General features: G+C 62.9%; 45 protein-coding genes and 1 tRNA gene (1 of these 46 cut by a window edge). 7 read left to right on the top strand and 39 right to left on the bottom strand.

Going from position 1 to position 57,671, the window contains the following annotated elements; translation table 11 throughout:
- Positions 1-148 precede the first annotated feature (148 nt).
- Positions 149-1,141, top strand: coding sequence for a glycosyltransferase family protein (locus tag GCM43_RS18740; protein ID WP_152247079.1), 993 nt, complete (start codon positions 149-151; stop codon positions 1,139-1,141).
- Between the two features lie 92 nt (positions 1,142-1,233).
- On the opposite strand, the gene GCM43_RS18735 is transcribed toward GCM43_RS18740, so the two are convergent.
- From GCM43_RS18735 to GCM43_RS18585, 31 genes are all read right to left on the bottom strand, one after another.
- Positions 1,234-3,474, bottom strand: coding sequence for a heparinase II/III domain-containing protein (locus tag GCM43_RS18735; protein WP_152247077.1), 2,241 nt, complete (start codon positions 3,472-3,474; stop codon positions 1,234-1,236).
- Positions 3,475-3,662: 188 nt separating this feature from the next.
- Positions 3,663-4,607, bottom strand: a complete 945-nt coding sequence (locus GCM43_RS18730) for a glycosyltransferase family 2 protein (RefSeq protein WP_152247075.1) — start codon at positions 4,605-4,607, stop codon at positions 3,663-3,665.
- Positions 4,607-6,025, bottom strand: coding sequence for an O-antigen ligase family protein (locus GCM43_RS18725; RefSeq protein ID WP_152247073.1), 1,419 nt, complete (start codon positions 6,023-6,025; stop codon positions 4,607-4,609). The genes GCM43_RS18730 and GCM43_RS18725 overlap by 1 nt, the downstream gene beginning before the upstream one ends.
- Positions 6,018-7,559 (bottom strand): lipopolysaccharide biosynthesis protein, encoded by a 1,542-nt coding sequence (locus GCM43_RS18720; RefSeq protein WP_226929556.1) that lies wholly within the window; start codon positions 7,557-7,559, stop codon positions 6,018-6,020. Before GCM43_RS18720 ends, GCM43_RS18725 begins: the two co-directional genes overlap by 8 nt.
- An 85-nt stretch (positions 7,560-7,644) precedes the next feature.
- On the bottom strand, positions 7,645-8,331 hold the full coding sequence (gene epsI / locus GCM43_RS18715; RefSeq protein ID WP_152247069.1) for an exosortase-associated protein EpsI, B-type: 687 nt from the start codon (positions 8,329-8,331) through the stop codon (positions 7,645-7,647).
- Positions 8,328-9,239 (bottom strand): exosortase B, encoded by a 912-nt coding sequence (gene xrtB / locus GCM43_RS18710; protein ID WP_152247067.1) that lies wholly within the window; start codon positions 9,237-9,239, stop codon positions 8,328-8,330. The genes epsI and xrtB overlap by 4 nt, the downstream gene beginning before the upstream one ends.
- Positions 9,239-10,108, bottom strand: coding sequence for a chain length determinant protein tyrosine kinase EpsG (gene epsG / locus GCM43_RS18705; protein WP_152247065.1), 870 nt, complete (start codon positions 10,106-10,108; stop codon positions 9,239-9,241). The genes xrtB and epsG overlap by 1 nt, the downstream gene beginning before the upstream one ends.
- Positions 10,109-10,121: 13 nt before the next feature.
- Entirely contained in the window at positions 10,122-11,528 is a 1,407-nt protein-coding gene (gene epsF / locus GCM43_RS18700; RefSeq protein ID WP_152247063.1) for a chain length determinant protein EpsF, read from the bottom strand.
- Positions 11,529-11,568: 40 nt separating this feature from the next.
- Positions 11,569-12,357, bottom strand: a complete 789-nt coding sequence (gene epsE, locus GCM43_RS18695) for a polysaccharide export protein EpsE (RefSeq protein WP_152247061.1) — start codon at positions 12,355-12,357, stop codon at positions 11,569-11,571.
- Positions 12,358-12,404: 47 nt separating this feature from the next.
- Positions 12,405-13,367, bottom strand: coding sequence for an EpsD family peptidyl-prolyl cis-trans isomerase (locus tag GCM43_RS18690; RefSeq protein WP_226929555.1), 963 nt, complete (start codon positions 13,365-13,367; stop codon positions 12,405-12,407).
- Positions 13,368-13,894: 527 nt separating this feature from the next.
- Complete coding sequence (locus GCM43_RS18685) at positions 13,895-15,277, bottom strand: undecaprenyl-phosphate glucose phosphotransferase (RefSeq protein ID WP_152247187.1); 1,383 nt, start codon at positions 15,275-15,277, stop codon at positions 13,895-13,897.
- Between the two features lie 9 nt (positions 15,278-15,286).
- A complete protein-coding gene (gene epsL, locus GCM43_RS18680) occupies positions 15,287-16,525 on the bottom strand; it encodes an XrtB/PEP-CTERM-associated polysaccharide biosynthesis outer membrane protein EpsL (RefSeq protein ID WP_226929554.1) in 1,239 nt (412 codons plus the stop codon).
- Positions 16,526-16,565: 40 nt separating this feature from the next.
- Entirely contained in the window at positions 16,566-17,228 is a 663-nt protein-coding gene (locus tag GCM43_RS18675) for a CAAX prenyl protease-related protein (RefSeq protein ID WP_152247059.1), read from the bottom strand.
- Positions 17,229-17,400: 172 nt separating this feature from the next.
- Complete coding sequence (locus GCM43_RS18670) at positions 17,401-19,293, bottom strand: ATP-binding cassette domain-containing protein (protein ID WP_152247057.1); 1,893 nt, start codon at positions 19,291-19,293, stop codon at positions 17,401-17,403.
- Between the two features lie 182 nt (positions 19,294-19,475).
- A tRNA-Arg gene (locus GCM43_RS18665) sits at positions 19,476-19,550 on the bottom strand.
- Between the two features lie 74 nt (positions 19,551-19,624).
- Positions 19,625-20,647 carry a hypothetical protein gene (locus GCM43_RS18660; RefSeq protein WP_152247055.1) on the bottom strand — a complete coding sequence of 341 codons (1,023 nt, stop codon included), beginning with the start codon at positions 20,645-20,647 and terminating at the stop codon, positions 19,625-19,627.
- 23 nt (positions 20,648-20,670) lie between these two features.
- Positions 20,671-22,143, bottom strand: a complete 1,473-nt coding sequence (locus GCM43_RS18655) for an MBOAT family O-acyltransferase (RefSeq protein ID WP_152247053.1) — start codon at positions 22,141-22,143, stop codon at positions 20,671-20,673.
- 65 nt (positions 22,144-22,208) lie between these two features.
- Complete coding sequence (locus GCM43_RS18650; RefSeq protein WP_226929553.1) at positions 22,209-22,940, bottom strand: PEP_CTERM-anchored TLD domain-containing protein; 732 nt, start codon at positions 22,938-22,940, stop codon at positions 22,209-22,211.
- Positions 22,941-23,102: 162 nt separating this feature from the next.
- Complete coding sequence (locus GCM43_RS18645; RefSeq protein WP_152247051.1) at positions 23,103-23,831, bottom strand: response regulator; 729 nt, start codon at positions 23,829-23,831, stop codon at positions 23,103-23,105.
- An 88-nt stretch (positions 23,832-23,919) separates the two neighbouring features.
- The gene (locus GCM43_RS18640; protein WP_226929552.1) at positions 23,920-28,155 is read right to left on the bottom strand and encodes a hybrid sensor histidine kinase/response regulator; all 4,236 of its coding nucleotides are present in this window, start codon (positions 28,153-28,155) and stop codon (positions 23,920-23,922) included.
- Positions 28,156-28,267: 112 nt separating this feature from the next.
- On the bottom strand, positions 28,268-29,440 hold the full coding sequence (locus GCM43_RS18635; protein ID WP_152247047.1) for a patatin-like phospholipase family protein: 1,173 nt from the start codon (positions 29,438-29,440) through the stop codon (positions 28,268-28,270).
- 47 nt (positions 29,441-29,487) lie between these two features.
- A complete protein-coding gene (ggt, locus tag GCM43_RS18630; protein ID WP_152247045.1) occupies positions 29,488-31,311 on the bottom strand; it encodes a gamma-glutamyltransferase in 1,824 nt (607 codons plus the stop codon).
- A 50-nt stretch (positions 31,312-31,361) separates the two neighbouring features.
- Complete coding sequence (locus GCM43_RS18625) at positions 31,362-32,120, bottom strand: 3-hydroxyacyl-CoA dehydrogenase (protein WP_152247043.1); 759 nt, start codon at positions 32,118-32,120, stop codon at positions 31,362-31,364.
- Positions 32,121-32,225: 105 nt separating this feature from the next.
- The gene (locus tag GCM43_RS18620) at positions 32,226-32,642 is read right to left on the bottom strand and encodes a hypothetical protein (protein WP_152247041.1); all 417 of its coding nucleotides are present in this window, start codon (positions 32,640-32,642) and stop codon (positions 32,226-32,228) included.
- Positions 32,643-32,828: 186 nt separating this feature from the next.
- A complete protein-coding gene (locus GCM43_RS18615) occupies positions 32,829-34,955 on the bottom strand; it encodes a sodium-translocating pyrophosphatase (protein ID WP_226929551.1) in 2,127 nt (708 codons plus the stop codon).
- Between the two features lie 162 nt (positions 34,956-35,117).
- Positions 35,118-35,774 carry an adenylate kinase gene (adk, locus tag GCM43_RS18610; protein WP_152247039.1) on the bottom strand — a complete coding sequence of 219 codons (657 nt, stop codon included), beginning with the start codon at positions 35,772-35,774 and terminating at the stop codon, positions 35,118-35,120.
- Positions 35,775-36,024: 250 nt separating this feature from the next.
- Positions 36,025-36,777, bottom strand: a complete 753-nt coding sequence (gene kdsB, locus GCM43_RS18605) for a 3-deoxy-manno-octulosonate cytidylyltransferase (RefSeq protein WP_152247037.1) — start codon at positions 36,775-36,777, stop codon at positions 36,025-36,027.
- A gap of 2 nt (positions 36,778-36,779) precedes the next feature.
- On the bottom strand, positions 36,780-36,956 hold the full coding sequence (locus GCM43_RS18600) for a Trm112 family protein (protein WP_152247035.1): 177 nt from the start codon (positions 36,954-36,956) through the stop codon (positions 36,780-36,782).
- Positions 36,937-37,986, bottom strand: coding sequence for a tetraacyldisaccharide 4'-kinase (lpxK, locus tag GCM43_RS18595; RefSeq protein WP_152247033.1), 1,050 nt, complete (start codon positions 37,984-37,986; stop codon positions 36,937-36,939). Before lpxK ends, GCM43_RS18600 begins: the two co-directional genes overlap by 20 nt.
- A gap of 10 nt (positions 37,987-37,996) precedes the next feature.
- Complete coding sequence (locus GCM43_RS18590; RefSeq protein WP_152247031.1) at positions 37,997-38,440, bottom strand: ExbD/TolR family protein; 444 nt, start codon at positions 38,438-38,440, stop codon at positions 37,997-37,999.
- Complete coding sequence (locus GCM43_RS18585) at positions 38,437-39,042, bottom strand: MotA/TolQ/ExbB proton channel family protein (protein WP_152247029.1); 606 nt, start codon at positions 39,040-39,042, stop codon at positions 38,437-38,439. The genes GCM43_RS18590 and GCM43_RS18585 overlap by 4 nt, the downstream gene beginning before the upstream one ends.
- A gap of 1,122 nt (positions 39,043-40,164) precedes the next feature.
- Between GCM43_RS18585 and xseA the strand changes: the two genes are divergently transcribed.
- Positions 40,165-41,523 (top strand): exodeoxyribonuclease VII large subunit, encoded by a 1,359-nt coding sequence (gene xseA / locus GCM43_RS18580; RefSeq protein WP_152247027.1) that lies wholly within the window; start codon positions 40,165-40,167, stop codon positions 41,521-41,523.
- Positions 41,524-41,553: 30 nt separating this feature from the next.
- Here the strand turns inward: xseA and GCM43_RS18575 are convergent, their stop codons facing one another.
- A complete protein-coding gene (locus GCM43_RS18575) occupies positions 41,554-42,738 on the bottom strand; it encodes a benzoate/H(+) symporter BenE family transporter (RefSeq protein ID WP_461653582.1) in 1,185 nt (394 codons plus the stop codon).
- A 151-nt stretch (positions 42,739-42,889) separates the two neighbouring features.
- Here GCM43_RS18575 and pdxR point away from each other — a divergent pair, with 151 nt between their 5' ends.
- The gene (gene pdxR / locus GCM43_RS18570; RefSeq protein WP_152247023.1) at positions 42,890-44,428 is read left to right on the top strand and encodes a MocR-like pyridoxine biosynthesis transcription factor PdxR; all 1,539 of its coding nucleotides are present in this window, start codon (positions 42,890-42,892) and stop codon (positions 44,426-44,428) included.
- A 263-nt stretch (positions 44,429-44,691) separates the two neighbouring features.
- Here the strand turns inward: pdxR and GCM43_RS18565 are convergent, their stop codons facing one another.
- From GCM43_RS18565 to GCM43_RS18540, 6 genes are all read right to left on the bottom strand, one after another.
- Positions 44,692-47,169, bottom strand: a complete 2,478-nt coding sequence (locus GCM43_RS18565; RefSeq protein ID WP_152247021.1) for a TonB-dependent receptor — start codon at positions 47,167-47,169, stop codon at positions 44,692-44,694.
- Positions 47,170-47,278: 109 nt separating this feature from the next.
- Entirely contained in the window at positions 47,279-48,319 is a 1,041-nt protein-coding gene (locus tag GCM43_RS18560) for an ABC transporter ATP-binding protein (RefSeq protein ID WP_152247019.1), read from the bottom strand.
- Position 48,320: 1 nt separating this feature from the next.
- On the bottom strand, positions 48,321-49,691 hold the full coding sequence (locus GCM43_RS18555; RefSeq protein WP_226929550.1) for a GH1 family beta-glucosidase: 1,371 nt from the start codon (positions 49,689-49,691) through the stop codon (positions 48,321-48,323).
- Positions 49,692-49,745: 54 nt separating this feature from the next.
- Positions 49,746-50,594, bottom strand: coding sequence for a carbohydrate ABC transporter permease (locus GCM43_RS18550; RefSeq protein WP_152247015.1), 849 nt, complete (start codon positions 50,592-50,594; stop codon positions 49,746-49,748).
- A complete protein-coding gene (locus tag GCM43_RS18545; RefSeq protein WP_226929549.1) occupies positions 50,591-51,580 on the bottom strand; it encodes a carbohydrate ABC transporter permease in 990 nt (329 codons plus the stop codon). The genes GCM43_RS18550 and GCM43_RS18545 overlap by 4 nt, the downstream gene beginning before the upstream one ends.
- 8 nt (positions 51,581-51,588) lie before the next feature.
- Positions 51,589-52,944 (bottom strand): extracellular solute-binding protein, encoded by a 1,356-nt coding sequence (locus tag GCM43_RS18540; protein WP_152247013.1) that lies wholly within the window; start codon positions 52,942-52,944, stop codon positions 51,589-51,591.
- Between the two features lie 516 nt (positions 52,945-53,460).
- Here GCM43_RS18540 and GCM43_RS18535 point away from each other — a divergent pair.
- The 3 genes from GCM43_RS18535 (at position 53,461) to GCM43_RS18525 (ending at position 55,694) form a co-directional block, all read left to right on the top strand.
- Positions 53,461-54,483: a LacI family DNA-binding transcriptional regulator gene (locus GCM43_RS18535; RefSeq protein WP_152247011.1), complete on the top strand. Its 1,023-nt coding sequence runs from the start codon at positions 53,461-53,463 to the stop codon at positions 54,481-54,483.
- 140 nt (positions 54,484-54,623) lie between these two features.
- Positions 54,624-55,202: a superoxide dismutase [Fe] gene (gene sodB, locus GCM43_RS18530; RefSeq protein WP_152247009.1), complete on the top strand. Its 579-nt coding sequence runs from the start codon at positions 54,624-54,626 to the stop codon at positions 55,200-55,202.
- A 303-nt stretch (positions 55,203-55,505) separates the two neighbouring features.
- Positions 55,506-55,694, top strand: coding sequence for a hypothetical protein (locus GCM43_RS18525; RefSeq protein ID WP_152247007.1), 189 nt, complete (start codon positions 55,506-55,508; stop codon positions 55,692-55,694).
- A 9-nt stretch (positions 55,695-55,703) separates the two neighbouring features.
- On the opposite strand, the gene GCM43_RS18520 is transcribed toward GCM43_RS18525, so the two are convergent.
- Positions 55,704-55,994: a hypothetical protein gene (locus GCM43_RS18520; protein WP_152247005.1), complete on the bottom strand. Its 291-nt coding sequence runs from the start codon at positions 55,992-55,994 to the stop codon at positions 55,704-55,706.
- Positions 55,995-56,170: 176 nt separating this feature from the next.
- Between GCM43_RS18520 and GCM43_RS18515 the strand changes: the two genes are divergently transcribed.
- On the top strand, positions 56,171-57,671 hold the 5' portion of the coding sequence (locus GCM43_RS18515) for a sensor histidine kinase (protein ID WP_152247003.1). 1,490 nt of this gene lie beyond the right edge of the window; only the first 1,501 of its 2,991 coding nucleotides appear in the window; its start codon is at positions 56,171-56,173; the stop codon falls past the right edge of the window.

The following is a 57,671-nucleotide window of genomic DNA, read 5'->3' as shown; positions in this document are numbered from 1 at the left end:
ATTACATGAATTGCATCAATATCATGTCGATAGAAACTCCTTCAATATTGCAATAAACATATGCTTGCTAGCATTAAAACATCCAGCGCCATGACCCTGCCGCGTGGCGGTTTAATGCGATAATATACATTTTTAACAGGGTGCAACGATGATACATGTTCTGTTGTCGGAAACGGGAACCTACCGCGATATCGTCGAGCATCTGGCCGCCGCCGGCGCGCGCATAACCAATATCGGCCCAGGCGACGCTGCGCTCCCAGTGATGCGCAGCAAGCGCGCCATTCTGGGCGCCATGCTGTCGCCGTCGCTGCTGCGCCTGCGCACTTTGTGGCGCACGCAGGACCGCCTGCTGGTTGTCGGCTGGCAGGCGCTGCCGGTGCTGGCGCTGATACGCATGGGTCTGCTGCCGCGGCCGCAGCGCCTGCTGGTCATGGGTTGCTTCGTGCATGGCGCACGCGCACGCAGCGTGGTCAACCGCGCCTGGCGCCTGCTCAATTTTCCCGGCCTGGAGTTTATCGCCTTTTCCGAAGGCGAAAAACGCAACCTGACCGAGACAGTGGGCATTGCCCCTGCCGCCGTGCATTTCCATCTGTGGCGCCAGCAGCTGGACGGCGCCGCCACGGCGGCCCAACGGCACGACGACGGCAGCATCTTTGCCGGCGGCTTTTCCAACCGCGATTATGATTTGCTGCTGGAGGCGGCGCGCCCGCTGGACGCCCACCTGGTCATCGTGGCGTCGGCGCAAAACCAGATTGCAGCGCAAGACCCGACGCGCACCAGCGTACACCTGGACCTGCCCGAGGCGCAGTTTGAAATCCTGCTGGCGCGCAGCCGGGTGGTGGCCATGCCGCTCAAAAGCCAGGGTGAGGCATGTGGGCAAAGCGTGGTGCTGCGGGTGCTGCGCAATGGCAAACCGCTGATCGCCACGCGCCACGAAGCGATCGAAGCCTACCTGGGAGCCGACTATGCCGGCTTCGTGGCCGCCGGCGACAGCCTGGCCATGCGCGAAGGCTTGCGCCGCGCCTTGTGCGACCCGCATTTCCGCGCACAGCTGGCCGAACAGGTGTCGCGCGCTGCAGCGCGGCTGGAACAATCGGAAGGACCAGGGCAGGAAGTCGAACGTTTCCTGCTGGCGCCCTGAGCGCCCCGGACATTGGACGCACCACGCTTTTTAAAGGCCGGGCGAAAAAAAACCGCTGTCGCAACGACAGCGGTTTTTTTCAATCAATATGATCAGTTGGGCAAGGTTACAACCTGCTTGCCCACGCTTAAGGTGCGGGCCGTGCCGTTGCTGCCCAGCTTGATGACCGGCTTCTTGCAGCCCACATCGAGCACGGTCAGGAATTCACCGCTCAGCGCTGCCGCCGACTTCACGAACACGCCGTGTTCCTCATACGTGCCGGCCTGCGGCGGCGGACCTGCGCGCCGCTCGAAGCGCGCACCGTCGCTGACTTGCACGATACACACCTTGCGGCCCTGGTTGGTCACCGACAGCGCGCCGCCGGCGTCGGCCACAATCGGCGCGTACGTATGGAAGTTCCATTCGAAGACGCGCGGCGTGTCCGAACTCACCTGGTCCTGCACCACGACTGCGTCGACGGTGCGCAGATACCACAGCTTGCGCAGCGCCGACTTGAGCTGGCCGCCATAGGCCAGCGTCGCGTCGCCGGCAACATAGTCGACTGTTGCCTTGGGCACGAAGGCGGTGATGCGACCGTTGCGCGCCATGGTTTCTTCGTAACCATCGACCAGCTGGCCCTGGCCGCCGTCGAACGTCAGGGCATTGTGGGCCCGGGTATGACGATACCAGGTGCTCCACATCGGCGAATCGTACCAGTCATACCAGCCGGCCTCGGTCAGCAAGGGCACGCCAGCGCTGGCCAGCACGAAGCCGTTCTGGTCGCCATGGCTGTGGTTGAACGAACCGTAGGGGCTCGATTTGAAATACACCGAGGTACGCTGTGCATTGCCGATGTCGCTATGCATGGCCGACCAGCCGATGCTGGGGTAATAGGTGGAATTGACCGGCGGCGCAGCAGCGGCCACCGTGGTCACCGGCAGCGGATACTGCGCCTGCAACGTAGCCAGCGAGTCGTCGGTACGGTCCAGATTCTTGAAATACCAGGCTGCGGCCGGGGTGGCGAAATGGGCGGCAAAGCCCTTCATCATGCGCATTTCAGGCGCTGTTTCATGGCCATCGCCAAACACATGCGTTTGCGAGCCAGGCGGCACGAAATGCATCAGGTAATCAAGGAAGCCACGCGCCCACGGCTTGGTAAACAGGTCGACCTTGGTGGCGTGCGCCAGTGCCGGCCAGATCTGCAAGGCATAGTCAGCCTCGTATTCAGCATACGCGGTACCGTTGGCAAAGCCGCCTTCCGGACCGCTCCAGACGCTGTAGGAGCTGACAAAGGCGCGGAACGAAAAGTCGAACCAGTCCTTGGCCTCGGGAATGTCGCCCAGTGACAGCGTCGATATCAGCGCCAGGAAACCGATATTGCTGGCGGCATGCGAGTCGTACGGATATTGATCGAGGCGCCCGGTCTGCGCCGCCAGGTCCGCGTACATCGCATTGGTGCGTACGCGCACCATTTCCAGCCACCTGGCGCGGCGCGGCGCATCGAGTGCACTGCCGAGGTTGTCGACCGCCTTGATCAGGCTTTGCGCAATGGCGCGGTTGCCCTGGTCATGGTTGGCGAAGCTGGTGCCGCCGTTCGGGCTCAGCGCCGCGTTGAGGTCGCCGCGCCGCAGCGCCTCGTCCAGGTATTGCTGTTCGCCCGTCACGCGGTAGAGCAGCGAGGCAGCCTCGAGCTGGCGCGCGCTGACATTGGTGCGGGAAATAACGCGCGCATTTTGCGCTTCATTGGCGGCCGTACGCACTTTGCCTGGCGACAAAGGCCATTCTGCGTCGGACACCGGGGCAATTTCCGTCATATTGCGCTTGACCTCATTGCTCAGCCAGGTCAGCACCTGGCTGCGGTCGGCGCGCTTGGCGGCGCTCCAGGTGGAAAAGAAGGTGGCGTTGTCTTCCAGTCCGCGCGGACGCGGCCGCAAGACGATAGCGGCGCGCAAGGTCTCGCTTTCCGGCACTTCAAATACGCCGGAGGTGGCGTTGATGATAAACACGCGCGGGCTCGACCATTCCTTGCTGTTGCTTGGACGCACGCGCCAGGTGTAGGTGCCGGCCTCGAACTTCTTCGATGGCAAATACCAGTTGCGCGACGAGGTAAAGGTGTTGACGATGGCGCCGCCAGATTTGACCTCGATCGTATACGACGCGGGCGACTGCGGGTGACGCGACCAGGTAAAGCTGGGCGGATTTTGCGCCTGGATCTGGCGGTTGTCCGGCAGCGTGTGCACGGCCAGCGGATCGGTCGCCAGCGCCCAGTCTGCCTGGGCTGGACCACATGCTGAAAATGCAAGCAGCAGCGCTGCGCCAAGCAGCTTATGTTTGTCGAGTTTAATAGGTATCATGTTAATATTTACGATCAGGTGGGATGCTGTCTTGACATGGCGTCGCCCATGCTTTGCGTCAGCTTTTCTTGCGAGGTGCCAGGGGTACCGGCCATTGCTGCGCCAGCGCGGTGCAACGCGCCGCGGTTCCTTGTGCACTGCCAGAATATACCTAAAGTATTCCCAGGAGCATTAATATTAGTCGTCGATCAGGGGCGAATGTTCTTTTCGCGCCACATTTGCCATTTGATGACCAGCGCTGTCGGCAGCACACAGCACAGGGCCAGCGTCACCCACCAGTGGCGCGACATGCCGCCGCTGGCGGCGCGGCGCAGTCCGGCCAGCGCCGCACCGCGGCGTCCTCGCGCAAGCGCGGCCCGCGCCACGCTCACGCGCGCGTCAGACACCAGCCGCAAGGCAGAAGCACGCATGGGGTCGGACGCCGGCCAGCACAGCGCGCGCTGCTCCAGGCGCGTGAAGGTCGGCGCCAGCACATCGACCGCCTCGACTGCGCACAGGCTGCCGGCAACGTCGACGCGGTAGGCCACCAATTTCTCCGGGGCAAATCCCAGCTTCAGGCGTTCGGCCAGGCGAAACCACAAATCCTGATCCTCTCCGGCTGACTCGCCTTCCGGAAAACAGGGCTGCAAGGGCAGCAGGTCGGTGCGCCTGACGGCAACCGAGTTGGTGCAGAAAAACGGCCCGACCCGGCGGCGGCGCTCGAAAAAGTCGTCGAGCAGCTGCGTCTCGCGCGGCGCCGCTCCCTGATAGTGCAACACGGCCGGGCTGCCATCGGGAATGCGCTCGAAGCCGCAGGCGAAAAAAGCGCCGGCACGATACTGCTGCGCCATGCGCACCATGGTTTCCAGGTACACCGGGCCGTACCAGTCGTCGGCATCGAGAAAACAGATCAATTCGCCACGGGCTTCGGCAATACCGCGATTGCGCGCGCGCGACACGCCGCCATTGGGCTGGCGCACCAGCCGCACGCGTGCATCGCTGCAGGCCAGCACCCGCTGCGCACCGGCGTCGGTCGAACCGTCATCGACCACCACCACTTCCCACTGGGCGTGGGTTTGCGCCAGCACCGAGGCCAGCGCCGCCTCGATATAGGGCGCCTTGTTATAGAGCGGAATAATTACCGAGCACAGCATCAGGCCATCCCCGGCACGCGCACCTTGCGCGCCCTGACCGCCTGCCGGTCCTCGACCGGGAAGTAGGCAGCGACGATAATAAGCAGCAGCAGATGCGTGAGCGCTTCGGCCGCGAAACCGGTCAGCGACAGCGGTACCTCGCTGACCGAGCGGCTGGCAATGAGCACGAACAGCGCCATCGACAGGCCACCGCTGGCTTTGGCCGCGCGCGCGCTGGCGTACAGCAGCACCGCCGCATACACCAGCAGCCCGGCCGCACCGACCGTGCCGGCACTCGACAGGCTCTGGTAGAACTGGCTATGGGCGTGGCTGGCGTAAGGCATGCCGATACTGGCGCGGAACGCCTCATCCCAGATCGGCAGGCCGTAGCCGAACACGGGATACTTGTGCCACTCCTGCAGCGCCACCTGCCAGATCACATCGCGCCCGGTAAAGCTGAGCAGGTCGAAGCCATCGTTACTGGAAGCAAACTTCGCCAGCTTGGCGTCCACGCTGCCAAACATCACCATCAGCAGCGCCATGGTGCATATCAGGATAAAACAGAAGATGCCGATAATCGATAGCTGCGGACGGCGGTAATCGAACAGGCGCGCCTTGATCTGTTCGCGGAACCCGAAATAGGCCACGCAGGCAAAGCACAGGATGCAGGCGATCCAGTTGGTTTTCGACTGGGTCAGCAGCAGGCTGAACAGGCCCAGCGCCCAGGCCGACAGATTGAGCGAACGCCAGGTATAAGGCTTGCGCAGCAGGCACAGCAAAAACACCACCACCATCGGCCCGAGGCTGTTGGCATGACTGGCCAGACCCGCATAGCGGATGCTGACGCCGGGGACAAAGCCGTGATAGCCCTTGTTGGCCACCATGTTCGGATTCAAGACCAGGATCACGGCGCTCAGCACCAGGAACGCCAGGGTGGCGTTGCGCATGGAAATGACGCTCAGGTCGACCTCCCTGGACGTCATCAGCAGGGCCGCGTAGCCGGCCAGGAACATGTACAGATACTCATGCGACACATCGGTATGGCGCCCCAGAAACGCCGGGCTGACAATATTGGTCAGGAAATACAGCAGCAAGGCCCAGAACAGCAGCATCGGCATCGGCCGGGTCTTCTCGCGCGACGTCAGCCGGTGCAGCAGGCGCTCGCCGCAGGCAAAGATGACAAACAGCGACGTGAAGCGGCCGATCCAGGCGCTGGCAGGATGGCGCGCCACCGCCACCGCACTCATCAGTAACTCCTCGCCGGAGATATCGCGGTGCGACAGGATGGCCGCGGAGGCGATCGAGATCATGACCGGATAAAAGATATACGGCACCAGCCCGGTTTCGCGCTTGCTGCCCCAGTGTATGCTCAGTGCAATCACAAACACCACCAGCAGCGCGGCCACCAGGGCAAACAGACCCAGCAAAATTTCACTCATGTCGTTCTCGCATTTCTTGTAAGCTCACTTCCTGTAAGCGCACTTCTTGTAAATCCTCGCGCAGGCCGCAGCGTGCGCGCAGGTAAGCAATCACGGTGGCCGGCAATGGCGGACTGAAGCGCGCCAGCATGCCGACCACGCGCGCGCCCAGCAAGGCCGGCACGGCCAGCACGGCGGACAGCAACAACGCTGCGCCCAGTGCGGTGCCGGCCAGGAAAGCGGGCAACGGATGGTCGCTGACCAGACCTGCCAGCATCACGCCGGCGCCGCTGCCGGCGGCGGCCAGCAGGCCCATGGCCGCGCCGCGCAGCGCCAGCGGCGCCAGGTCCGATGCGCGCACGCCCAGACGGCGGCAGGCCGAGGTTGCCACCACCAGCGCGCGCGCCAGCAAGGTGCCGCCGGCAATCAGCGCCACCGTGGCCGCGCCCTGCCCGGCAAACAGCCACAGCGTCACGCCGGCCAGCACGATCAGCGGCAGCTGCAGCAGGCTTTCCAGATGCTTGCCGCCGGTATTCCACAGGATCGGCGTCGACATGCCCCAGGTGATATAGGCCGGCATGGCCAGCGCCAGAATGGTCAGCACCACGCCCGACTCCTGCCATACTTTGCCATACAACACCCCGATCAGGGCCGGCGCCAGCACGGCCAGCAGCACGAACAGCGGCAGGATCACGATCCAGATGGTGGCCAGCACCGACAGATAGGTGTCGCGCAGGCGCGGCCGATCGTCCTGCAGCTTGGCACCGGTGGCCAGGAAGGCCGGCTGCAGCGCGCTCAGGAACAGGCCGTTGGGCGTATTGGCCAGGTTATAGCCGACCGCATACACGCCTACCGCATGCGCGCTCAGAAAGCGGCCCAGGAACACGCGGTCCATATTGTTGAGGAACCAGTTGCACAGATTGGTCACGAACACCGTTGCGCCCACATGGGTCGAGCGGCGTGCGCCCTCGTACCACAGCAGCGGACGCAGCGAGAAGCGCGTGCGCGCATAGGTCAGCACCAGCGCAGTGACAGCCTGCCCCAGCCAGGCGCACACCAGCGTCCATACGCCTGCGCCGGCATACGCCATGGTCAGCCCGATCAGCAGGTAGCCGACGATATAGCTGGCCACCTGGATGAGATTAAGCCAGCGGAAGTCGAGCTGGCGGCGCAGCAGGCTGCTGCCCGGCGCCGTCAGGGCGTTGAGCAGGCAGGTCACGCTCATCCAGGCGATCACCGGCGCGATGCGCGGCTCCTTGAAGTAGTCGGCAATCGCCGGCGCCAGCACGAACAGCAGCACCATGGCGGCCAGGCCCGTGATCGCCTGCCAGGTCACGGCAAAGCGCACGTCCTCGTCGACCAGCGTCTGGTTCTGCACCAGGCCCCAGGAAAAGCCGAAGTCGGCCAGGAAATTGCTGAACGTCAGCACGATCAGGCCCATTGCAAACAAGCCGTAGTTTTCCGGCCCCAGCAAACGCGCCAGCACCACTTGCGTGACCAGTTGCAGGCCGAACATGAAGACCGTGCCCAGCGCCGCCCATTTCACCGCGCTCACGCTTTTTTTGTTGATGTCGCTGCCCATAATTCTCACGTTCTGCCGGCCGCGCAACGCCAGGGGCGAAGCGCGTGCCGGCTGCGCATCAACCCGGTGGCGCGCCGATCAGGCGGCTGCGTTCTGCCGGCCCCATATTGGCCAGCAGGGTGTTGACGAAGTTGGCCTGCAACTGATACGAGTGCGGCAAGTCGGTATCGATACTGGAGACGCGAAACAGCATGGCGTCGGCCAGCGTGCCCGTCAGGCCATAGCGCAGCTGCTCGAGGCGCTGCTGCAGGCCGACTTTGCTGATCTTGTTGCCGACTGTAATCCAGTACGTGATCGGCTCGCTGCGATTGCCCGCCACCGCCAGCAGGCGCTTGACCGGCAACTGGCCGTAGCGCGTGGCCAGTTCGCCATATTCGTCGCGGTCGACGCGAAAACCCTGCGCCGCGTAGCACACTTCGGGCTTGTGCACGCTCATGTTGTCGCTCTGGTCGCCGCCATAGGCGATCGACAGCATGACACGCTCGCCGCTGCGGTTGATATACGTGCGCGCCAGCGTCTGGTTGTAGATTTTATTGAGGCGCGACTGCGTGTCGGGGTCGACCTGCAAGGGCACGATCGAGGTATCGACGCGCCATTCGCCAAAGCTTTGCGGTATCGCCGTCTCGAGCGAAAAGGCCGGGCGCTGGTCGGACATCTTCACGTTCGGCGCGACGCCGCGGCTGAGGATGGCAGCGCCCAGCATCAGGGCGCCGAGCAGCAAGTTGGTGCGCAAGGCAGCATTCATGGCGCCACTCCCGCAGTTGTTTTACGCTGGCGCCTGCGCACGATCCACTGCAGCAGGGAATCGATACTCAATATCAGCAACAGCGCGCTGACAAACAGCACCATGCCGGCAAAACCATGCAGGAAGCCCTGCCCGGCGGCGTCGCCAAAGTAATAGGTAATCAAGGTCAGCACCATCACGCGAATCACGTTGGCGGTAAAGGAAATGGGCACGATCAGCAGCGCCAGCACGATATTGCGGAACGGCGAAGTATGGCGCACCAGGTTCAGATAAAACAGGCCCAGCGCTTCAAGCGTGAGCAGCGTCTGCAGGCCGGCGCAGGCGTCGGCCACCAGCAGCTGGTACTGGCCGATCTGCAAGATCACGCCGGTACGGGCAATCGGATAGCCGGCCCAAAAGAGCAGATGTTCGGTCACATACGATACTGCCATCTTCATCGGCATGGTCAGGGTGGTCACCAGCGGCAGCGGCAGCGGCACCATGAACAGCATGAAAAAGAACGGAAACCACAGCATGCGCGCGGCCGGTGCACCGCGCTTGATCAGCAGCAGCGCCAATCCGGTAGCGATCAGCGCCAGGATTTCCAGCGACAGGATCTGCTGCGAGCGGCCCAGCACGTACAGCAGCAGCGAGACCGCCAGCAGCGGCCAGCCGCTGTGGCTGGGGGGCGCGTCTGCCGTGCGCGCCAGCACTTCCGGCCACTTGCGGTAGATCAGCCACAACGACAGCGCCAGAATGATCGGTCCGTGCGCCTGCTCTTCGGTCGACCAGATGCCGCGAAACAGACCGACCAGGCTGGGCGCCAGCATGGCCAGGCCGCCCAGCACCAGCGGCAGCCATGTGGGCAACCACGCTGGCAGCGCGCTGCGGTCGGCTGGCGGCGGCGCGGTGTGACCGGGAGCATCCATCAAAAATCAACCATCACGGAGCCGATGACCTGCGCGCCGCTTTGCGTCATCTGTTCGCTCATGGCGGCCACATCGGCCATCGGCGTCTTGTTCTTGCGCGCCACCAGCAGCACGCCGCCGGCGCGCGCGGCCACCGCAATGGCGTCCGAACCGGTGGCGTAGGCCGGCACATCGTACAGCACCGCATCGTAGCGGCTTTCGAGCTGCTTGTTGAGGGCCACGAAGGCGCTGCGGCTGAGCAGCTCCTGCGGATTGGGCGGCAAAGTGCCCGCCGCCAGCACCGACAGCGAGACAAACGATTCGACCTTGGCAATCACATCGAGTTCGGCCCTGCCGGCCAGCACATCGGACAGGCCCTGGCGCGTCTTGAGATCGAAAATTTCCTGCTGGCGCGGACCGCGCAGATTGGCGTCGACCAGCAGCGTATGCTCGCCCAGTTGCGAAAACACCACCGCCAGGTTGGCCGCAAACAGGCTGGCGCCGTCACCCGGCTCCATGCCCAGCACCACCAGCGACTTGCTGCCGCGCGCAAACCAGCGCAGCATCAGCTGGCTGCGCACGGCGCGCAGGATCTCGACCTGCGGGCTGAACGGCTGGTAAGCGGCCACCAGCTCCTGCGGGTATTTGCCCGCACCGGGCTGCAGATACGGATAGTCGAACTGGCGCGCCAGCACCTGCTGGATATCGGCTTCGGTAATCAGGCCCAGGCGCTGAGCCGCTTCACCGAAGCGGATGCCCAGCTCTTTCTGCATGCGCAATACGCGCTCGGCATTTTCCGGCGTGATCTTGCCCGATTCGAGCAGCAGGCCGCCGATGCTGGAGTCGGGACCGCGCCCCGGCTGGGGACTGTTCAACATTTGTGCACTCATGATAGCTTCCATCTCAATTGGGGCGCAGGCGACGCGCAAACAGGCCGCGCACGCCACGCATGCGGCGTGGTTTCGGTTTCCAGTCGACGACGCCGAACACGGGAATCTGCAGCACATCGCTCAGGTCCTGGTCCGAACGGATGCGCCGGTCCAGCAATTCGGCCAGCAAGGCGATGCCGCAGCCGAGCATGAGGCCCAGGAAGATCGACAACAGCACATTGCGTGGAATTTTCGGGCTGTCCGGCTCGATCGGCGCCACGGCCGGATTGAGCATGGCGATATCGGACTGCTCGGCCTGCCCTTCGATGCGCGTTTGCGACAGGCGCTGCGAGGTGACGTCGAAGGCGCGCTGGGCGCTTTCCACATCCTTGCTCAGCACGCCCATTTCATCACGCAGGCGGTTCAGTTCAAGCACCTTGGTTTTTTGCGCGGCCAGTGCGGCGCGCAGCGCGCCTTCGCGCTGCTGCAAAATCTGGGCATTGTTGCCCACGCTTTGCGAGGTCGCGCGGGTCTGATCGGCCAGGTCGCGCCGCAGCTTGTCGACCTCGGCCTTGGCGCTCTGGTATTGCGGATGATTCCTGTCGAGGCGCTGGCCCAGTTCGGCCAGCTTGCCTTCGGCATTGCCCAGGCCCAGCTTGAGGCTCTGGATCAGCGGGTTCGACGCCACGTCAGGCGACTCGGACAGGTTGCCGCCTTGCGCCATGCGCTGGCGCGAGTTCGCTTCCATCGACTGGCCCTGGGCAATCACCAGCTGCGCCGACAGGTCGTTCAGGCGGTTCGATTCGACATCGAGCCGGTTGTCGAGGCTGACGATGCCGTTGTCCTGCTGGTATTTCGACAGGCGGCTCTGCGCCTGCTCGACATTGTCACGCAACTGCTTGGTCTGGTCATCGAAATACGAGGTAGCCTTGCGCATCGGATCGACTTTCAGCTGGATGCTGACCTTCTGGTACTGCTCGGCAAAGGCGTTCGAGACAGCCGCCACGAACTGCGGGTCGGCGCCCTTGAAGCTGATGTCGACCACGCTGCTTTCGCGCGACGGCATCACTTCGAGCTTTTTCAGCAGCAGATCGGCCAGCCAGTCGCGCACCGTGCCCTTGCCCTGCGCCGCCTCGTTGAACTGGGCAATCACGGCCGGGCTGCGCGCCAGTTCGAGCTGGTCGACCACGCGCAGCGCCACGTTCTTGCTGCCGATAATATCTACCTGGGTCGCCATATAACCAGGCAACAACTGGCCTGGCATCGACATGCCGGTCAGGGGATCGACCCCCTTGTAGTTCAGCAGCACGGTGCTGGTTGCCTTGTAATTCTTCGGCAGGATCAAGCTGACGCCAAGCGCCAGCGCAACCGTGATCAGCAAGGTCAGCAAGACAATTTTCTTGCGTGCCCGCAGGATCAGGAACAGTTGAGAGAGGTTCATAATGAGGCTTTCAATACTCGAAAATCAGGCGACCGGGCGCTTAAAACAGTGCTTCCTGCACATACACCACATCGTCGACCAGCAGCAGGTCGTCATGTTTGGCCTGGATCACGTCGATCTGGCCGGCAGCATTGCGGCGCTTGATGCGCACGCCGCGCTCGGTGCCGCGTTGGGTCAGGCCGCCGCCGACCGACAGCGCCTGCACCACGGTCATGTTGCGCTCCAGGCGGAATGCGCCGGGACGCTGCACTTCGCCATAGATATAGAAGCGCGGTGCACGTTCGACGTAGATGATATCGTTACCGGCCACATCCATATCGCCCTTCAGGTCGCCGTTGCGCACGATATCGAGAATGTCGATCACGTCGCGCGTGGTGGCGCCGCCGCGTTTGCGGATCAGGGTGATCTGGTCGGCGCCGTCCGGGGTCATGCCGCCGGCCATGGCCAGCATGTCCATCACGGTGCGCCGCCCTTCCAGCGGGTAGCGGCCGGGACGGTTGACCTGGCCCAGCACGGAAGCCTGCTGGCTTTGCAGGCTGGTCACGATGATATTGACCTGCGCCTTGCGCAGATAGCCGCCGCTTTCAAGCAGGCCGCCCAGCTTTTTCTCTGCCGCCGAAGCCGACAGCCCGCCCACGTCGACCGCCCCCACCAGCGGGAACGTGATCTGGCCCGCTTCGCTCACGCGCGTCTCCAGGCCCAGGTCCGGATTGCCGTACACCGAAATTTTCACCACGTCGCCGGCGCCGAGCGGCACATCGGCAGCGCTGACCATGCCTGCGGCCAAGGCCAGCAAGGCCGCCATCATCCAATTTACAAGTCGTTTCATGATTTGCTGATTCCTGTGGGTAGATTGTTATTGTTGACCAGAAATGCTTACTTCATGCCTGCCACGCCGCGCTCATTGGCGGCGTTGGCGCTGCTTTGCGGCGAAGCCTGGGCTGGGGCTGCGGCTGGAGCTGACGCCGGAACCGCAGCTGTGCCTGCGGTAGCCGGAGCGGCCTCCTTGTTCAGGTACTCGATCTTGGCGGCGGCGCGCAGGCGCTTGAGCTCGGCTTCGGCAGCGTCCTTGCTTTTCTTGTTGGCGAGGAACTGCTCGATCTGCGGCGTGGCCGCTTCCAGCGTGACCGGGCTGTCCTTGACATCGGCCAGCGAAATGAGCAAGGTGCGCTCGCCTTCGCGCACGATAAACAGCTGGCCCTTGGCCATCGAGGCCAGCTTGCTGCTCAGCTCAGGCGCCAGGTCGGCGCTGGTGCGCGACACCTGGGTGCGGGCATAGCCGATCTTGCGGCTGTCGAGCCACTGCGCCACGTCTTCGAGCGACTTGGCGCTGTCCATCGCGGCCTTGAGTTCATCGGTCAATGCGCTCGTTGGCAGCATCAGCTGGCGCATGTCGAACTGCTTGCGCTGGCTGAAAAACAGCGGGTTCTGCGCAAAATATTCATCGACTTCGGCCTTGCCCGGACGGGTTGCGGCGCCGATGCGCTTTTGCATGTAGGCCTGGGCCACGATCAGCGATTTGGCGCGCTCGATCGCCTGCATCACTTTCGGATCGCGCTCGACCTTTTCTTTTTCCGCCGCATTTTGCAGCAACTGGCGGTCGATCAAGGACTCGAGCAGCTGCTTGCTGGCTACGGCCTGCTGGGCCGACTGCACGCCGGCGCGCTGCAATTCTTCATTGAGCTGCAATACGGTGATCTCTTTGCCGTCGACGCTGGCCAGCGACTGGCCAGGCTTCTTGTCCTTGTCGCCGCAGGCGGACAGGCCGGCGGCAGCGACCAGCACCAAGGCGGCGCACAGCAAACGGGGCGCAGGACGGGAGTGAATAAAGTGGTTCAAGCGTGCTCCTTCAGTAGCGGGCAGGAAGAGAAAAAAACGCGCAGCGACTTGACGCTGGCTAAATCATTTCACCGGAAATTATGGAAATACATCAAACAATTAACAATATTGTAAATATAATACACATGATGCTGCTCAACAAGTGAAATATTTGCTTAAACAACTACTATTGAGATAAAAGAACAACTATTTCCATAGCATACTTCATTGCAAATAATTATGCTTGCGCGACACGATACTGGAAATCGATAGGTGTGATGACCTTGCCTGGACAGGCTACCAGTACTGGTAACGCAACACCGGCTGGGGCAAGGCCGGGAGATGGCGCTCATGATCGCAGCCTTTCGGAACGAAGGCAATATACCGCAATCAACGGGCAACGCGCGACACGCCAGCCGTCTCTGCCACGGCAGAGCGGCGCGTACAGCATGCAAGCTGTGCATGGAGCTGCGCGTTTCGCCATTTTAACGCTTATTACTTTGAAAGAGCGTACAGCGTGGTTTTTATGTCAGTACCCTGTATCGATCTCAGTGGGCGTTGTCACGCTGAAGCACCACCTTGATGGTGCGCACGATAATCCACAAGTCCAGCCAGAGCGACCAGTTGCGCAGGTAGTCGAGATCGAAGGCGATGCGCGCTTCCATCTTGTCGAGCGTCTCGGTCTCGCCGCGCAGGCCGTTGACCTGGGCCCAGCCGGTAATGCCGGGCTTGACCTTGTGGCGCAGCATATAGCCCTTGATCAGCTTGCGGTACTGCTCGTTGTGCACCACTGCGTGCGGACGCGGCCCGACGATGCTCATGCGTCCCTGCAACACATTGAAGAACTGCGGCAGTTCGTCGAGCGAGGAGCGGCGCAAAAAGGCGCCCACGCGCGTGACGCGCTGGTCATTTTTGGTGGCCTGCACCACGGTGTCGCCGTCTTCGCGCACCGTCATCGAGCGGAACTTGTAGACCAGGATTTCCTCACCGTACAGCCCATAGCGGCGCTGGCGGAAAATCACCGGGCCTTTGGAGGTGGTCTTGACGGCAATTGCAATGACCAGCATGAGTGGCAGCAGCATAACCTGGATAATCAGCCCCAGCACGATATCGCTGATGCGCTTGACCATGCTGTTAAAGCCGGTAAAGGGCGACTCGCGGATGGCAATCACCGGCATGCCGCCCACGTTGTCGAAGCGCGCCTGCATCAGGTCGAAGATGTAGATATCGGGCAGGAAATATACCGAAGCGGTGGTGTCTTCCAGATCGTCGAGCATCTTGCGGATGCGCGGCTGCGCCGAGATCGGCTGGCTGATAAAGATCATCTTGATCTGGTGCTCGCGCACATAGGCGGCAATATCGTCCATGCGCCCGAGCATCGGTTCGCGCATTTTCTCGGGCCAGCGGTCATCGGTGCGGTCGTCGAAAAAACCGCACACCTTCATGAACAGATTGGGATTGCGCTCGATGGTGGTGGCAAACTTCAGGCTGGCGTCATTGGCGCCGATAATCACCACCGACCGCACCTCGCTGGTGCCATCCGGACTCAGGCTGAACTTGCGTGCAGCCAGGTGGCTGGCCAGCAGCACGAAGGGCGTAAAGACAAACCAGGCCAGCACGACCTTGCTATCGAAATGATAGGCCAGGCCGGTTGCCGAGCCCAGAAAAGTCAGAATCAGCGCCGTGATGATCCAGCCGGCCACGATATCGCGCGCATAGGCCAGCATGCGGCCGCTGCGCCAGGTGCGATAAGGATCGATATGGTGAAACACGGTACCGGAAATAAAGATCGCCAGGATCATCAGCACCAGCATATAACCTGAAAACGGCGCGCCCGATGCAAACGACAGCAGGTACAGCAAGCCCATGATAATCAGGGGGTCGAGCACGCGCTGAAAAAACGAGATCAGGGGAACGTCGTTGACCGTCATGTTCATAGTTTAAAACTGTATGCTGCCATTGAAAGAAACGCCTTTTGCACGATAGTTGCTGCTGTCGACAATCGCTACGCCGCTGCGCCGGTCGCGAAATGCGCGCACGCCCAGCTGCACCTTGGGGTGCGGCGCCCAGGTCAGGCCCAGCGACGCGGTATCGGTGGTGTCGCGCCCGTCGCCAGGCAGCACCAGGCCGCTGACGGCGGAAAAGTCGCGCCGTTCGCGCCGCAGCTGCGCCTCAGCGCGCAGCTTGGACGAGATCGTCCACACGCTGCCCAGGCTGGCGCCGGTATTGAGGCTGCTGGTCACCAGCGAATTGTCGACCGAACCGAATTCACGCCACAGCACGCCGGTAAAGCGCACCTTGCCCAGCGGCTGCCAGTAGATGCTCAGGCGACCGTTTTTGCCGCTGCTGTCGCGCCCTGAGACGATCTTGTTGCGATGGCGCACCCAGCCGCCGAGAAACTCGATCTGGGTGATGCCGCTCAGATTCCAGTAGATATTGGCCTTGATCTCATCCTGGCGATAGCCGTTGCCATAGATCGCCGCCGTGGTGTCGTTACGGTTCGGATACTGGCCATCGAGCTGGCGCAGCTGCAGGCCGATACGGCTGTCGCTGGGCGCCAGATAATCGAGGCCCAGTTCGACGGAATCCTCGGTCCAGTTGGAAAACGCCTGCGCCGGCAGATCATAGCTATAGCGGTCGCGCGCCACGCCGCTGCGCACGCGCCAGCTGGGATGGAAGCGCCAGTTGCCGTCGACATACTCGCGCCGCTCGGTGCGCAGATTGCGCTGATTGCTCTGGAAATCGCTGAACGGCGTCAGCGTCTGTGAATAACTGGCGCCGGCGTGGCCTTCCAGATGGTTGCCGATATGCCATTCCAGATCGGCCAGGAAATCCTTGCCGTCGTAATCGAACTGGCTGAAGCGGTTGAACGTGACTTTCGACCACTTGGCCTGGCCCGTCAGTATCTGGCGGCCGATCGGGCGGTTGAACAGGAAGCCGGCCTGCAGCATGCGCGAGGTGTCCGAGCGCGGGCCATCGAAGCCGGGCACTTCGTCAGGCAGGCGCAGCAGGTTGTCGTCATAGGAATACGCCGTCGCGACAAAAGGCTTGATGGTGTCGCTGATATCGGCCAGCGCAGCGGTGCTCGACAGCGTGCCCGCAACAAACACTGCCGTACCCAGACAGGGCTTGGCCGCCAAGGCGCCGGCCAGCACTTTTCTATGCAAAAAATTCAACATGGATGTAGTCTTTGATAAGTAAAGCAGTTGTGGATCAATACTACCAGTAATTCCAATGCCCACCAGAAATAATCCAGCAGCCCAGCACGCCATTGGTGACGCCGTGCGCCAGGATGGGCGACCATAGCGATCCGCTGCGCATATATAAAACGGTATAGGCGGCGCCGGCAATCATGCCGGCCAACCACAAATTATGTTCGATACCGAACAATACCATGGTGACAAGAAAAGCCCTGGCGCTGGCCTGGGCCGGCGCGCGTGCCAGGAAACTGGCGCTATCGATCCAGCGCAGCAGGAAGGAGCGCCAGAACAGCTCTTCCATGACCGGCACCACCAGGGCGGCGCCAGCCACGCGCAGCAACACCAGCGGCCACTGCATCCGGCCGTTGTCGCGGGGATCGAAACCGTCGGACTGGCCGATGCTCATCCAACCGGCATCAAGTTTAATCCACAGCAGAAAAACAACAACGCCAGTGACGGCGGCGATCGCAACAGCACGCGCGTCCGGTTTCCAGGCCGCCAGTTCGACGTAGCTGCGGCGCCAGTAGCACAACAAGCCCAGCACGACGACGATCTTGAGCACGTACAGCCAGCGCAGGTCGTGCGGCGTCAGGCCAAGGCGGCCCAGCATGTCGGCGATAAAGATAAAGAAGAGATAGGCCAGGAACGGCGCTACGCGGGGCAAGGCTGCGCGATCAAGCATGGCAGCGCCCGCATTGAAGAGGATGGCCGGCCGGATGTACCGGCCAGGTTTGCCTGATTTGAATGACAAACACACATCACCCGGTATGAAAAATATAATTATTTAATTATACCAAGCACAACCGTTGCGGTGGCAAACAATCGTACTCGGCATGCATACCGGGGAACAACAATCAGCTATTGCCGCGCGCCTCAATCTGCTCCCATTTCTCCAGCGCTTCGAGCAGTTCGTTTTCAATCTCGGCCACGCGCGCATTAAGGCGCTTGCCCTCGGCTGGGGTCTTCTTGTAGAAGTCCGGATGCGACAATTCGGCCGCCAGCACCGCCTGCTCGTCTTCCAGCTTGGCGATCAGCTTGGGCAATTCGTCGAGCTCGCGCTGCTCTTTGTAGCTGAGCTTTTTCTGCTTGGCGGCAGGCACTGCCGGCTCGACCTTGACGGCAGGCTTGCCGGCCGGGGCCGTAGCCACCGGCGCGCTGCGCACGCGCTCCCAGTCGGTGTAACCGCCGACAAATTCGCGCCACTTGCCGGCGCCTTCGGCCACCACCACTTGCGTGACCACGTTGTCGAGGAAGGTGCGGTCATGGCTGACCAGGAACACGGTGCCCTTGTAGTCTTCCAGCAACTCTTCCAGCAGCTCCAGGGTATCGATATCGAGGTCGTTGGTCGGCTCATCGAGCACCAGGCAGTTGGCCGGCTTGGCAAACAGGCGCGCCAGCAGCAAACGGTTGCGCTCGCCACCGGACAGCGTCTTGACGGGCGAACGGGCACGCTCGGGCGAGAACAGAAAATCGTTCAGGTAGCTCATCGAGTGCTTGCGCTGGCCGTTCACTTCCACCCAGTCGCTGCCTGGCGAAATGGTCTCGATCAGGCTTGCTTCTTCATTGAGCTGGGTGCGCATCTGGTCGAAGTACGCCACCTGCAACTTGGTGCCGAGCTTGGCAGTTCCGGTATCGGGTGCCAGCTCGCCCAGGATCATCTTGAGCAAGGTGGTCTTGCCGGCGCCGTTGGCGCCGATCAGGCCGACTTTGTCGCCGCGCAGGATGGTGCCGGTGAAGTTGTCGATGATCACGCGGTCGCCAAAGCGCTTGCTGACATTTTCCAGCTCGGCCACGATCTTGCCCGAGCGCTCGCTCGAACCGACTTCCAGTTTGACCTGGCCCTGCTGTTCGCGGCGGGCGCTGCGCTGCAGGCGCAACGCTTCGAGACGGCGCACGCGGCCTTCGTCACGCACGCGGCGCGCCTTGACGCCCTTGCGTATCCAGACCTCTTCCTGTGCCAGGAATTTGTCGAACTTGGCATTTTCCACTTCTTCGTTTTCCAACTGCTCGGCCTTGCGCGCCTGGTAGGTGGTGAAGTTGCCCGGGTAGGACAGCAAGCGTCCACGGTCCAGTTCGATAATCCGCGTCGACACGTTGTCGAGGAAGGAGCGATCATGGGTAATAAACAGCACGCTGCCGCGGAAGTCACGCAGCAGGCCTTCGAGCCACATGATGGAGGTGAAGTCCAGATGGTTGGTCGGCTCGTCAAGCAGCAGCACGTCCGGCGCCGAGACCAGCGCGCGCGCCAGCGCCACGCGCTTTTGCATGCCGCCCGACAGCGTCTTCATCAGCATGTCGCCCGTCAGGTTCAGGCGGTCAAGCACGGTTTCGACCTTGTTCGGCAGGCTCCAGGCATCGGCCGCATCGAGCTTGACCTGGATGTCATGCATGCGCTCCATCAGCTCCTCGTCGTTGCCCTGGCCAAACTGGCCGGTCAGCGCATCGTATTCTTTCAGCCAGGCCTGCGACTCGCCCATGCCGGAAGCGACCGCATCGAATACCGACATCTCGGGATCGAATTGGGGTTCCTGCTCGACATAGGCAATCTTGATGTTTTGCTGCATCACCAGCAGGCCGTCATCGAGCTTGAATTTGCCCGAAATAACTTTCAGCAACGACGATTTGCCGGTGCCGTTGCGCCCGATCAGGCCAACGCGCTCCGACGTTTCCAGTGAGAATTCCGCGTGATCGAGCAGCGCGACGTGACCGAACGCCAGTTGCGCCGATGAGAGAGAAATGACAGCCATAATGAGTAAAAGTGCTCGGGCGCCGTCGCTTGTCTACCACAGGGTCAACAAAACAGCCGCCGATTGGATGAATGAAGCACGCATTGTACCGCGCATTGTATTGATAACTTGCAGTTCCATCGTCATTCCCGGTACCGCCGCCTGCATGAAATCAGGCTGCCGGAGATGCGCTGCGTGAGGTGTGGTGTCGCCAGCAGGAATCGAACCTGCATCTAAGTCTTAGGAGGACCTTGTACTATCCATTGTACTATGGCGACACTCGAAGCGGCATTATACAGGCACAGGTACAGGCGCAGCAATGACAGCCTGTCACGCGCCAGCGTGCTGCGTCTCAGCGCGCCAGCATGGCCGCCACCTGCTGCGCCGCCAGGCCGTGCGCCACCTGGTTCCAGTGGCCGTCCATCGGCAGGAAATCGAGCCGTTCGCGCTGGCTGGCCCAATGCTGCGCCATGACCGGCTGCATATCGACGACGTCAAAGCGGTAGCGCGCCAGTTGCGCGATCAGGAACTGGCGGTTGTCGCCGAGCCAGTTGGCCTTGGCGTGCCGTGGGTCATACAGCAAATTGCGTTCGCCATCGAGCACAAAGACAAAGCGCACGCCGGCGCCGGCGCCAATGGCCTGCAGCTGCGACAGATAATAGTTGAGCACTGCGCCGCGCGCCGCCACCGCTGCTGACGCTGGCGCGGCGGCCTGCGGCGCGGCGCCACCGTGGCGCAGCGTGCCAGAGAGCCAGTCCGGCAGCTTCAGGTTGTAATACACATAGCGCGCCAGGGCCGAGCGCGAAACGAGCTGCTTCAGGCTCGATTCGACATAGGCGTTGTGCTGCACGCCGACGCGGTTGCCGTCGATAACGAAATGACTGTGACCACGCGCCGACGGCGCCAGCAGGCCGTTCATGTTGCCCGAGTCGATCAGCAGCACCACCGTGCGCGGATGGGTGCGCGGCACGTAGTAGCGGACCAGTTCGAGCGTGTCAGCCAGGGTATTGCCGGAACTGGCCGCCGCCAGCACCGCGCCGCCCAGTTTTTTCTCGAGCTGCCCCTGCAGGGTATCTGGATAATCGAGCATCAGGCTTTCCACGAAGCTGTTGCCGACCACCAGCACCTGGGCGTCATCGCTGAAATCGCGCGAATTGGCATACCCCTGCCGGTTGATCGTGCCCTGGCGCGCATTGCCGAACGCCCAGCCGTAGGAAAACACATAATGCTGCTGCGGCACATAGCGGCTGATCGGTGTTTGCGCATTGCTGGGCTGCAAGGGCAAGCCACTAAATACCGGCAGGCATTGCAGCACGGCCTCAAGCAGCACCGCCATCAGCAGCATGCCCAGCCCGATCAGGAAAGAAGTACGCATGAAGTTACGCATAGGGGCCGGCATCAAAAATTAAAATACAAAAACTCGGAGACGCCGCGCGTTTCGCTGATCGCCAACAGCAGCAGGCAGCACAGCAGCATCGCACCCAGCCAGACGCTGCCACGCCAGCCTTCCATGCGGCGCTCGAGATCGAGTTGCAAGCCGCGCCCCAGCAACTGGTAGGCATTGGGCAGCAGCAAGGCCGTGGCCGCGCAGACCGCCAGCCAGCCCAGACAGGTGGACAGCTGCATGATGCGGTTCACGCCCAGCACGGCGTCGTGCATCTGCGCCGTCAGCGTGCCGCCGGCCATGGCCTTGAGCACGTCGAAGGCCACCTCGAGCGAACTGGCGCGGAAGAACACCCAGGCCAGCACCACCGCCAGGAACGTTGCGCAGCCGCCGGCAAGCCGGATGCCCAGGCTGTTGCGTTGCCCCAGCACATGACGCAAGGCGTGGTTGATGATCAGGTAGGCGCCATGCAGCATGCCCCACACCACGAAGGTCCAGTTGGCGCCATGCCACAAGCCGCCAAGCAACATGGTCAGGAACAGGTTGCGGTAGCGCGAGAACGCTCCCTGCCGGTTGCCGCCGAGCGGAATATACAGATAGTCGCGCAGGAAGTTCGACAGCGTGATGTGCCAGCGGCGCCAGAACTCGATGATCGAGGTGGCCTTGTATGGCGAATTGAAATTGATCGGCAGGATAATGCCGAACATGTACGACAGGCCGTACGCCATGTCGGAGTAGGCGGAAAAGTCAAAATACAGCTGGAAGGTGTAGGCCAGCGCACCGGCCCAGGCTTCCAGCATGCTCAAATGCTGGTGATGCAGGTCGAATACCGGGCTGACATAGCGCGCCACGCCATCGGCAAGAATCACCTTCTTGAACAGGCCGATCAGAAAAAAAGTCAGGCCGACAACCAGCCGCCCGCGATGGAAGACATGCGAGGCCGGCTGCGAGAACTGCGGCATCATATCCTTGTGATGCAAGATCGGGCCGGCAATCAGATGCGGGAAATAGGTCACGAACAAGCCATAGCTTTCCGGCTGATAATCCTTGACCTTGCCGGCATGGCAATCGACCAGGTAGGCGATCTGGGTAAAGGTAAAAAACGAAATGCCGATCGGCAGCACGATGCCGATCGGCCTGATATCGGCGCCGGTCAGCCACGCCAGGTTGACCAGCAGGAAATCAAAATACTTGAAAAACACCAGCAGCGACAGATTGAACACCAGCCCGCCGATCAGCCAGGCCTTCGCTGCCGGCAGGCGGCCCTGGGCATGACGCATGGAAATGCGCCGGCCGACGACAAAATTGGTGCAGATCGACAGCGCCAGCAAGGGCAGGAACGCGATGTCCCAGTAACAATAAAACGCGACCGAGGCCAGCGCCAGGAAAATGACCGACAGGCGCAGCGAGGCGCGCGACAGCAGGAAGTATCCGAGCAGCGCCAGCGGCAGGAATACCAGAAAAAACGAAAATGAATTGAATAACACTGAGTTTTCCAGGCGAAAAGGCGTTTCGGCCAGGCCAGTGCCGCGACAGGCCTGGCCCGGGACGATCAGGCGGCAGGCGGCAAAGGCCGGCGTGCCCTGGCGCGCACGGCCAGCAGCGCCAGCCCTGCCAGCAACAGGGCGTAAGTGGCCGGTTCAGGCACGGCGCTGACACTGTAGACCTGGAGCGCGCCGAAGGTCACGGTCGAGCTGAAATTGGCCGAGCCGTCGACCAGGCTCACGCCATTGGCCGGCTGCCCGGCCCGGTTGTAGGTATACAGGGCCGAGTAGCCGCCGTTGGTCAGGTCGAACGGTACGTACAGGTCGTGACCGACGCCGAAGGTCGGGCCATAGCTGGCGTCGTTATAGGTCTGGCCGCTGCCGATGCCGTCGCCGCTGAAATACTGCTTGAGCTGCGGCAGCACCTGGCCGCTGGTCAGGTTGAACAGGAAGGCCGTGCGTTCGCTGTCGGCCATGGTCACATGCAGGCCATCGGTGGAACTCCAGCTTTGCGGGTTGTAGCCGCCCACCAGCCAGGTCTGGCCGGCAGCATTGCTTGCCTCCATCACCGAAAAGGTACGCCCCATGCCGTCGACCGCGCGGTGAAAATCGAGCGCCGTATCGCCGCTTGCCTTGCTATAGATATTGTTCAGGGCCACCGGCCCCTGGCCCAGCCAGCCGGTCAGCTGCGCCACATCCTGGGCCGACAGCAGCGACGGCGCCGCCACAGCCTGCACGCTGATGCCCCACCCCAGGCCAGCGAGCATCCACAGCCCTGCCACCTTTATTCGTTTATGCATACCTTCCTCGCTGTCTGCCATTGCTGTCCGTCAATGCTTTTCATCATGATTTGCACTGCTCAGCCCACTTGCCAAATATAGCATGCAAGATATTATTTTTACATGAATTATTTGGTAAATGATGGTCAGACTAGCACGTTTTTCCAACAGCGCCGGCGCGCTTCACTGCGCCGTGCCGCCAGGACGCGATGGCATCAGCTGCACTTGCCGGGTCTGATGCGCCGCACTGCGCTGCAAGGCCGCCAGGGCCAGCAGCAACTGCCGCCCGTCGAGCGTTGGCGCCTGCAATACAGCGCCCAGCTGGGCCACCGCGCCATGCAGGCCCAGCGTGACGCCGCCCAGGTGCAGGCGCTCGACCAGCTGGCGCGCCTGGGCCGGCTCGCCATGCCCGAGCAGCGTTTCGACCTGCACGCCGGCGCTCTTCAGCTGCTCCTGGAAACCGTTCAGATAGGCCAGCAGCCGGTCGCTGTCGACCGCCAGCCGCTGCAAGGTCTGCGCCGGCGCTTCCAGCGGCAGCACGGCCGGCGCTGCAGCATGGGCGTCGAGCTGCTCGCGCACCTGCTCCTGCTGGAATGGTTTGACGATATAGCCGGTCGCGCCGGCCTGCACCGCTTCGTGCACGGTTTCCTGGTCGTTGGCCGACGACACCAGCACCAGCGGCATGCTCGCCAATGCGCTGTCGGCGCGCACTTTCTGCAGCAGTTCCATGCCTGACAGGCGCGGCATGCGCAGGTCGCAAAAACACAGGTCGGGACGCAAACCTTCCGCCAGCAGCGCCCAGGCAGCCGCGCCGTCCTCGGCTTCGACGATATCGTGCGCGCCGCAACTGTCGACCAGATGCATCAGCACCATGCGCGAGACGACATCATCGTCGACTACCAGTACTTTCATTGTCTTCTCCGTTATCGGGCGCATCGATGCGCTCTGCCTGCATTTTACAGAGTTTCCTGGCATGCAATATCGCAAAAAATTGCAAACTTCACACTTCCCATACTTCGCGCACGTCCTGCGATTGCTTGAGCGGCGCGGCGATTTGCGCCAGCAACGCCTGCAATTGCGGCAGTTGCTGCATCAAGCGTGCCCAGTGGCCGCTGTCGGCCGCCTCTTCCAGTTCGGTACACAGCAGGTGCAGCTGCGTCTCGTCGAGGTAGGCGGCACTGCCTTTCAGGCCATGCAGCAGGCGCCCTGCCGCGTCGCGGTCCTGCGCCGCCAGCGCCGCATCGAGTTCCTGCATGCGCGCCTGCAGATCGGCGGCAAAGGCGCTGCGGATGCGTGCCTTCAGGTCGCCCTTGATGCGGGTCGACGACGGCGTCACCGGTGCCGGCGGCGCCACCCCGAACAGCGCGTCGAGTTCGTCCTGGCCACGCGCGGCCGTGCGCGGCGCGCGGTACGGCATGGGCGCCAGCAGATAGCCCCGCTGCAGCTGGCGTTCGATGGCCCGGCCCAGCATGCGGTGCAGTGCGGCTTCGTCGATCGGTTTGCTGAGGAAATCATCCATGCCGGCGCCAAGATAGCGGCTGCGGTCCTCCTCGCTGGCATTGGCCGTCAGCGCCACGATCATCAGCGCCTGGTCGCGCACCGGTTGCCCGGGCCAGCCGCCAGCGCGGATCAGGCGCGTGGCCGTGGCGCCGTCCATCTCGGGCATGCGGCCATCCATCAGCACCAGGTCATAGCGCGTGTGCACGCAGGCCGCCACGGCCAGCTCGCCATTGGCCACCACGTCGACGCGGTGGCCCAGGTCTTCGAGCATCACGCGGATAATGATCTGGTTGGTCAGAAAATCCTCGGCGCACAGCACGCGCAGCTGGTGGCTGTGCGGCTCGAGCGCCACCTGCGGCACCAGCGGCGGCGCCACGCCGTCGGCCAGCGGCAGCGTGAAGGTAAAGGTACTGCCCTTGCCTGGCGCGCTGACGACTTCGATCTGGCCGTCCATCAGATCGACCAGCTGGCGGCAGATGGCCAGCCCCAGGCCGGTGCCGCCGTAGCGGCGCGTAGTGCTGGCATCGGCCTGTTCGAACTTCTGGAACAGGCGCGCCATCGAGTCCGGATCGATGCCGATGCCGCTGTCGCTGACGCGAAAGCGGATCAGATTGACACGGCGCCCGCCGGCGGCGTGCCTGACGCCGGCACGCTCGACATGCACGCTGACGCCGCCGCGCTGGGTAAATTTGAAGGCGTTGCCCACCAGGTTGACCAGCACCTGGCGCAAGCGGGTCGGGTCGCCCACCACGAAGCACGGCAGGTCGGGCGCAAAGTCGATGGAAAAGCCGATGCTGCGCGCCGCCGCCTGTTCTTCGAACAGGCTGACCACGTTTTCAATCGCCGCGCCAAGCGCAAAGTCGATGTTTTCGATACTGAGCTTGCCCGCCTCGATCTTGGAAAAATCGAGCAGATCGTTGATGATCGCCAGCAGTGACTGCGCATTGGCCTGGCCGCGCAGGATCTGCTCGCGCGTGGCCTCCTGCAATTGCGCGTCGCGCAGCGCAAAGCCGAGCATGCCGATCACGCCGGCCAGTGGCGTACGCATTTCATGGCTCATATTGGCCAGGAATTCCGACTTCTGGCGCGTTGCGTCCTCGGCCTTGCGCTTGGCCTCGCGCAGGCTGGCCCCGTTCTGCTCGAGGCTCTGGTTGGCGCGCGCCAGTTCTTCGGACTGCGCCCGTACTTCGCTTTCCTTGTTTTGCAGCTCTTCGTTCTTGCGCAGCACTTCAGCCGTGCGCTCGCTGACCTGGTACTCGAGCCGTCCCTGCTGGCGGTGCAAGGTCCGCAGGCGCTGGCGATAAGCGCCATAGACTGCCCCCAGCAGCAGCAGCGCGGCCAGCGTACGGAACCACCAGGTTTTCCATACCGGCGGCAGGATGGTGATGGCCAGCGTGGCGCCGTCGTCGTTCCAGACGCCGTCCTTGTTGGCCGCCTTGACGCGAAACACGTAGTGGCCCGGATCGAGGTTGGTGTAGGTGGCAAAGCGCCGGCTGGCGTCGGTGCTGACCCAGTCCGCATCGAAGCCTTCGAGCCGGTAGGCGAACTCGTTGCGCTGTGGAGCGCCATAATGGAGCGCCGCAAATTCCAGCGAAAACACGCTCTCGTTCGGCATCAAGGTCAGGCTGCGCGTGTGATCGATGGCCTTGCGCAGCAGATGGCCGAATTCGCCGCGCCCCACGGCAACGGGCTTGTTGAACACCTGCAGTTCGGTGATGGCGACCTGCGGCGGATGGCCGTTGTCGTGGATGGCGCCAGGCACGAAGGCGCTCAGGCCCTTGAAACCGCCGAAATACAGGGTGCCGTCGGCCGCGCGCAGCGCCGCGCCATCAAAATACGAGCCCTCGATCATGCCGTCGTTGCTGTCGTAGTTGCGCAGTTTGCCGCTACGCGTGTCGAGCCGCGTGATGCCGCTGTTGGTGCTGAGCCATAGCTGGCCGTCGTCGTCGCCCAGAATGCCGGCGATCGCGTCGTCGGCCATGCCGTCCCGGCGCAGGAAGCGCCGGAAGCCGATCTTGCCCTTCGCATCGACTTCCATGCGGTTCAGGCCATTGGCCGTGCCCACCCACAACACGCCGGTGCTGTCTTCGTGCAGGAAATGGACTTCATCGTGACTGAGGCTGCGCGCATCGCGCGCATCGTGGCGAAAGTGGCGGAAGGTGCCGCTGGCGCGCTCGAACAGATCGAGGCCATGGAAAGTGCCGACCCACAGCTGGCCACGGCGGTCCTCCAGCACCGGGCGCACCGTATTGTCGGACAGGCTGCGCGGATCGGCCGGATCGTGCCGGTAGCTGGTAAATTTGCCGCTGGCCGGATCGAAGCGGTGCAGGCCGGCCCGCGACGAAACCCACAGCATGCCACTTTTTTCGCCGGCGATATTGCGGATGGTGTCGCTGCTCGGGTCGCCGAAGGAGTAGCGCACGGGGCTGAAACGGCGGGTGGCCGGGTCGAAGCGGTGCAGGCCGCTGGTGCCGCCCACCCACAGCACACCATCATCGGCCTTGTACAGCGACGAGACCTGCTCGTCGCGCACGGCGCCCGCGACGCTGCGCAGGTCGTACAGCTGCACCGCGCCATCGCGCGTGTCATACAGTTTCAGGCCGCTGCTGGTGGCCAGCCACAGCCGGGCGTCGCCGGCGTCGGCCAGCGCGCGCACCTTCTTGTCGGCCAGCGGGGCGTCCAGCCCGGGCGGGCGCAGCATGCGGGAAAAACCGCCGCTGCCCAGGTCGACCCGGCTCACGCCGTTGTACCAGGTGCCGGCCCACAGGCTGCCCGTGCGGTCGCGGTACAGCGCGGCCAGCTGGTTGTCGCCCAGGCTGTATTTGTCGCCCGTCTGATGGCGGTACTGCACGAACGTATCGTTCCCGCTGTCCCAGCGCAGCAGGCCGTCGGCGTTGCTGGCCAGCCAGACCGTGCCGTCTGCATCCTGGTACAGGCTGGAAATGCGGATCGCCGAAAAGCCCTGCGCCTGGCCCAGCCGCGTGCGCACGATGGCCGCACTGCTGGCCTGGGCGGCGCCATCGAGGCGCCAGCGCTCGGCGCCGGCGCGCGTGCCGATCCACAGGTTCTGCTGGCGGTCCACCAGCAGCGAATGGATCAGATTGAATTTCGATACCGGCGCAGGGTCGATCAGAAAGTGTTCGAAGCGCTCGCCGCCCGGCGCCAGCATGTCGAGCCCCTTCACGGTGCCGATCCACAGCCGTCCCCGGGCGTCGAGCGCCAGGCTCCTGACATCGTTGTCGCCCAGGCTGTGCGCATTGCCGTCTTCATGGTGCCAGCTGCGAAAATCGCCGCGCACCTTGTCAAAATACTGCAGGCCGTCGGAGGTGCCGAGCCACAGCCCGCCGGCGCCGTCCTCGACGATGGCGTTGATATGACGGCTGCCATTGCCGCGCGCGCCCCTGGCTGGCGGCGCATAGTGGATAAAGGTCTGGCTGGCCGGATCGAAGCGATCCAGGCCGTTGTCGGTGCCGACCCACAGCAGGCCGTCGCGGTCGACATGCAGCACGCCGACCCAGTTGTCGACCAGGCTGGTCTTGTCGCCTTCGATATTCTTGTAGACCACCACGCGGTAGCCGTCAAAGCGGCTCAGGCCCGACTGGCCGCCAAACCACATGAAGCCCTGCCGGTCCTGGGCAATCGCCAGCACCGACTCCTGCGCCAGGCCGTGTTCAACGCTGAGCTGGTCGAAACGCAGCGTGCGCGCCGGCGCGGCTTGCGCGTGGCATACAAACAACAGATACCCCAGCGCCAGCAGCCACGCAGCACAAACACGTCGGTAAACCTGCACAAATCGTCCTGTCAAAAAAAACGCGTCAGCCCCGCAGCTTAGGCCTGCGAAAACAGCCTCACGCAGTGAAAAACGCCAGTACATCGTCTTTCCGGGCCTGCGTATCGCGCTGTCCAAGACGAATCAGCTCGTTAGTATATGTCGATTCGAACAATAAATACGAGGCCAGTGCGGCCCCGCGTGCTTCGGCCGCGCCGATCCCCGACAACATGGTGCGGATCGGACGCGGCAAACTGCCGATATGCCGGCTGGCAATATCATCGAGCCGTTCGGACGGCGCAATCACCAGCAACTGCACCTGTTTCAACGGCGTTTGCTGCAGCAATTCGGGCGGCAGCATCGACAGGGTCAGGTTGATGCGGTTCAGGCGCTCGATATCGACCGCCAGGCCGTCGAGGAAAATCGACGACAGCGCATGGCCGGCGATCTGCGCCAGGCTCGGGTAGCGCGCCGATTCGGTTGCCGCCGGCGTCGGCTCGGCCATGCGCCCGGCGCCCACCACCAGTACCTTGCTGGCGCCCAGGTGGATGGCCGGCGAAATCGGCGCCAGCTGGCGCATCGAACCGTCGCCGCAGTATTCGCGCTGGCCGTTGACGTACAAAGGCACGGCCGGAAAGATGAACGGAATCGCCGCCGAGGCCAGCAGGTGTTCGACGCCGATCTGCTCGGGCAGCGCCAGGCGCTGGGTACGTACCCACGGCGCGATTTCGGCGTTGGACTGGTAGAACGTCATATGCCGGCTGCCCGAATACGACGAGGCGGTAACGGCCAGTGCATGCAGCAGGCCATCGGCCAGCGCCGCATCGAGGCGCGGCAGGTCGAGCATGCGGTGCAGCAGGCTGACCAGCGGGGTGTTATCGAGCAGGGAGTTGGGCGGCGAAGCGCGCCACTGGCGCAGCAGCCAGCCGAACGACAGCAGCGACAGCCAGCGCGCGCCCGAGCGGATCACACCGAGCGAATCGGCGCGGTAGACCTGTTCGACTTCGATATGCTGCCAGACGTCGAGCAGCTTTTGCACGCCTTCGCCGAAATTGTCGGCGCGGCAGGCCAGCGCAGTGGCGTTGATGGCACCGGCCGAGGTGCCGCAGATAATGTCGAAGGGATTACGCGCCGGCGCCCAGCCCGCCTCCCACAATATGGCCGAGATGGCCTGCAGCACCCCCACCTGGTAAGCGGCGCGTGCGCCGCCGCCCGATAAAATCAGCCCGGTTTTCTTGTTTTGCATTCCCATGCCGGCAGATTAGCAGGGATTGGCCAATTCTCGATGCTTTCTGACAATTAATCCCCTCGCACCGCGCCTTCGCGGCGCGGATCGGCACCGCCAAACCAGAAGTCCTGGCCATGCGCATGCAGGCGCATAATGCCCTGCAGACCCGAGTTTTGCTCGGTCACGCGCACCGTATGCCCCATCGCCTGCAGCACCGCGATCTGGCTGGCCGGGATGCGGTCCTTTTCCAACTCGGTCGGGCCATTGCGGCTGCCAAAGTTGGGCAGGCTGATGGCCTGCTGCACGTTCAGGCCCCAGTCCATGGTCCCGACCAGCACCTTGGCCACGTAGTTGATAATGGCCGAACCGCCGGGCGAGCCGGTTGCCAGCACCAGCTTGTGCGTGCCTTTTTCAAACACCAGCGTGGGCGACATGGCGCTGCGCGGGCGCTTGCCAGCCTGCACGCGGTTGGCCACCGGGCCGCTGGCGTCGCGCGAGGCAAACGAGAAATCGGTCAGCTGGTTATTGAGCAAAAAGCCGTCGACCATCTGGCGCGCACCGAATGCGTCCTCCACGCTGGTGGTCATCGACAGGCCGGCGCCGTACTGGTCCACCACCACCAGATGCGAGGTCGACGGGCGCTGCAACGCATTGTCCGTGCCCCAGGCTACCTGCAAACCGGGCGGCGAGCCGGCGGCGGCGCGGCCCATGGATTTTTCGCCGATCAGCGCAGCGCGCTGGGCCAGGTAGGTCTTGTCGACCAACGCCGCCACGCCCTGCCCCGGCAGCGGCACAAAGTCGGGGTCGGCGATGTAGCGGTCACGGTCGGCGTAGGCCAGGCGGCCTGCTTCCGCAAACAAATGAATCGCGCGCGTGTCCGGCATGCCGTCTACCGGGGGAAATTGCGCGATATCTTTCACTTCCAGCATGCCCAGCATCTGCGCAATGGCCACCCCGCCCGACGATGGCGGCGGCATGCCGCACACGGTCCAGGCCTTGTAATCGCTGCAGACCGGTTCGCGCACGATGGCGCGGTAGCCGGCGATGTCCTGCATGGTCAGCTTGCCGGGATTGGTCGGATGCGAGGCGACCTTGACGGCGATATCGCGTGCGATGCGACCCTGATAGAAGGCGTCGGCGCCGCCGTCGGCCACTTCCTGCAAGGTGCGCGCCAGCGCTGGATTTTTCAGGATATGGCCGACTGGCCAGGGCTTGCCGTCGCGGTCGTAAAAGTAATGGGCGGCGACCGGGTCGCGCTTCAGGGCCTGGTCCCAGGCCAAGAGGCCATGCAGGCGCTGGCTGACGGGAAAGCCGTCCTGCGCCAGGGCGATGGCCGGTGCAAACAGTGTCGCCCATTCGAGCCGGCCATGCTCGCGATGCGCCAGCTGCAGCATGCGCAGCACGCCCGGCGCGCCCACCGAGCGCCCGCCCACCACGCCGGTGGCGCGCGAAACGGGCGTGCCATCCGGGTTCTGGAACAGTTGTTCACTGGCTGCCGCCGGCGCCGTTTCGCGTCCGTCAAAGGCCTGCACGCGCCGACCGTCGGTATACATCAGAAAGGCGCCGCCGCCGATGCCCGATGACTGCGGCTCGACCAGCGTCAATACCAGCTGCGTGGCAATGGCCGCATCGATGGCGCTGCCACCCTGCCTGAGCATCTGATAGCCGGCGTCGGCGGCCAGCGGATTGGCCGCCGCCACCATCTGTTTGTGCGCGTTCGAGCCGGTTTTTTCGGTGTAGGCGGTGGCAATTTCCGGCGCTTGATCGACGGCTTTTTGCGCCGGCGTCGGTGTTACCTCGGCCGACGCCGGATTACAGGAAAAAGCGCCGAGCAGGGCAAGGCAGACGGTGAGATTGAGGGTGCGGTTGAGTGTGACCGGCGGCAATGTTGTCATGGATACTCCGTTTCATGTTTCAGCGGGTATCGTACAACAGTTGCCCAGCTTTACTTCGGCTGCATGCGGATCGCGCCATCGAGGCGGATGGTTTCGCCATTGAGCATCACGTTTTCAATAATCGCCTTGACCAGCTGGGCATATTCGCCCGGCTTGCCCAGGCGCGACGGAAACGGCACCATCTTGCCCAGCGCATCCTGCACTTCGGCCGGCATGCCCAGCAGCATCGGCGTCTCGAAAATGCCGGGCGCCACTGTCATCACGCGGATGCCGCTGCGCGACAGGTCACGCGCCATCGGCAGCGTCAAGCCGGCCACCGCCGCTTTTGACGACGCATAGGCGGCCTGGCCGATCTGGCCGTCGAACGCCGCCACCGAGGCGGTATTGATGATAATGCCGCGCTCGCCCTCTACCGTGGCATCGAGCTTGCCCATGGCGTCGGCAGCCAGGCGGCACATATTGAAGGTGCCCACCAGGTTGATATTGACCACCTTCTGGAACAGCGCCAGCGGGTGCGGGCCGTCCTTGCCCACGGTTTTCACGGCCGGCGCCACGCCGGCGCAATTGATCAGGCCGCGCAGCGTACCGAGCGCAGTCGCGGCCGCCACCACCGCCAGGCCGTCTTCTTCGGACGTGACGTCGCATTGCACGAAAGCGCCACCGAGTTCGGCCGCCAGCGCCTGGCCCGCTTCGACCTGCAGATCGGCCAGCACCACTTTGGCGCCGCCGGCAGCGAGCATGCGCGCCGTCGCTGCGCCCAGGCCCGAAGCGCCACCGGTAATAATAAATACGTTGTTTTCGATTTGCATGCAGTCTCCTGTCCACGGATTAAATCTGACGTTTACGTAAACGTCATATCAAACCTATTGTAGCCACTTTTTCTGCCAGCCCAGCAGCTTTTTACGCCGCCAAATTCAGAAACACTGGATAAAGGCGCCGTTGCGGTGGCAGATGCGTCCGTTTGCATCGAGCGTCTGGTTGCCGACGCCCGTGTTGTAGCGCGCGCCAGCCGCATCGCGGCAGCCGCCAGCATCGCAGGCACCGATCGGGCGCGGCGCGGAGGGTACTGTTGATGGCGCCGGCGGCGCTGCCTGGTACTGAATGACCGGCGGCGGCATCTGCGTGGCCGGCATGCGTCCGATCACCTGCGGCACGGCGCGGCGCGCCCCCACCGGCGGCGCAGGCCGGCACGGCTCGACCAGCAGCTTGGTGCTGTCCTGCGGATCGAGCTGGCAGACCGGCAGCGCTGTTTCAGCCTGCACAGTCTCAGGCGGGGCGTCGGCCCAGGCACTGCTGGCGGCAAACAAACACATCAGGATGGCGATTTTCATGGCGGCTCCTTGGCAGGTTCATGTCATTATTGGCACAGAACGCGCCAGTTACCAGCCACCGTAGCGGTTTTTGGCGCCGGACAGCGCCAGTGACGTCAAACCCTAACGGCAAAGTGCCGGGGTCGGCCCCTCAGGGGCCAGGCGCCCCCGTCCGACCCCAGATGTTGCTTTGGGTGTGGAGACAATTTACTTCACTACAGCAGGCACGCCCGGCACAGCAGCAGGCGTCAATATCAACGGCTTTGCTGCAGTTACCGGCGCCGGTGCCGCCACCGCCAGCCAACCGGTCGCCGGCAGCAGCGGCACCAGCAGCAGCGCCACGATATTGATAATCTTGATCAGGGGATTGACGGCCGGGCCGGCCGTGTCCTTGTACGGATCGCCCACGGTGTCGCCGGTGACGGCAGCCTTGTGGGTGTCCGAACCCTTGCCGCCAAAGTGGCCGTCCTCGATATATTTTTTGGCGTTGTCCCAGGCGCCGCCGCCGGTGGTCATGGAGATGGCCACGAACAGCCCGGTGACAATGGTGCCCATCAGAAGACCACCCAGCGCCGCAGGTCCCAGCAGCATGCCCACCACGATCGGCACGACCACCGGCAGCAGCGACGGCACGATCATTTCGCGAATCGCCGAGGCCGTCAGCATATCGACTGCCTTGTCGTATTCAGGCTTGCCGGTGCCATCCATAATGCCCTTGATATCGCGGAACTGGCGCCGCACCTCGACCACCACGGCGCCGGCCGCGCGCCCCACCGCTTCCATCGCCATCGCGCCAAACAGATACGGGATCAGGCCGCCGATAAACAGGCCGATAATCACCATCGGGTTCGACAGATCGAACGTCACGTGCTGGCCCACCGATTCAAGCGCATGCGTGTAATCGGCAAACAGCACCAGCGCGGCCAGGCCGGCCGAACCGATGGCGTAGCCCTTGGTCACCGCTTTGGTGGTATTGCCGACCGCGTCAAGCGGGTCGGTAATGGCGCGCACCGAGTCGGGCAGGCCCGACATCTCGGCGATGCCGCCGGCGTTGTCGGTAATCGGCCCATAGGCGTCGAGCGCCACGATAATGCCGGCCATCGACAGCATGGCGGTAGCAGCTATGGCGATGCCGTACAGCCCGGCCAGCCCATACGACACCAGGATCGCCACGCACACGGCCAGCACCGGCCAGGCGGTCGACTTCATCGACACGCCGAGGCCGGCGATAATGTTGGTGCCGTGGCCGGTGGTGGAAGCCTCGGCAATATGGCGCACCGGCTTGAAGTCGGTACCCGTGTAGTATTCGGTGATATAGACCATCAGGCCGGTCAGCACGATGCCGACCACGGCCGCACCGAGCATCTTGTAGCGCATGGCGTCGTCCGGCCAGACCAGCCACGTGACGATGGCAAAGCCCACCAGCGACAGGCCAGCCGCCCACCACAGCCCCGTGTACAGCGCCGACATGATCTTGGCACCCGGCTTTGTTTTCACCATCGAACAACCAATGATCGAGGCCAGGATCGATACCGCGCCCAGCAGCAGCGGATAGATAATCGCAGCGCTCGACGCTTCGGCCAGCAGCAAGGCGCCCAGCAGCATGGTGGCAATCAGCGTCACCACATAGGTCTCGAACAGGTCGGCCGCCATGCCGGCGCAGTCGCCGACGTTGTCGCCCACGTTATCGGCAATCACGGCCGGATTGCGCGGATCGTCTTCGGGGATGCCCGCTTCGACTTTGCCCACCAGGTCGGCACCTACATCGGCGCCCTTGGTAAAGATGCCGCCGCCCAGGCGGGCAAAGATGGAGATCAGCGAAGCGCCGAAGGCCAGCCCGATCAGCGGCTTGATCAGGTCATGCTGCGACTGGCCTGTCGCGCCGGTGGCAATGAGCAGCCAGTAGAACAGCGTCACGCCCAGCAGGCCCAGGCCGACCACCAGCATGCCGGTAATGGCGCCGCCGCGAAACGCCACGGCCAGCGCCTGATTGATGCCGTGCGTGGCTGCCTGCGCCGTGCGCACGTTGGCGCGCACCGAGACGTTCATGCCGATAAAGCCGCAGGCGCCCGACAGCACGGCGCCGATCAGAAAACCGAGCGCCGTATGCACGCCCAAGAGTGTATAGATGGCGATCAGCAGCACCACGCCAACGATGGCGATGGTGCGGTACTGGCGCGCCAGGTAGGCGCCGGCGCCCTGTTCGATGGCCAGCGCAATCTCCTGCATGCGCGCGTTGCCGGCGTCCTGTCGCAAGATCCAGCTGCGCGACAGCAAACCGTAGGCTACTGCGACCACGCCGCAGGCTATTGCAAACCACAGACTGGCTGCCATATCGTCCCCCCTTGTTTTTATCTGACGTCATTACCAACGGCTGACCAGATGGGCAGCCGGGAAAACACGTACCACTACAAAAACACTGCTAAAAAAAAGCGCAGCAAAAGGCGAGCGAACGGCGTAAAAAAAGCGGACACTGTGGTCCGCTTCGGTGCTGCCTTATTCTGCCAGGGCGGCAAATGCGCTGTCGCGGATTTGCTCGACCGGGCCGACGCCGGTAATGCGGCGGTATTTCGGTGCGCCAGGCAAGCCCGACTGCGCCCAATCGTTGTAGTAACCGAGCAGCACCTTGGTCTGGTTGTGGTACACGTCCAGGCGCTTCTTGACCGTTTCTGCCTTGTCGTCGTCACGCTGGATCAAAGGTTCGCCGGTCACGTCATCGACGCCTTCGACCTTGGGCGGATTGAACTTGACGTGGTACACGCGGCCCGAACCCGGGTGGCTGCGGCGACCGTCCATGCGCTCGATGATCGAGTCGTCCGGCACATCGATTTCCAGCACGTAGTCGACATTGACGCCGGCGTCCTTCATGGCGTCCGCTTGCGGAATGGTGCGCGGGAAACCGTCGAACAGATAGCCATTGGCGCAATCGGCGTCTTTCAGGCGCTCCTTGACCAGGCCGATGATCAGGTCATCCGACACCAGGCCGCCGGCATCCATGACTTTCTTGGCGGCCAGGCCCAGCTCGGTACCGGCCTTGATGGCGGCACGCAGCATGTCGCCGGTGGAAATTTGCGGAATATTGTATTTTTCTTTAATGAAATTAGCTTGGGTGCCCTTGCCGGCGCCAGGTGCTCCTAACAGTATCAAACGCATGATGTTCCTAAAAAACAGATTTTGGATGGGATGGTGTAATTATTTTTAGATGGTGCTGCAATGACTATCTTTCCTGACGAAACTTACCACAAAAAATCACCGGAACGCCAGTCTGGTAGCAATTTGGCATGCCTTGATTGATCAAAGCCAGCATTTATAAACACCGGCCATTGAAAATGTGGTTTTTGGTGCAGAAGGTGCTAATTTATTTATGCGCCAGCCGTCATGCAGCTGGCGCGTGGCAGGAGAGTCAGGACCGGTAATGGGCCTGCACGCGCAGCAGATCGTCGGGGGTGTCGACGCCGGCGGCCGGTTCAGAGTCCGTCACATGCACGGCAATCGCATAGCCATGCCAGAGCACGCGCAACTGCTCAAGCGCCTCGATCGCCTCGAGCGGCGAGGCGTCCAGCGTGGGATAAGTCTGCAGGAAGGCATTGCTGTAGGCATACAGGCCGATATGGCGCAGCGGCACATAGCCGGCCGGCAGCGCGTCCTTCGACTGCGAAAAGCCGTCGCGGTGCCACGGGATGGTGGCGCGCGAAAAATACAGCGCACGCCCGGATTTGTCGAGCACCACCTTGACCACGTTCGGATTGAAGGCATCGGCCGCCTCGTGCAGCCGATGGGCGCAGGTGGCCATCGGCACGGCATCGCCGATCAGCGCAGCGCAGGCGGCCAGCAGGCCTGGATCGATCAGCGGCTCGTCGCCCTGCAGGTTGACCACCACGGCATCGGCTGGCAGCGCCAGCGTGCGCGCCACTTCGGCAATGCGGTCGGTACCCGACGGATGGTCGCTGCGCGTCATGCATGCTTCCACGCCATGCGCGGCGCAGGCGGCGCGGATGTCTTCATGGTCGGTAGCCACAATCACGCGCGAGGCGCCCGACAAGGCAGCCTGCTCGGCCACGCGCACCACCATCGGCTTGCCGCCCAGGTCGGCCAGCGGCTTGTTGGGCAGGCGCGTCGAGGCCAGGCGCGCCGGGATAATGACGATAAACGACATGCTTATTCGACTGCGTCTTGCAGCGTGCGCGCTTCGTCGGCCCACATGATGGGGATGCCGTCACGGATAGGATAAGCGAGGCGGTCGGCGCGGCAAATCAGTTCCAGCGCCTTTTTGTCATGTTCAAGCGGGCCCTTGCATACAGGGCAGACCAGGATATCAAGCAGTCGAGCGTCCACGACATTTCTCCACAATTTGTTGGGCCAGCACGCTATCGATGCGTGCGCTGACCGGGACCACCCACAGTCTCGGGTCGTCTTTGAGATATTCAATTTGCGCACATTTTACTGCATCCTTCTCGGTGATCAAGATCACATCGGTGTCCAGTGCAGCAAATGGTTGATCCAGGAAATCATGATGATCAGGCAAAGGCAGTTCGGCAAACTGCAGGCCGCCAGCACGCAGCATACTGAAAAAGCGCTGCGGGTTGCCGATGCCGGCCGCCGCCACCATGCGCTGGCCGCTGGCCGCCAGGCTGGCCAATGGCTGGCGCACGCTGCGGTCAACCAGCTGTTCGGCCACGTCGCCGGCCAACAGCATCTGCACTACCAGCCCGCCACCCGGCGCCACCTGCGCCACCAGGTCGGGCGCCAGTTGCGGTGCATTAATTACCGTAACGTCGCGCCGGCGCCCGGGCGACTCGCGCAGCGGGCCAGCCGGCAACAGCCAGCCATTGCCGGCGCCACGGCCGTCGAACAGCACGATTTCCACGTCGCGCTGGAGCGCATAGTGCTGCAAGCCGTCGTCGGTCACCACGATATCGACCTCGGGGTGGGCCATCAGCAGCGCCCTGCCCGCCTGCGCGCGGTCGCGCCCGACCACCACCGGGCACTCGCCGCGCTGGAAGATCAGCAGCGGCTCGTCGCCCACCTGCTGCGGCGTGGAGTCGACCGTCACGTCGCGCGGCGCACTGCCGGCGCTGCCATGGCCGCGCGAGATCACGCCCGGGCGCAGGCCCGCTTCGCGCAGCGCCTGCACCAGCCAGATCGTCAGCGGCGTCTTGCCGGTGCCGCCGATAAAGATATTGCCGACCACCACCACCGGCACCGGCAGGCGCTGCGACTTGATCAGCTTGGCGCGATACAGACTGCGGCGCACAGCGCTCAGTCCGCCAAACAGCAGCGACACGGGCCACAGCAAGCAAGCGAGCGGGCCGCGGCGCAACCAGGCGCGGGTCAGGGTTGACTCAAGTTGGGAAGCAGATGACATCAGCAAATATTTATTTGTTACCGCCAGTTTGCGCCGCAAACGTCAGCTTTTCATAGCCGGCCAGGCGCGCCGCTTCCATCACGTTGATCACCATCTGGTGCATCGCGAACTGGTCGGCATTGAGCACCACCACCGGCGTTTGCGCCGGCGCCTTGCCGCCGTTGGCAGCGCTGGCCGCCTGCCTGAGCGCGTCGGCCAGGCCGGCCACATCGCGGAACGAGACCGGCTGGCGATTGACGGTGTAATTGCCCTTGGCGTCGACCGTCACATCGATCTGCTGCGGACGTTCCTTGGCCTGTTCGGCATCGGCGGTCGGCAGCGTGATCTGCAGTTCGGTAAATTTGCTGTAGGTGGTGCTGACCATCAGGAAGATCAGGATCACCAGCAGCACGTCAATAAACGGGATCAGGTTGATTTCAGGCTCTTCGCGCGCCCGTCCTTTGCGAAAGTTCATTGGCGGCCACTGTGGACGAGGTCAACGAATTTCACGGCCTGCTGCTCCATGTCGATCACGAAGCTGTCGACCAGCGCGCGGAAATGGCGGTAGAACACCACGGCCGGCATGGCAATGGCCAGGCCAAAGCCGGTGTTATAGAGCGCCACCGAAATACCGTGCGCCAGCTGGGCCGGATTGGCCCCGCTGGCGTTCTGCGCGCCGAAAATCTCGATCATGCCGACCACCGTGCCAAACAAACCCATCAGTGGGGCCAGCGTGGCGATCGTGCCCAGCGTGGTCAGGAAGCGTTCGAGCACATGGGCTACGCCGCTGCCGGCCTCTTCGATCGATTCCTTCATCACCTCGCGCGGCGCGTTGACATTGCGCAACGCAGCGGCCAGCACCACGCCCAGCGGCGAGTTCGCTTCCAGCTTGGCCACGGTATCGGGCGTGATCTTGCCGTTGCGGTAGACCTGCACCACTTCATCGAACAGCTTGCGCGGCAGAATGCGCGCGCGCCGCAAATACAGCAGGCGCTCGATAATCAGCGCCAGGGCAACAATGGAAGCGATCAACAAAGGCCAGATGGGCCAGCCGGCGGCCTGGAAGATATCAAGCAACTAAAACTCCTGTGGTGGACATGGCATCCCGGCGGCGCGCCGAGACGATGGATGGCGCAATGTAGCGCGTTGCGGCGCTGGCGGCAAGAGGCGGATGCACCTGCCATGACGCTATGGCGCCGGTTTTACACAAATACTGTGGACAAGATTGTGCGCAAGCGCGCGCATCCAACCCTAAGCCATTGAATTATTTAACTATTTTACCCATGCATAAAATTCAGGCATAGCAGCTGCGAGACATTAGTCAATGACAAATAATTATCGAAAGCGAAGTTCTTCACATTTACTGTGGACAAGATTGTGCGCAAGCGCCCTGAATTGAGTTAACTCATTGATTTTAAAAGAACTAATTTCCATGATTAAAAATAAGGCAGAGTTCAACACAAGACAGCATCCGGAAGATGCGTGGTTCTGCACACAAACTGTGGACAAGATTGTGCGCAAGCACAAAAATAGCTTCCAAGTAGCTTGATTTATATGGTTTTTATTGTCCTGCATAAAAATCGAGCAAAGACCGAAAATCAGCCTTCCCATGCTTGATCCGCGCATCAAAACGGCGGTTTTCCACCGCGTACGCAGTTCCGCACAAAAAATGTGGATAAGATTGTGAGCAAGCACCATGCCTCGCAATAAACCCATTGATTTTAAACACATTTTTCCTTTCGCTTAAAAAAAAGGCAGACAAACTGGGCGGATATCCGGTGGAAAAGCATGCTCCGCGTCACAATGATTTATCCGGTTTTGCACATATTCTGTGGATAAAATTGTGAGCAAGGGCCAGCATATCAATTCAAACCATTGATTTATCAACGATTTTTTTCCATGCGTAAAAATTGATCAGTGGTTTTATTCCGCTTCAAACAGGGCTTGCTATCGCAGTGATAAGCCAAGTCAAAAGTTTCGCACATTTTCTGTGGATAACTTTGTGCGCAAGTGCCGGCTGCGTTACTGATGTGCTTGATACATAAGGACTTTTCCCCGCTGCACGCAAATCAGGCATGCCAAAATTCATGATCAAAATCAATCACTTGCAAATAATCCTTGTTGTTTTACGCGATATATGACATAAGCATGACCTCGCCGATAATATGTGGACAGTTGCCGTTCCCAACGCCCCAGAACATGATCGATACTCCCGTTGAAAGCGGCTTTGCCGCGCCACCCGTGCTCACCGTCAGCGCCCTGAACCAGGCCGTTGCACGCCTGCTCGAGCGCTCGTTTTCGCTGACCTGGATTGCCGGCGAAGTGTCCAACTTCACGCGTGCCAGCTCCGGCCACTGGTATTTCACACTCAAGGACGATGCGGCCCAGGTACGCGCCGTGATGTTCCGCGGCCGCGCCCAATATGCGGGCTTTATTCCGCGCGAAGGCGACAAGGTCGAGGTGCGCGCCACCGTCACCCTGTATGGCGCGCGCGGCGACTATCAGATCAATGTGGAAGCGATCCACCGCGCCGGCGTGGGCGCGCTGTTCGAGGCCTACCAGCGGCTCAAGGAAAAGCTGGCAGCGCAAGGCCTGTTCGACCAGGAGCGCAAGCGCGCCATCCCGATGTTTGCGCGCACCATCGGCATTGTCACCAGCCCGCAGGCAGCGGCCTTGCGCGATGTGCTCACAGCCCTGCAGCGACGCGCGCCGCATGTATCGATTATTCTGTACCCGACCCCGGTGCAGGGACAGCAGGCGCCCGAAAAAATCGCCCAAGCCATCCGCACCGCGTCCGACCGCGCCGAATGCGACGTGCTGCTGGTATGCCGCGGCGGCGGCAGCATCGAAGACCTGTGGTCGTTCAACGACGAAGCCGTCGCCTGGGCGATTGCCGACGCCAGCATGCCGGTCATCAGCGGCGTGGGCCACGAAACCGACTTCACAATTGCCGACTTTGCCGCCGACCTGCGCGCGGCCACGCCAACGGCCGCTGCCGAACTGGCCGCCACCCCGCGCGCCGACTGGCTCGGCTCGCTGCACGCCGACGCCACCGACCTGCGCCGCGCCATGCGTCGCACGCTTGACGACGCAGCACAAACGCTGGACCGCCACAGCCGACGCCTGCTCAAGCCCACCGCGCAGATCGACCAGCAGCGTTTGAAGCTGCTGGCGCTGGCTACCGCCATGACGCACGCCACGCGCGCGCCGCTGAACCAGTCGATCCATGCGCTGGACCGGCTGCGCCATCGCTGGAGCGCGCTGCGGCCCGACGCGAGCGTCGCGCGTACCCGCTTGCAGGAGACGCAGCGCCGAAACGGCGCGGCCATGGCGCAGCTGCTCGCGCGCCGGCGCCAGCAACTGGGCGCGCTGTCAGCGCAGCTCGAACTGCTCAACCCGCAGCGCACGCTCGAACGCGGCTACGCCATCGTGCGCGATGAAAAAGGCCAGGTGGTGCGCTCGCCGGCGCAGCTGCAGGCGCGCCAGGCCGTCAATGTACGCCTGGCCGAAGGCAGTGCGCAGGTCGGCATCGCCAGCGTACAGGCCACGCTGGAATAAGGCCGACGCCATCGGGCGGTCTGATGGCCGTCATGACTTTTTCGGCAGACGGCCATGCAGCACCGCATGCGCGCCCAGGCCGATCACCAGTCCCCAGAATGCCCCGCCGATGCCCAGCAAGCTGATATTGGCGGCAGCGGCCAAAAAGGTGATCAGCGAGGCCTCGCGCGTGCGCACATCCTGCATGGCGTTGGCCAGGCTGCTGCCGATGGTGCCCAGCAGCGCCAGCCCCGCCAGCGTGCTGATGAAGGTGGCCGGGAAAGCCATGAAGAGGGCCGCCAGCGTGACCCCGAAGACACCCACCAGGATATACAGCAGGCCGGCAGCGACGCCGGCAATCCAGCGCCTGGACGGATCCTCATGCGCCTCGCGGCCGGTGCAGATGGCCGCCGTAATGGCCGCCAGATTGAAGGCGTGCGAACCGAACGGCGCCATCAGCAGCGAGCCCAGTGCGGTGACGGTGACGATCGGACTGGCGCTGCTGCGGTAGCCGTCATTGCGCAGCACCAGCATGCCCGGCATGTACTGGCCGGTCAGCGTAATGAGAAACAAGGGCAAGGCCACGCTGAAGATCGCGTTGACTGAAAACACCGGCGTGGTCCACACCGGCGCTGCCAGCTCCAGTCGCAGGCCGGACAGGTCGACGCGCCATTGCAGCAGCAGATAGGCCAATCCCAGCACCAGCACGCCCACCACCGCATAGCGCGCCGAGCAGCGCTTGAGCACCAGGTAGGCGCTGATCAGCAAGGCGGCCAGCAGCGGCTCGGCACGCATGCCGCCAAAGGCGCCGATACCAAATTGCAGCAAGATGCCGGCCAGCAGGCCGGCCGCCACGCCAGGCGGTATCATGCGGATCACGCGGTCGAACCAGCCTGACAGTCCCAGCACCACGAACGCGGCAGCCGAGACCAGGTAGGCGCCGACGGCCTGTTCATAAGGCGTACTGGCCAGCGCCGTAACCAGGAAGGCCGCAGCCGGCGTTGACCAGGCGGTGATGATGGGCGCGCGCATCAGCACGCTCAGCACAATGCCCGTGACGCCCACACCAATCGAGATTGACCAGACCCAGGAAGCGGTCAGTTCGGCACTGAGCCCGGCCACCCTGGCAGCCTGGAAAACAAGGATAAACGTGCCGCCATAATTGACGATCACGGATACAAAGCCGGCCACGACCGGATGGATCAGATCGCGCCAGCGCAGCGGCGCTGCCGGCATGGCAGCAGGCAATGGTGACAATGGTGATAATGGGGATGAAGGGGATGACATGAATTGAACGGCTCCTGAATAAACACATGGTGCAAACCGTCTTTATAGTTTTAAAATGGCTGGCTGCGCCCCGCCATTTTTTGATAGCAATACAGACCAATTGTTCAAACACGCCCAACTCGACTCCGTCAAAAGCTGGATCAACGACCCCGCCAATAGCGCCCTGCCGCTGCATGCACGCCTGCAGCGCGCCGTGCGCCAGTTGATACTCGACGGGGTGCTCGATGCAGGCAAGCCGCTGCCGGCCACCCGCGCGCTGGCGCTATCGCTGGGCGTGTCGCGCGATACGGTGGAAGCGGCCTACAGCCAGCTGCATGCGCAAGGCTTTATCGAGCGGCGCGTCGGCAGCGGCAGCTACGTTTCAGCGCGCACGCAATGCCTGGCCGGCGGCAGCCAGCCGGCCCGGGGCGACGCCGCCAGCCCACCGCTACACCGCCTGAGCGCGCGCGGCAGCACCATGCTCCATAGCGGCGGCGTGCGCGAATTCCTGGCCCCGCGCGCCTTTGCGCCCGGCGTACCGGAGACACGCAGCTTTCCGCTGTCGACCTGGGAACGGCTGGAACGCCAGGTGCTGAAACAGCATGGCACGCGCGCCTTGCTGCACAGTGCCCCGCAAGGCATGGAGGAACTGCGGCGCGCCATTGCCGACTACATCAACCTGGAACGCGGTGCGCACGCCAGCGCCGACCGCGTGCTGGTGCTGACCAGTTCCCAGCAGGCGCTGACCCTGTGCGCCCAGGTACTGCTCGATCCGGGCGAGGCCATATTCGTGGAAGACCCGATGTACCACGGCGCGCGCAAGGCCTTCGAGGCAGCCGGGCTGGCCTGCGTGCCGGTGCCCGTCGACGCCAACGGCATGCAGGTCGAGCACTTGGCGCAACACGCCGCCACGCTGGAAGCCTCCGGCACACCGGCAAGAGCGGTCTTTGTCACGCCATCGCACCAGTTCCCCACGGGCGCGACGCTGTCGCTGGAGCGGCGCCTGGCGCTGATCGAATGGGCCAGGCAGCAGCAGGGCTGGATCATCGAGGACGACTACGACAGCGAATTTCATTACGCCGGCAAGCCCACCGCCTGCATGCAGGGACTGGACCGGCATGCGCGCACGATCTATATCGGCACCTTCAGCAAATCGCTGTTTCCGGGCCTGAGGATCGCTTACATGGTGCTGCCGCCGGCCCTGGTGGCGCCGATGACGGTGGCGCGCACCCTGCTTGACGGCCACAGCGCACCGATCCCGCAACTGACCCTGGCGCGCTTTATCGACGGCGGCCACTTTGGCGCCCATGTGCGCACCATGCGCGCGGTCTACGCCACGCGGCGCGACGTGCTGGCGCAACTGGTACGCCAGCACCTGGCCGATTTTCTTGAACCATGTGTGCCCGATGGCGGCATGCAGATGCCCTGCCTGCTGACCGGCGGGATCGATGAAACACACGCGCTGGATGCGGCGCGCCGGGCCGGCATCGACCTGCTGGGTTTGAGCGCCCTGCATGCAATAACGCCGCACCGCAGTGGCTTTCTGATGGGCTTTGCCGCCCATGCGCCGCATGAACTGGAGGTGGCCGTGACGGAACTTGCCGAGGTGCTGCGCATATTAAAAAAGGCCGGGCGTTGCCACCCGGCCAAGCGCTACTGAGGCCTTGCTGTGCTGCTGATGCTTTGCAGGTTTGCGATGCTGTCGGATTACGCCGTTCCGGATGATCCGACCTGCGTGGAATATTGCAAACCGTAACGATGTTGTCGGATTACGCCGTTCCGGCTAATCCGACCTACGCGGAATATTGGGAACCGTAGGTCGGATTAGCCCGCAGGGCGTAATCCGACATCGATATCCGCCATCGAGCCGTAGGTCGGATTAGCGCACAGCGCGTAATCCGACATTGCTATCCAACGCCGAGACTAGAACTTCATCGACACCCGCGCGCCATACGTGCGCGGTGCGTTGTAGAACGCGCCGTAGATCTGCTGCGTCGGCTGGCATGGCATGCCCACATCGGTGCAGATCTCGTTGACGTCGAGCTTGACGGCCTTGTCGGTGGCGTTCTGCACGAATGCCTCCACGGTATAAGCCTTGTTGGCCGGCTGGAAGCGCAGGCTCAGGTCGAGCGTGGTGTAGGCTTCCTGTTTCTTCACACCCGCATGGCCCGGCACGTCGTCATTGAAGGCGCCGGCGCCGACATACGACATGGTTTCATGGTGCACCGAGGCGCGCGGTGTCAGCATGCCGCCAGCGAACGAGAAATCGCGCTCGTACTGGATGGTGGTGGCAAACTTGGGTGCATGCTTCATGGTGCTGCCGCCCACATTAACCAGCGGCGCGGTCGAGCCGCAAGCCTGGCCGTTGGCGCGCGCCGCATCGACGTCGCACGACATGAAATCATCATACTGGGCCTTCAACCAGGTGGCGTTGCCGGTCAGGCGGTCCACTGCCGTCGGGCGCCATACCCACTCCGCTTCCAGGCCCTTGACGGTGGCGCCGGCCGCATTGAAGTTGGCCAGCACGCTGTTGACCACTTGCGACTCGAGCTTGTCCTTGTACTTCATCAAAAAGGCGTCGAGGTTGAGCGTCAGCTGGCGATTGAGCAGGTCAGATTTGAAACCGATTTCATAGCTGGTCAGTTTTTCAGGCTTGGTGGTGGCGCCGCCGTCGCCGATGGCCGGCGAGTGGAAACCGGTGGTCACCGAACCGAATACCAGGATGTCCGGACGCAGCTTGTATTCGATGCGGCCCAGCCAGGTGGCCTGGCCGTATTTCAGGTCGGCCGTATTGTCGCCAGGGGTATTGCCGCAGCTTGCCGCCGTGATCGCGCCGCCAGGGCCGATATTGTGCGTATTGGCCAGTCCGGTGCCGGGCCTGACCAGCTGCGCCAACTGATCCGGTGTCAGCACCGTGGTGCCCAGCGGGGTATTGGCCGGCCAGTTCGGGCAGGCCCAGTTCTGGCCGCCGATATCGAATTTATGATCCTTGGTGTAGCGCGCACCGGCCGTCAGCTTGATCTGGTCGGTGACCTGCTGGCTGACCTGGCCAAACACCGCCTTCGATTTCAGCTGGCGGTCACCCTGGATAAACGACATCGACGAGGCGTACTGGCCCACCGTCGGCTGCACGAAAATCACCGCGCCGTTGGCGATATCCTGCTGCACGGCGGCCTGTGAAATCTGGCTGCGGTCGATATCGAAACGCACCTTGTTCTTCTCGTTGAACAGGAACAGGCCGGCCACCCACTGGAACGGCGCCTCGTCGTCCGAACGCGCCTGCAGCTCGTGCGAGTAGCTGTCGAACTGCGCCCAGTCGGTGCGGTTTTCCGACTTGAAGCCGGGGAACAGGCCGGCATCGGCGTCGTTGGCATTCTGGCGCTTGTAGCGGCTCCAGCTGCCCAGGTAAGTGAAGTCGAGCGCCTCGGTCGGCTTCCAGTTGAGCTTGCCTTTGTAGGTCAGGATGGACTGGTCCAGCGTGCCCGGCGTATCGATCAGCGCCGAGCGCAGTTTTTCACCGGGTTTCGGTTCGGCCGCCAGGTAGACGTTGCCCGAGCCCTGGTCGAGGAAGTAATCGGCGATGAAGGTGCCGCGCAAGTGGGGCGTGATCTTCCACAGCAGCGAGGCGCGCGCGCCCATCTGGTCGCCGGCGCCGTATTTGGCGGCGCCCGGCATCACGTTCGAGCCGCGGCGGAAGTCGACCGTGCCGTCATGGCTGTCCTTGATGGCGGCAATGCGCAGCGCCACATCGTCGGAGAGCGGGATATTGATCATGCCCTGCGTCTGCAGATGGCGGTTCTCGCCGACGGTAATGCCGGCCGAGCCGAACAGCTTGGCGGTGCTGGGAGCGCCCGATACCAGGTTGACTGCGCCGGCGGTGGAGTTGCGTCCGTTGAGCGTGCCTTGCGGACCGCGCGCCACCTCGACGTGCGACAGGTCATACATCAGCGCGGTGGCGCCTTGCGGACGCGGCGAATACACGCCATCGACGTAGAAGGCCACGGCCGGGTCGCCCAGCTCGGTGTGGTTGGCCGACCCGACGCCGCGCATGTAGACGTGGACGCCGCCCGAATCGCCATGCTGCTCGACCACCAGGCTGGGCACCATGACAGCCAGCGAAGCGAGGTCCTTGACCTGGTTGTTCTGCAGCGTGTCCTGGTTGAAGGCGGTGACCGCCAGCGGGGTTTCCTGCACAAAGGTATTGCGGCGCGTGGCCGTGACCATAATGCGCTCCATCGGCGCGGCGCTGGTTGCAGCGGCCGACTCGCTGGCACTGTCAGCGGGTGCGGAGGCTGTGTCGGACTGCTGCGCCAGGGCTGCGCCGCAGCTGAGCAAGAGCAGCTGGGCAAAGGTGGCGTGCGCCAGGCTGAGGGCGATCGGTTTGCGTTTGAGTTGATGCATGTTTGTCTCCTGTACCACTTGGTTGGTGTAAGTCAAAGCTCTATGGCTTGTTGCACTAGGATGGTTGCGGCTCCGGGGCGATCACAGTCGGGTCATGTCGTCCTCCATCTCAATGGGTCGCCACGGCGCGGCCGGCTGCGTCAAACAGATGGGCATGGCCTTCTTCCGGTGCAAAGCCGATCGCGCTGCCGGTATCGAGCGCATGGCGCATTTCGCCGTGCAGCTTGATGGCCACCGCCTGCTCGCTGCCGTCGAGCCGGGCATGGACGATCTGCGCGTCACCGAGCTGCTCGATCAGCACCACGCTGGCGCCATAGCCTTCGCCGCGTGGCGTCAGGCGCAGATGCTCGGGACGCACGCCGATCAGCATGCCCGGCTCGGCGCCCAGCGCTGCAGACAGCGCCGGCACCAGCGCTGCGGGCAGGAAGTTCATGCGTAGCGCGCCGATAAAGCCGGCCACGAACTGGCTGGCCGGCTGGCGGTACAGCTGCAGCGGCGCCCCAACCTGTTCCAGGTGGCCGCCATGGAATACGGCCACGCGGTCGCCGAGCGTCATCGCCTCGACCTGGTCATGCGTGACATAGATCATGGTGGTGCCCAACTCCTGGTGCAGCTTGGCCAGTTCGATGCGGGTCTGCACGCGCAGCGAGGCGTCAAGGTTCGACAGCGGCTCATCGAACAGGAACACCTTGGGCTGGCGCACGATCGAGCGGCCAATCGCCACGCGCTGGCGTTCGCCGCCCGACAGCGCCTTGGGCTTGCGTTCGAGCAGATGGGTGATCTGCAGGATCTCGGCCACCTTGTCGACCGCCTTGCGCACGGACTGCGACGGCTGGCCAGCGAGCTTCAGCGCAAAGCCCATGTTCTCGCGCGCCGTCATGTGCGGGTACAGCGCATAGCTCTGAAACACCATGGCAATGCCGCGCTCGGCCGGCGGCACATCGTTGGCCAGCATGTCGCCGATACGCAGCTGGCCGGCGCTGATGTCTTCCAGGCCGGCGATCATGCGCAGCAGGGTCGACTTGCCGCAACCGGACGGCCCGACAAACACCATCAGCTCGCCGTCGTGGATATCGAGATCGAGACCCTTGACGATCTCGGGACCGTCGCCATAGGTCTTGCGGATGCCGCGCAGGGAAATGGCCGCCATCTCAGCCCTCCCCGGCCAGCGCCATGGCCGGCGCTTCTGCGTGCGCGGCGCGCTCGCTGGCGATCAGGTCCCGGTACCACAGCGCGCTGTCCTTGAAGGTGCGCTGCTGGGTGGCGTAATCGACATACAGCAGGCCAAAACGCTTGGCGTAGCCGGAATTCCATTCGAAATTGTCCATCAGCGACCAGTAGAAATAGCCGCGCACGTCGATGCCCTGTGCAATCACGGCGCGCAGCGCGTCCAGATGCAATCGCACATACTCGATGCGCGGCGCATCGTGCACGCGGCCCTGCTCGAGCCGGTCGGCCACGGCCATGCCGTTCTCGGTGATATACACGGGCGGCAGGCGGTACTCGCGGTGCAGCCCGACCAGCAGCTCGGTCAGCCCCTGCGGATAGGTTTCCCAGCCCATATCGTTGAGGCCCAGTTTGGCCTCGGGTTTTCTCGGCGGCGTCTCGCCGCTGACAAAAGCGCGCGTGTAATAGTTCACGCCAAGGAAGTCGATGGGCTGTTTAATATCGTTGAAATCGTTTTCAAAGATGGCCAAAGTTTGTGTATCGGGATGTTTCAGGGCCAATGCCGGGTAGCGGCCCTTGAAGATGGCGTCCATATACCACTGCACCGAACGCGCATATTCCATCTCGGCCAGATCGCGGTCCTGCGCGCTGTCGGTGGCCGGCGTGGCGGTCCACTGATTCAATACGATGCCCAGCTGCGCCGACGGCTTGACGCTGCGCATGGCCTGCATCGCCAGCCCGTGCGACAGCAGCAGATGGTGCGACACCTGCACGGCGGCGACCGGATCGGCGATGCCGGGCGCAAACTGGCCGGTTGCATGGCCCAGCACCGCCGTGCACCACGGTTCGTTATGGGTGGCGATAGTGGCCACGCGGTGCCCGAAGCGGCGCGCCACTTCGGCGGCATAGGCGGCAAAGTGGTAGCAGGTGGCGCGATTGAGCCAGCCGCCCTCGTCCTGCAGCGCCTGCGGCAGATCCCAGTGATACAGCGTCAGGTGCGCGGCCAGGCCCTTGGCGGCCAGCGCGTCGAGCAGACGCGAATAAAAATCGAAGCCCGCCTCGTTCCAGGCACCCGAGCCGCTCGGCTGCACGCGCGACCAGGACATGGAAAAGCGGTAGGCGCCCACGCCCAGGGACGCAATCAGCTCCACGTCTTCGGCATAGCGGTGGTAATGGTCGCAGGCCACGTCGCCGTTACTGCCATCGATGATCTTGCCCGGCTCGTGGCTGAAGGTGTCCCATATCGAGGGCGCACGCCCGTCGACCGCGGCTGCGCCCTCGATCTGGTAGGCGCTGGTGGCCACACCCCAGGTAAAACTGGGGGGGAAGTGAATATCGATATCGTCGTTATGCATGAGTGTCAGCTCGGCTGGTTGGGAGTGGAATGACATGAAATGGTATGGAATGACTTAGCCTTTGACGGCGCCTTGCGTCAGCCCTTCGATCAGGCGGCGCGAGGCCACAAAAAACAGTAGCAGTAACGGCAGCACGGCAATCGCGGCGCCCGTCATCAGCGCGCCCCACTCCGTATTGTTGGGCGCCTGCATGCTGCGCAGCGCCAGCGGAATGGTGTAGTTCTCGACCGAACGCATGACCACCAGCGGCGTGATGAAGTTGTTCCAGGAGTTGATGAACGTGATCAGGCCCAGCGTGCCCAGGGCCGGGCCGATCAGCGGCAGCACCACGCGCCAGTAGATGGCAAATTCGCCGCAGCCGTCGATGCGCGCCGCCTCGATCAGGTCTTTCGGAATGGCCGTGCCGATATACTGGCGCATCAGAAAAATGCCCAGCGCACCGGCCGCACCTGGCACATACAGCGCGCGCGGCTGATCGAGCCAGCCGAGGAAATCCATCAGCATAAAGGTCGGGATCATGTTCATGAACGACGGGATGATCATCGAGGCCATCACCAGCGTAAATAATGGACGCTTGAAGCGGAACTCGTACATGGCAAACGCGTAGCCACCCAGCGAACAGAAAAACAGCGTGAGCGCCGTCGTCATCAGGGCCACATACAGGCTGATGCCGATATTGCGCCAGAACGGCAGGCGCTCCTGCAGCAATTCCAGGTTATTCCACAGCGCCGTGCCGAACCAGCGCGGCGGCGGCAGGCTGTAGATCTCGGCGCTGGTATGGGTGGCAAACACGAACATGAAATAGAACGGCGCCACCATGATCATGGCGCCGACGGCGACCATGGCGTAGGCCGACCAGCGTGCACCAACGTGGTTGGCGGATCGGTTCTTGACGGCGCTCATCGCTTTCCTTCCTTGAAAATACGGTTGTTGACCCAGGTGGTGCTGGCAATGATCAGGAACAGCAGCCAGGAAATGGCCGACGCGGTGCCGAAGTCGCCCGATGAAAACGCCGTCTTGTAGACAAAGATGGCAGTCGTCATCACCGACTGGCTCACGCCACTCGACTCGGCCACCAGCACGAACGGCTCCTCGAACAGCTGCAGGTTGCCCATGATGGTCAGCGTCACGGCCAGGTAGATCATCGGGCGCAGCTGCGGCAGCGTGATGTACCAGAACTGCTGGCGTGGCGTGGCGCCGTCGATGGTGGCCGCCTCGTACAGGTCCTTCGGGATCACCTGCAGCGCAGACAGATACAGCACCAGATTCCAGCCCAGATAACGCCAGAAAATCACAAAGGCGACAGCCGGCTTGATAAACAGCGAGCTGCCCAGCCAGTCGATCGACTCGCTTGGGAACAGGCCGCCGACCAGCGGCAGGCTGGCGCACCATTGCAGCAGCACGTTGATCTGGCCGTATTCGCGCGAGAACAGCGTATTGAACACCATGGCAATGGCCACGCTGGAGGTAATGAACGGCAAAAAGTAGATGCCGATGACCAGGTTGCGCGAGCGCTTGAGGCGGTGGTGGATAAATGCCGCCAGCGGAATGGCCACCAGATGCTGCGGCACGCCCGAGGCCAGCGCCAGCCAGACGGTGTTGCCCAGCGAGCGCAAAAACCACGGGTCGCTCAAGGCATATTTGTAGTTGTCGAGCCCCACCCACTGCATCGCCTCGATGCCGCTGGCCGCTTCCCACTGGTTGAACGACAGGTAGATCGAAAACAGCAGCGGAAACAGGCTGAAGACGGCAAACAGGATAAAGAACGGGCTGATGAACAGGTACGGCGCCCATTTCCTGCTGTCGAAGCGCTTTTTCGCCGGACGTGACGAGGCCTGCGCCAGCTGGTCCCGTGTCATGGACGGCGATGGCGTTGAAGGATGATTCATGGCAGCTCCTAGCGGCGCGCGCGGTGGGTGATCAGGGCCTTGGCGTCAGCCAGCGCCTGCTTGATATCCTTGTTTTGCGCCAGCACGCTTTCCAGTTCCATATTGACGATATCGCGCGCCACGGCGTCGAATTTGTCGACACGGATTACGGGGATCTTCGCGGCCGTGTCGCGCGCCAGCAAGCGCGTTTTCTGGCCGCCGAAGTAGGCCTGCGGCTCGTCCATCATCGGGTCGGCGTAGGCCGCTTTCAGGGCTGGAAAGGCGCCGATCTCACCCAGCGAATGGAGCTGGATGTCCTTGTTGACCGTCATGAACTTGATGAACTCCCAGGCCTGCGCCTTGTTGGCGGCCTTTTTCGGGATGCCGTAGAACGAGCCGCCATACGACGCCAGCGCCCCTGCCGGCAGGCTGGCCGCCCGCCACTGCCCTTTTGAGTCGGGCGCCAGCCACTTGGCCAGGTGGCCGCTGAGCCAGGAGCCCATCATCTGGCTGGCCACCTTGTCGCGCTTGAAGCCTTCGGCCCATTCACCGGTCCAGGCCACCGTGCGCGCATCGATACCGGCCACGCGCGCCGCTTTCGCCAGCTCGAACGCGCGCACAAAACGGGGCGAATCGACCAGTACCTGGCCCTTGTCGCCGAAGTAGATGCCTTCGCCGTCCTTCAGGTTGGCGCGGATAACGATATCGGCCAGGTCGCTGGCGCCGGCCAGCAGGTACACGCCGGTGGCGGCCTTGAGCTTCTTGCCGGCTGCGATATACGACTCCCACGAGGCAGTCAGGTCGCTTTCCTTGATGCCGGCCTTGTCCATCAGGTCCTTGCGGTAGAACAGCGTGCCCGGCCCCAGATCGGCCGGCATGGCGCCCAGCGCGCCACGCGAGCTTGTCGCCTGCACAAACGTAAATGGCACGAACTGTGCGCGGTACTGGCCGGCGCTGTACGGCGCCTGCAGCAGGTCTTCCATGCCACGCGACTCGGCAAAACTGCCCACGTAGCGAAAGTCGATCGCCATCACGTCCGGCAGGCGCGCGCCGGCCGCCAGCGCGGTGGTCATGGAATTGTGATGGTCGTCGATCTGCAGGCTGACCAGCTTGACCTTGACCTGCGGGTACATCTTTTCCCAGATCGGCAGCGCGCTTTTGACGGCGCGGTCGAGATCGGGAAACGATGCGACGGTAATGGTGGCAGGGGCCAGCGGCGGCAGGACTGGCGCTGGCGCGGTTGCGCTCGATGGCGCGGTTATGGCCGATGCTGCAGGACGGGCAGGCGTCGCCGGTGTGGCCGGTGTGGCCGCGTAGGCACTGGCGGCCAGCGTACCGGCGGCCAGCGCGACCAGAGAGCTGGCGCCCAGGATGCTTGACTTCATTGATTTTGTCTCCGTTTTTGAGCGTCTTCTATTTTGAAAACGTTTTCACAACATGGCTTCATTTAACACCGCAATAAAACGCAAGTCAACCAAAAATGTTGTCATTTTATTTTATCGGACTTGTCTGACGGCACGCTTGCAAGCCTTTTCTCCTATGAAGATAGAAAAAAAATTGCTGTTGTTTTTTATGAAAACGTTTTCAAATTACGGTTGATGATCTTGCTACCCTCAACGCATTCAGGAGAACGCGTAGGTCGGATTAGGCTCCGCAGGGGCCGTAATCCGACAATACCGTTGACGCCAACAATGTTGTCGGATTACGCGCTGCGCGCTAATCCGACCTACGTGATCTGCGCATCAGGATGCGACCAGGCGATTCTGCAACCGGCATTTGCAGCGTTGAGGTTACGGCGGGCGGCAGCTATCTCTCCTCCCAGCCCAGCCCGCAATGTGATACGCTACCCTGAAAAGGTTTTCAGAACACTGAAAGCCTGCCACTTGAATCCAGGATCTGCCTTGAACGACACCAGCCACGCCGCCCCACCTTCCACCCTGCTCGACGTGGCGCGCCAGGCTGGCGTCTCGCCCAGCACGGTGTCACGCATTCTCAACGGCACGGCGCGGGTGTCGGACGACAAGCGTGACGCCGTGCTGGCGGCCATTGCTCAGATGAAGTTTGCACCCAACCAGATGGCGCAGGCGCTCAAAAAAGGCCGCTCGATGACGATCGGCATCGTGGTGCAGGATATCTCCAGCCCGTTTTTCGATGAAAGCCTGCGCGGCGTCGACGATGGCCTGAAAGACACCGGCTACGCGTCGGTGATCGTCAGCGGCCACTGGAATGCGCAGGAGGAAGCCGACCGTATCCGCCTGCTGCTGGCGCGCAAGGTCGACGGCATTATCCTGCTGTCGGGACGCATTTCGGACGACAGCGTGCTCGAGTTTTCGCTGCAGCGCCCGGTGGTATCAACCGGCCGGCAACTGGCCACCACCAGCGCGATCGGCTTCAAGCTCGACAACGAATACGGCGCCTGGCTGGCGGTGCGCCACCTGATCGAACTGGGGCACCGCCGCATTGCCTTTATTGCCGGCCCTGCCAACAACACCGACGCGGCTGAACGCCTGGCCGGCTACCAGCGCGCGCTGCGCGAAGCCGATATCGCGCTTGAACCGAAACTGGTGGCCGAGGGCGATTTCCATGAAGCGAGCGGCATGCTGGCGATGAACCATCTGTTCGACACGCAGCAGCAGTTCAGCGCCGTGTTTGCCGCCAACGACCTGTCGGCCTACGGCGCGCGCCTGTGCCTGTACCGCAAGGGCATCCGCGTGCCTGACGATATTTCGCTGGTCGGCTTCGATGACCTGCCCGGCTCGTCCTATACCACCCCGCCTTTGACCACCATCCGCCAGCCGCTGTACGATATCGGCCGCATTGCCACCGAAACGCTGCTCGGGCTGATCCACGGCGAAACCGTGCGCGCCGCTGTCCCGCCGCTCGAACTGGTGGTGCGCGAAACCACGCGCCGCGTGCGCGGCTGATCGTCATATCACAATTTGCGTGCGCGCTTCAGCAACGAAGTGCCATCCGCTTTACAATAGTGGTTCGTTCAGCAAGAATACTTTGCTCGACTGTCCGGCCGCGGCCGGATTGACCGAACAATCACCATAAAGGACATCACATGGAACATACCCTGCCACCACTGCCGTACGCTATGGACGCCCTGGCGCCACATATCTCGAAAGAAACGCTGGAATACCACTATGCCAAGCATCACCAGGCGTATGTCACCAACCTGAACAACCTGATCAAGGGCACCGAGTTCGAGAACCTGTCGCTCGAAGAGATCATCAAGAAATCGTCCGGCGGCATCTTCAACAATGCAGCCCAGGTATGGAACCACACGTTCTACTGGAACGGCATGAAGCCAGCCGGCGGCGGCGCACCTACCGGTGCCGTGGCTGACGCGATCAACGCAAAATGGTCGTCGTTCGACAAATTCAAGGAAGAATTCACCAAGTCGTGCGTCGGCAACTTCGGTTCCGGCTGGACCTGGCTGGTAAAAAAAGCCGACGGTTCGGTTGACATCGTCAACACCTCGAACGCTGGCTGCCCGCTGACCACCGGCGACACCCCGCTGCTGACCTGCGACGTCTGGGAACACGCCTACTACATCGACTACCGCAACCTGCGCGCCAAGTACGTTGAAACGTTCTGGGGCCTGGTGAACTGGGAATTCGTCGCCAAGAACTTCGCGTAAGCGCGTTTTTGCCGATACGACAGGCCGCCCCTGCGGCCTGTGTTGCAAGAAGAAGCCTTTGCCGCTGGCACTGGCTTCTTTTTTTATGGCTGCAGAACCCTGCTGGTTACTGCCCCTGCTGCAGATGCCGGTCGACCGGCGCCGCCACCTGCGCTGGCACTGCGTTTCATCACGGTCTGGGTCCCGCCTGTGCCGCCATTTCGACGTTTTATCGCATGCCGGTGGCGATGCCAGGTTGATCATATTAAAGTTCACTCATCGCAGCACGCAAGACAGTCAACCAGACCAACCAGGGAGCATAAAATGAACATCGCCAAATACATGGAAGCCATCGTTATCGCCGTTATCGCCGTGGCGGCCGCCGCCAGCATGGCCACCGCTTCGGTGCCGTCACTGCGCACCGCGCAAGCGCCGGCCGTCAGCGAAGTGGTCACGCATGTGGTCTACGTCAGCGCCAAACGCCTGAGCGCCGAAGAAAAAGCAGCGCTCTAAGCGAGCGACTCAGGACGGCTTGCGCGTCAGCCTGTCGATTACCTGCAGCATCAGCGCAAACAGCGCGGCATACACGATGGCGCCGGTCACCCACACCAGCAGTGCGGTAAGAAAACTGCTCCAGATCCAGGTGACGACAAACAGGATCGGGCTGCTGAACACCGTCAGGTAGCCGCTGGTAAACAGAAAAATACCATTGGCGCCAAGGAAGCCGTTGCGCGCGCCGTTGATTTCAATCCAGCTTGCCAGCAGCAGGATGCCCACCACCGCACCACCCCAGATCATCCAGAATACCTGCATATCGTTTCCTTGTCGGCCGCATGCCCATGACCTTGCTGTCTCGCATGCCAGTCACTATTTTACTGCCTGTCTGGCAACTTGTGCGCGTTGCCGTCGAGGCCTGAACACAAGACCGCAGTCGAACTGGCTGGTCTATAATCGATTTTTGCATCCACTGCTTTCTATCGCCGCTCCCCATGCTTTTTCAACCGCTGCGCTACCTGATTGCCGCCCCGCTGGCGGCACTGCATCTGTTCTGTAGCGCAACCGCTCCCACGCCTTTGCTATCGGACTACACACACAATGCCTGGGGCGCCGTGCAAGGGGCACCGGTCGATGTACTGAAATTTGCGCAGGGGCGCGACGGCTGGCTGTGGATCGCCACTGCCATCGGCCTGTACCGCTATGACGGCGTGCAGTTCGAGCGCACCGACAGCGTGTATGGCCATCGCCTGCCGTCGAACAATGTGCTGGGCTTGGCCGCCACCGCCGACGGCGCGCTGTGGGTCGGTTACCGACTGGGCGGCATCAGCGTGTTTCGCCCGCAGAGCAGCCGCACCTATGGCGCCGCCGACGGCTTGCCCACGGGCGCGGTATTCCATGTCGAAGTGGCGCCCGACGGCGCCATCTGGGTCGGCACGCGCGATGGCGCGGCGCGCCTGGCGCCGGGTGCGCAGCGTTTCGAGATGCAGGGCGAAAACGTCAACCTGCCATCGCGGCGCGTCTACCAGATCCTGTTCGGACGCGATGGCACGCAGTGGATGGGCACCGCCGATGGCGTGTTTTTTCGTCCGCCCGGCAAAGTTACATTCAGCCACGCCTGGCCGCGCCCCGGCATGCTGGCCAGCATGGCCGAAGGGCCGGACGGCACCATCTGGGCCGTCGACACCAGCGACAATTATTATCGCGTGCGCCGCTCGGCGCCAGCCGATGGCACAACCATCAAGCCCGATGCACACGGCACCGGCATGCGCTTTGACCGCAGCGGCCAGATGTGGCTGATGCAGCGCGACGGGCTCGAGCGCAAGTTCGTGCCTGGCGACCCGATGGCGCCAGCGCAGCGGCTGACGCGCCAGAACGGCATCAGCGGACCGCTGCCGCAATCGAGCTACCAGGATCGCGAAGGCAATCTGTGGTTCGGCACCAGCGCCGGGCTGGATCGGCTGCGCCCCAACCGCCTGAAAACACTGGCGGTAGCACAACCGTTTGACCATCCCGGCATGCTGCCAGGCCCCGATGGCTCGGTCTGGATCGGCGACTATGCGGGCGATATCGGCAGCTATACCGCCAGCGGCCTGCAAAAACGCGAACTGCCCGGCCACCTGTCAGCGAGCTACTGGGCCGCTGACGGCACGCTATGGCTGGGCAATGACGAGGGCCTGCGCCGGCGCGGGCGCGATGGCCGCGTCACCGCCGTGGCCGCGCCGGCCGAAGCGCATGGCCTCGACGCCCAGGCCCTGCTGCAGGAAAGCGACGGCGCCTTGTGGGCATCGTTCTCCGGCGCCGGCCTGTTCCGGCTGGCGCATGGCAGCTGGACGCGTGACGGTGGGCTGACCGGGCTGCCCACCTCGCTGACAACGGCCATGGTGCTGGGCGCCGACGGCACGCTATGGCTGGGCAATGCCGACAATATCATTACGCAGGTAGCGCCGCCCAATGGCGAGGGCAAGCGCAGCACGCGGCGCATCGGCAGCGCCG

This window comes from Janthinobacterium aquaticum, assembly GCF_009208565.1.
Classification (GTDB): domain Bacteria; phylum Pseudomonadota; class Gammaproteobacteria; order Burkholderiales; family Burkholderiaceae_D; genus Janthinobacterium.
This window is presented reverse-complemented; position numbering and strand designations above follow the sequence as displayed.

Bases quoted from the DNA above. Each gene is read 5' to 3' on its own strand.
- GCM43_RS18740 (WP_152247079.1), top strand. From the start codon at position 149: ATGATACATGTTCTGTTGTCGGAAACGGGAACCTACCGCGATATCGTC.
- GCM43_RS18735 (WP_152247077.1), bottom strand. From the start codon at position 3,474: ATGATACCTATTAAACTCGACAAACATAAGCTGCTTGGCGCAGCGCTG.
- GCM43_RS18730 (WP_152247075.1), bottom strand. From the start codon at position 4,607: ATGCTGTGCTCGGTAATTATTCCGCTCTATAACAAGGCGCCCTATATC.
- GCM43_RS18725 (WP_152247073.1), bottom strand. From the start codon at position 6,025: ATGAGTGAAATTTTGCTGGGTCTGTTTGCCCTGGTGGCCGCGCTGCTG.
- epsI (WP_152247069.1), bottom strand. From the start codon at position 8,331: ATGAATGCTGCCTTGCGCACCAACTTGCTGCTCGGCGCCCTGATGCTG.
- xrtB (WP_152247067.1), bottom strand. From the start codon at position 9,239: ATGGATGCTCCCGGTCACACCGCGCCGCCGCCAGCCGACCGCAGCGCG.
- epsG (WP_152247065.1), bottom strand. From the start codon at position 10,108: ATGAGTGCACAAATGTTGAACAGTCCCCAGCCGGGGCGCGGTCCCGAC.
- epsF (WP_152247063.1), bottom strand. From the start codon at position 11,528: ATGAACCTCTCTCAACTGTTCCTGATCCTGCGGGCACGCAAGAAAATT.
- epsE (WP_152247061.1), bottom strand. From the start codon at position 12,357: ATGAAACGACTTGTAAATTGGATGATGGCGGCCTTGCTGGCCTTGGCC.
- GCM43_RS18685 (WP_152247187.1), bottom strand. From the start codon at position 15,277: ATGACGGTCAACGACGTTCCCCTGATCTCGTTTTTTCAGCGCGTGCTC.
- epsL (WP_226929554.1), bottom strand. From the start codon at position 16,525: ATGTTGAATTTTTTGCATAGAAAAGTGCTGGCCGGCGCCTTGGCGGCC.
- GCM43_RS18675 (WP_152247059.1), bottom strand. From the start codon at position 17,228: ATGCTTGATCGCGCAGCCTTGCCCCGCGTAGCGCCGTTCCTGGCCTAT.
- GCM43_RS18670 (WP_152247057.1), bottom strand. From the start codon at position 19,293: ATGGCTGTCATTTCTCTCTCATCGGCGCAACTGGCGTTCGGTCACGTC.
- GCM43_RS18660 (WP_152247055.1), bottom strand. From the start codon at position 20,647: ATGCGTACTTCTTTCCTGATCGGGCTGGGCATGCTGCTGATGGCGGTG.
- GCM43_RS18650 (WP_226929553.1), bottom strand. From the start codon at position 22,940: ATGCATAAACGAATAAAGGTGGCAGGGCTGTGGATGCTCGCTGGCCTG.
- GCM43_RS18645 (WP_152247051.1), bottom strand. From the start codon at position 23,831: ATGAAAGTACTGGTAGTCGACGATGATGTCGTCTCGCGCATGGTGCTG.
- GCM43_RS18635 (WP_152247047.1), bottom strand. From the start codon at position 29,440: ATGGGAATGCAAAACAAGAAAACCGGGCTGATTTTATCGGGCGGCGGC.
- ggt (WP_152247045.1), bottom strand. From the start codon at position 31,311: ATGACAACATTGCCGCCGGTCACACTCAACCGCACCCTCAATCTCACC.
- GCM43_RS18625 (WP_152247043.1), bottom strand. From the start codon at position 32,120: ATGCAAATCGAAAACAACGTATTTATTATTACCGGTGGCGCTTCGGGC.
- GCM43_RS18620 (WP_152247041.1), bottom strand. From the start codon at position 32,642: ATGAAAATCGCCATCCTGATGTGTTTGTTTGCCGCCAGCAGTGCCTGG.
- GCM43_RS18615 (WP_226929551.1), bottom strand. From the start codon at position 34,955: ATGGCAGCCAGTCTGTGGTTTGCAATAGCCTGCGGCGTGGTCGCAGTA.
- adk (WP_152247039.1), bottom strand. From the start codon at position 35,774: ATGCGTTTGATACTGTTAGGAGCACCTGGCGCCGGCAAGGGCACCCAA.
- kdsB (WP_152247037.1), bottom strand. From the start codon at position 36,777: ATGTCGTTTATCGTCATTATCCCGGCGCGCCTGGCCTCGACGCGCCTG.
- lpxK (WP_152247033.1), bottom strand. From the start codon at position 37,986: ATGTCATCTGCTTCCCAACTTGAGTCAACCCTGACCCGCGCCTGGTTG.
- GCM43_RS18590 (WP_152247031.1), bottom strand. From the start codon at position 38,440: ATGAACTTTCGCAAAGGACGGGCGCGCGAAGAGCCTGAAATCAACCTG.
- xseA (WP_152247027.1), top strand. From the start codon at position 40,165: ATGATCGATACTCCCGTTGAAAGCGGCTTTGCCGCGCCACCCGTGCTC.
- GCM43_RS18575 (WP_461653582.1), bottom strand. From the start codon at position 42,738: ATGCCGGCAGCGCCGCTGCGCTGGCGCGATCTGATCCATCCGGTCGTG.
- GCM43_RS18565 (WP_152247021.1), bottom strand. From the start codon at position 47,169: ATGCATCAACTCAAACGCAAACCGATCGCCCTCAGCCTGGCGCACGCC.
- GCM43_RS18560 (WP_152247019.1), bottom strand. From the start codon at position 48,319: ATGGCGGCCATTTCCCTGCGCGGCATCCGCAAGACCTATGGCGACGGT.
- GCM43_RS18555 (WP_226929550.1), bottom strand. From the start codon at position 49,691: ATGCATAACGACGATATCGATATTCACTTCCCCCCCAGTTTTACCTGG.
- GCM43_RS18550 (WP_152247015.1), bottom strand. From the start codon at position 50,594: ATGAGCGCCGTCAAGAACCGATCCGCCAACCACGTTGGTGCACGCTGG.
- GCM43_RS18545 (WP_226929549.1), bottom strand. From the start codon at position 51,580: ATGAATCATCCTTCAACGCCATCGCCGTCCATGACACGGGACCAGCTG.
- GCM43_RS18540 (WP_152247013.1), bottom strand. From the start codon at position 52,944: ATGAAGTCAAGCATCCTGGGCGCCAGCTCTCTGGTCGCGCTGGCCGCC.
- sodB (WP_152247009.1), top strand. From the start codon at position 54,624: ATGGAACATACCCTGCCACCACTGCCGTACGCTATGGACGCCCTGGCG.
- GCM43_RS18525 (WP_152247007.1), top strand. From the start codon at position 55,506: ATGAACATCGCCAAATACATGGAAGCCATCGTTATCGCCGTTATCGCC.
- GCM43_RS18520 (WP_152247005.1), bottom strand. From the start codon at position 55,994: ATGCAGGTATTCTGGATGATCTGGGGTGGTGCGGTGGTGGGCATCCTG.